This is a genomic window from Erwinia sp. STN24 (assembly GCF_041320675.1).
Classification (GTDB): Bacteria; Pseudomonadota; Gammaproteobacteria; order Enterobacterales; family Enterobacteriaceae; genus Erwinia; species Erwinia aeris.
Genome location: NZ_JBGGPM010000009.1, coordinates 57,672 through 109,256, shown reverse-complemented (window position 1 = coordinate 109,256; position 51,585 = coordinate 57,672). Strand labels below are relative to the sequence as shown.

Sequence of the window (51,585 nt, the reverse complement as noted above, 5' to 3'; positions counted from 1 at the left end):
AATTTGCCTGGCGGCTTTAGCGCGGTGGTCCCACCTGACCCCATGCCGAACTCAGAAGTGAAACGCCGTAGCGCCGATGGTAGTGTGGGGTCTCCCCATGCGAGAGTAGGGAACTGCCAGGCATCAATTAAGAGCAGTAAACGTGAGTAAACCGTTTGCGCTCAGACCTTCCAGTGACGTGGAAAGGGCGAAACACCTGAGATCGGAAGCAACATTCTGAGTTCAGTACAGAATCGGTGGAGCGGTAGTTCAGTTGGTTAGAATACCTGCCTGTCACGCAGGGGGTCGCGGGTTCGAGCCCCGTCCGTTCCGCCACTTTATATAAGGCCCTGAGCTAACGCTCAGGGCTTTTTTTTGCGTATAAGTTTTGGTCAGCCGGCCTGCCTGTGTTCTGCCATTATCCCTTCCTGGACAGGCCAGCCTTCGACTATCTTTTTTCTTTAAAGCGGATGTTGCCTGAGCCATTCGCTGACAAAATCAATAAAAGAGCGAACGCGTGAGTTAGCCGAGCGATCCCCATAGTAAACCGCGTTAAATGGCATATCTACCGGCACAAGCCTGTCGGCCATAACCTCTATCAGCGAACCATCGTTTAAATCTTTATTGATCATAAAGTCCGACAGGCAGGCAATGCCGTTACCGGCCAGGCACAGCTGCCTGAGCGTCTCGCCGCTGTTTGAGGTACTGGCGGGCGTAATGTCATAAAGCTGCCCGTCTGCATTAGCAATGGGCCAACGGTTCAGGCTCAGGGGTTCAACAAAGCCCAGACAGTCGTGCTGTGCCAAATCCTCTACGGTTTGCGGCGTGCCGAACTGTTGCAGCCAGCCAGGGCTGGCGACTATTTTACGTCGACTATTAAACAGCAGGCGCGCGCGAAGGCTGGAATCAGTAAGATTACCGGCACGGATAGCGATATCTACCTTACGTTCAATCAGATTGATAAAGGTTTCGGATGAAACCAGAGAGAGGGTGACTTCAGGAAAGCGCTCCCGAAAAGGTTTAATCATCGGCATTAACAGATGCAGAACCACCGGCGTAGCAGCATCAATACGCAGTGACCCTTTTGGTAGCCTTTTTCGTTCTGCCAGCTCGTTTTCCGCTGCGGACATCTCCTGAAGAATCGCCTGAACGCGCTTGAAGTAGGCTTCGCCTTCCTGGGTTAATTTAATCTGTCGGGTGGTGCGTGTCAGTAGCTCTACCTCGAGCTTGTTTTCCAGCTTTTTTACCGCACGGCTAACGGCAGAATTTGCCATTTTCAGCCGCTCGGCGGCCTTGCTGAAACTGCCGCTTTCCACCACGGCGACAAAAATCGCCAGTTCCTCTGAGTTTGCCTTCATGACTGCTTCCTGAACGTAATGCTTTTTTTGGAGCCTGCAGGCGGTAATTAAAGCATGAGGAAGCAGGGGAAGCCAGACAACGGGTGAGGCTGCCAGGCCTCTGTCAGTGCGTTGACAGCAATAAAGCATCCCCGCGGCGTTGTCTGAAAACGCCCGGTGCTCGTCTGGCCTGTAAACAGTCGGATCTCTGCCCTGTTATGAACGCTATCAGATACATAACCGGAGCCGGTGCGTTAAATCGACTACAGTTACAGGCGGCGGACAACCAAAAGTTTGTATTTGCTTACCTTCAGCTGGCACTTATTAGGCGCCTCCGATTGAAACCCGGCCATAAAGTCCCTATAACTGAATGCAGGATCATTGATCAACACGCAGAGGTCAGACGCTAACGTGCGGAAAAAAACTTATGCCATGAGATATGTAGCAGGGCAGCCAGCGGAACGTATTTTTCCGCCGGGCGCTATGCTGCATATGGGCAAAGCGTTACCGCCCGGTGCGCCGCTGACAGAGCACGCTACGCTACGGGTGCTGGTATGGAACATATTTAAACAGCAGCGCGCCGAATGGCTTTCGGTATTACAAAACTTCGGTAAAGACGCTCAGCTGGTATTGCTACAGGAAGCGCAGACGACCCCAGAGCTGATCCGTTTTGCCACCAGTAACTATCTGGCGGCGGATCAGGTACCGGCATTCGTCCTGCCGCAGCATCCTTCCGGCGTGATGACGCTGGCCGCTGCGCATCCCGTCTACTGTTATCCGCTGCGCGAACGTGAACCGCTGCTGCGGCTGGCTAAATCAGCCCTTGTCACCGCCTATCCGCTACCGGACGGCAAGATGCTGATGGTGGTGAATATCCATGCGGTCAACTTTAGCCTGGGGATCGACGTATACAGCAAGCAGCTTGGCCCTATAGGCGAACAGATTATTCACCATAAAGGGCCGGTGATTATGGCCGGGGATTTTAATGCCTGGAGCCGCCAGCGGATCAATGCGCTTTATACCTTTGCCCATAATATGGGGCTGCACGAGGTCAACTTTACCGACGACCATCGCCGTAAAGCCTTTGGCAGGCCGCTGGACTTCGTTTTCTACCGCGATATGGGCGTAGCGGAGGCCTCCGTGCTGGTGACGCGTGCTTCCGACCATAACCCTTTACTGGTTGAGTTTAAGCCTTAATCCTGTACCAGAGCCACAGCGCGCACGGGCGAGGCGGAGCCGCCTTTGATGCGCAAAGGCAGAGCGATAAAGGTAAAAGCCGTCGGCAGGCTGTAAAGGTTTGCCAGGCTTTCAACGATCAGGCCTCCGGCACTTAGTATCGCCTGATGAGCCGGATAATCTTTGCTGCCTGCATCATCCAGCGACATCGCATCGGTACCGAAAACCGTAACGCCTTTTCCCAACAGGTAATCTGCGCCTCTGGCTGACAGCCCCGGCCAGCCGTTCATAAACGCGGTATGATCGGGACGGCAACGCCACTTTTTATCGTAGCCCGTATGAAACAGGACGATATCCTTTGCCGCTATTTCGCCGTATCTGCCTTCCCAGTCCGCGATCGTCGCACGCGTAATCGCGCTGTTTTGCGGCAAATGGGTCATATCCAGACAGCGACCACGCCCGGTCAGCTGGCGAATATCAACCTTATCAATGCTTTTTCCGCCCGGTATAAAATGTGCCGGCGCGTCTATATGCGTGCCGCAATGATCGCCTAAGCTCAGCTGACAGTTATAGTTACCGTCGCCTGCGGCGAATGTTTCTGCGCTGCTCATGAAAAAGCGCCCGTCACCGGGCCAGACCGGCATGCCTTCTTCATAAACGTGGCTCAGTTCAATCAGGCGATGCTGGTTCAGCAGCGCAACCAGATCATTCGTCATGGCGGCCTCAGGATCGTTGGACAGAGGGGCAGTAAAGCACAGGAGAGGGGAGCGGGAAATGTCGGGCATAAAAAAACCAGTCCGAAGACTGGTTTTTAAACTGAGCTTTAGCTGTCAGGCGTGGCGTTGTTGGTGACAAATAGCGTCAGCCTGTCGCCGGGCTGAATATTCGCCGAACCGCCGCTGTTCCAGCGCAGCAGATCTTTCGTGTTCACGCCGTGACGTTTTGCGATGCTGGCCAGAGAATCACCCTTACGAACCTTATAGGTGATGCTGTTGCCATTATCGGCCAGTCTGGCTGCGCTTTCGCCGCCGCCCAGGCTGAGCGTCTGCCCCGGTTTGATGTTCACGCCGCGCAGGTTATTAGCCTGCTGTAGCGTCTTCACCGACACGTTCAGGCGTTTTGCAATGCCTGACAGGGTATCACCATTACGCACCTTGTAAGAGGTGCTGGTACTGGCCAGCGCCGTTGGCTGCACCGCCGCGATATCGCCTGTTGCCAGGGAGTTGCGCAGCTGCGCCACGTGCGACTTCGGCACCATGATATAGTGCGGGCCGTTAGGCGCCGTCATCCCGCGCTTGTAGCCTGTATTAAAGCTCTTCAGCTTGTTCAGCGACATGCCGGCCATTTCCGCCGCCTGCGTCAGCTCAATCTGCTGACCCACTTCAACACGCGCCAGCGCACGGGTTTCGTTAGGTTCCGGAAGACGGATGCCGTAACGCTTGTTGTTTTTCAACAGCTCGCTTAACGCCAGCATCTTCGGCACATAAACCGTGGTTTCATGCGGAAGCGACAGCGACCAGAAATCCGTTGCCTTACCGCGAGCCTTGTTGCTTTTTATCGCTTTCAGCACGCGGCCTTCGCCGCTGTTGTACGCGGCCACGGTCAGCAGCCAGTCACCGCCGAACATCCCGTTCAGCCGCTGCATCATATCCAGTGCGACTTTGGTAGAGGCGACAATATCGCGACGACCGTCATACCACTGGTTCTGCTTCAGACCATAATTACGCCCCGTCTGCGGCACGATCTGCCAGATGCCTGCGGCATTGGCAGAAGAGGTCGCATGAGGATCAAAAGCGCTCTCCACTATGGGTAATAGTACCAGTTCCATCGGCATCTTACGTTGCTTAATCTGCTCGACAATCCAGTACATATACGGCTCAGCCCGTAACGTTACATCGTGGAGATAGCTCTTGTTTCTTAAATACTTTTGTTTTTGTTCGCGTATCCGGGGGTTTTCCGGAACCTTCATCTTCAGCTCATCGCTAATGAAATTCCACAGATCCTGATCTTTCGTCAGGCTGGTCCCATCGTCCTGCCAGCGTGGCGATAACAACCGATCTGCGTTCTGACTGCTCTGTGCTGAAGACAAACTCTGTGCATGCTGTTCGGGGGCGTCGTGCTTAGGCGCCTGGCACCCCACCAGCAGGACCGAGGCGAGTAGTAATATCGCTTTAGCCTTCATGTGTGTGTCATTGTTCGCTTAAAAGACGAGCAACTATACGTGCTCGGGCTGCTCAACACAACCCGAAAAATCAAAAATGGTCTTTCTTCTCGCGTAGAGTTGCAAAAACTTGCCATTCTTGTTGCGGAGGTGTTTCGAAGCCAATAACTTTCTGTAAATCAGCATCTTGCGTACGCATAAAAACATTTATTTGCCGCTCAAAAGCGAGCGTTACGGGCAAGGAAACCGCGTTTTTTGCACGTAACTCCTTAATTTCGCGATAATAGCCCGCTATTTTCGTATCCTGTGGCAGCAGCGAGCAGGCAAACTTCATATTCGATAACGTATATTCGTGCGCACAGCACACCAGCGTTTCTCCCGGAAGCTGATTAAGCTTTTGAAAAGAATTGAACATCTGTTGAGGGGTACCTTCAAACAGACGTCCACAGCCGCCGGAAAACAGCGTATCACCACAGAAAAGGTAAGGTGCGCTATAGTATGAGATATGTCCTAAAGTATGCCCCGGCGTAGCAATCACACTAAATTCGAGGCCCAAAATAGCGACCTTATCACCCTCAGCGACAAGCCGATTGCTTCCCTTATCTTGTGTCTCTTGCGGGCCGTACACCACCAGATCGGGAAAATGTTGCAGCAGTTCTTTCACGCCGCCAACGTGATCGTGATGATGATGCGTCAGCAGGATCGCCGCTGGCCGCCACTGGTTTTTTTCCATGGCCGTCAGTACCGGTGCCGCTTCGCCCGGATCGACAATCAGGCAGTCGCCCCGATCGTTATTTAATGTCCAGATGTAATTATCCTGAAAAGCCGGAATGCTGGTAAGATTCATTATCGCCTCGTTGACTGGCCGCAATGGAAAGAAGATGGTAAAGCATGAAGCCCGCTAAAACACGCCATATTCGTCACGTGCCGTATTCCTGGGCGGACATCCCCTGGGGAGACTACTATCGTGACGCGCTGACCCGGCATCTGCAACCCTGTCTGGACAGGCTATACGGTTTTCATTTGCTGAAAATCGGCTCGCTGAGCGCGGAAATCGACACGGCAAGCTGCGCCATTTCGCATCAGGTCAACGTTGGCTTACAGGGCGACAATTTGCAGGTTCTGGCCGATGCCGGCAGCCTGCCTTTTGAATCAAAATCGGTTGATGCCTGTTTACTGGCGCACAGCCTGGCCTGGAGCAGCGATCCGCACCGTATTTTGCGCGAGGTAGATCGCGTTTTGATCGATGACGGCTGGATGATTATCAGCGGCTTCAATCTGTTCAGCGTGCTGGGGACGGGCAAACTGGTGCCCGGCCTGCGCCAACGCGTGCCGTGGAACAGTCGGATGTTTACCCAGACCAGGCTGATGGACTGGCTCAGCCTGTTAAACTACGAGGTGGTGCAGCGCTCGCGCTTTCAGGTGCTGCCGTGGAATCGTCAGGGCGGTAAGGTCATCAGCACGCATCTTCCGGCGCTGGGCTGCCTGAGCATTATCGTCGCGCGCAAGCGGACTTTCCCGTTAACGATGAATCCGGCCAAAAAGGCAGCGGCCCAAAGAAGGCTTGCACCCGCCGTTGGCGCAACCAGCCGGATGCGTCGACGCCATCAGGATGCTGACTGATAGCCGATGTCTTCAAAGGATGGATTGCCGGCGGCCGCGCGCGCCAGTTCGTCGCAGCGTTCGTTTTCAGGATGGCCGGCATGGCCTTTTACCCATTCCCAGGTAATTTGATGCTGGCCCAGCGCCGTATCCAGCCGTTTCCAGAGATCGACGTTTTTAACCGGCTTTTTGTCCGCCGTTTTCCAGCCGCGCTTTTTCCAGTTATGGATCCAGCTGGTAATGCCCTGACGCACGTATTGGCTGTCGGTACTCAGCACGACGTCGCAGGGTTTAGTCAGCGCTTCCAGCGCGACGATAGCCGCCATCAGCTCCATTCGATTATTGGTGGTCAGCTGATAGCCGGCGCTGAACGTTTTCTCGTGCTGGCCGTAACGTAAAATTGCGCCGTATCCGCCCGGGCCAGGATTGCCAAGACAAGAACCATCGGTGAAAATTTCTACCTGTTTAGGCATCTCTGGTAGACTCCCTGTGTAAAAACGCCAAGTCTGACATAAAACGGGTCCTATGAGCACAGTAAATACAACGCGTCAGATCGTCCTCGATACTGAAACCACCGGTATGAATATGATCGGGGTGCACTATGAAGGGCACCGCATTATTGAAATCGGCGCCGTTGAGGTGGTAAACCGTCGTCTCACCGGCAACAACTTCCATGTTTATCTCAAGCCCGATCGCCTGGTCGATCCGGAAGCGTTCGGCGTACACGGTATTGCCGACGAATTTCTGGCGGATAAGCCGACCTTCGCCGATATTGCCGACGATTTCCTGGCCTATATAGAAGGTGCCGAGCTGGTGATCCATAACGCCTCGTTTGATATCGGCTTTATGGACTACGAATTCGGCAAGCTTGGCCGCAATATCCCCAAAACCGAAACCTTCTGCCAGATAACCGATAGCCTGGCGATGGCGCGCAGGCTGTTTCCCGGCAAGCGCAACAGCCTGGATGCGCTCTGCTCGCGTTATGAAATAGATAACAGTAAGCGAACGCTGCACGGCGCTCTGCTTGACTCCGAAATTCTGGCCGAGGTCTTCCTGACCATGACCGGTGGGCAGACGTCGCTGAAGTTTTCGATGGAGGGCGACAGGCAGGAGCAGAGCAACGACGAAACCATCTATCGCATCACGCGTCCGGCTTCTGGCCTGTGCGTGATAGCGGCGACGGACGAAGAGATTGCCGAACACGAATCCCGCCTCGATCTGGTGATGAAGAAGGGCGGAAGCTGCCTCTGGCGTGCCTGAAGACGTTGAAATGTCGTAAGAGTCGAAAAAACAGGCAGTCGATCAGCAAGCTTAAGAAAAAGCATTGACGGGATGCAGGCCGCACCGTAATATTCGCCCCGTTCCCGACGGGGAACAAAGCGCGGAGCGGTAGTTCAGTTGGTTAGAATACCTGCCTGTCACGCAGGGGGTCGCGGGTTCGAGCCCCGTCCGTTCCGCCAAGTATCCGGAAAGCCCGATGCAGCAATGCATCGGGCTTTCGTCATTTCGGCATACAGCCCGTGATTTTTATTCCTTTCCGCTTTTCTCTTCCTGAATCAGCCTCGCGGTTCCAAAAGCCTTTATCCACTGCTGTTCAAACTGATTGACCGCGGCGGTAACCGCTGGCGCAGAGAGGATCTGTTCGGCCACATCCAGCGGCAACGTTATTGCTTCGCAGCCAGCCAGCATACACTCCAGCGCCTGGCGAGGCGTTTTGAAGCTGGCCGCCAGCACTTTAGCCCCCGGCGCATGCAGAGCAAGCAGCTGTTGAAGTGCTTCTACTGTCTGAATGCCATTTCCGCCCTGGGCGTCAATACGGTTAACGTAAGGCGCGACATACTCCGCGCCAGCCAGCGCCGAGAACAATCCCTGCGCTGCGCCATAAACGGCGGTGCCCAACGTTGGAATAGCCTCTTTTTTCAGCTGCCTGATTGCCGCCAGGCCTTCTGTCGTAGCCGGAATTTTTACGACCACATCAGGAAGGATCGCGCGCAGCTGTAACGCTTCCTCCACCATCTCTTCCGCCCGGGCGGCAATAACCTGAGCAAAAATTTTGCCCTGGCCGCCCAGCGCCGCCTGCAACTCAGGTAACAGAATGGATAACGGCGTTTTCCCGCCGGCGACAATAGCCGGATTGGTGGTCACGCCCGCCAGCGGCAGTATCCTCGCTAAACGTTTTACCGCCGCTACATCCGCAGTATCAAGATAGAGTTCCATATAGCTCCTTAAGCCTGTTGACGATCGCAATTCCGAAATATTACCCGCTGCGTGAACTTGTTTATTGCCCGGGATCAAAGTTACTTTCATTTGAAAGTACTTAAATCTTCGTACGTAATATGACGGAGGCGGTTCATGATTTTCAATATTCAGCGCTATTCCACACACGACGGGCCTGGTATCCGCACCGTGGTGTTTTTAAAAGGCTGTTCGTTGAAATGTCGCTGGTGCCAGAATCCGGAAAGCCGCTCGCACGAGCGGGAAATCCTGTTTGATAAAAGAGCCTGCCTGTCGGGCTGCGAGTTATGCCAGCTGGCCGTGCCGGACGCCATCGTTCGTCAACAACAACAACTCGTCATTTTCCGGGAGAAGATGCGTCCCAACCATTTCTCCGCGTTGGAAAACTGTTGCCCCACCCAGGCGCTGACGATCTGCGGCGAAGAGAAAAGCGCAGCGGAAATTATGGCCGTAGTCAGGCGGGATAAGCCTTTTTATCAGCGCAGCGCGGGCGGCGTGACGCTTTCCGGCGGCGAGCCTTTTATGACGCCAAACCTCACCGAAACGCTCTTACGGCTCAGCCATCAGGAAGGGATCCATACGGCCGTGGAAACCTGCCTGCATGTGCCGTGGCGTTATATCCAGCCTTCGCTGCCCTGGATCGACCTGTTCCTGGCCGACCTTAAACACACCGACGAAGCGCGTTTTCAGGCATGGACGAACGGTTCGGCGAAGCGGGTGCTGGCTAATTTGTGCAAGCTGGCGGAAACGGGCAAGGAGATCGTCATCCGTGTACCGCTCGTTCCGGGTTTTAATGCCGATCGGCAGTCGATCCGCAGCATAGTGGATTTCACCGCCGATCGATTACGGGCCAAAGAGATCCATTTCCTTCCCTATCACACGCTGGGTAAAGGCAAATATGCCTTGCTTAATCAGCCTTACCTTGCGCCAGCCAGGCCGCTCGATAATCCGGAAATCCTTGCCTTTGCGCAGTCGTACGCGCGGCAAAAAGGCCTGATAACCACGCTAAGAGGATAAAATGATGACCAGACTTAACCTTGATGTTTTAAGCAGCCGTATCAAAACGCATAAAGAAGCCCTGATCGCTATCAGCAAGCCCCCGATTTGTACCGAGCGCGCGCGGCACTATAGCGAAATCTATCAGCAGCATCAGGATAAACCCGTACCGGTTCGCCGCGCGCTGGCGCTGGCACACCATCTGGCGGAACGGACTATCTGGATTAAGCATGATGAGCTGATTGTAGGCAACCAGGCCAGCAAGGTGCGCGCCGCGCCCATTTTCCCGGAATATACCGTGACATGGATCGAAAAAGAGATCGACGATCTGGCGGATCGTCCCGGCGCGGGCTTTTCTGTTTCTGAAGAGGACAAGCGGGTACTGCATGAAATCTGCCCGTGGTGGCGCGGCCAGACGGTGCAGGATCGCTGCTACGGCATGTTTACCGGGGAGCAGAAGGCGCTGCTGGCAACCGGCATCATCAAAGCGGAAGGGAATATGACCTCCGGCGACGCCCATCTGGCCGTCAACTTTCCGCTGCTGCTGGAGAAAGGGCTGGATGGCCTGCGTGAGAAAGTGGCGGAACGCCGCAGCCGCATCGATCTGACGCATCTGAACGATCTGCATGGCGAGCAGTTTTTGAAAGCCATCGATATCGTTCTTCAGGCTGTAACTGAGCATATCAAGCGCTACGCCACTCTGGCCCGCGAAATGGCGCAGGCAGAGAAGAGCGCCGCGCGCCGTGGGGAACTGCTGACCATCGCGGAAAATTGTGACGTGATCGCCCATCGGCCGCCGCAGACCTTCTGGCAGGCGCTCCAGCTTTGCTATTTTATTCAGCTGATCCTGCAAATTGAGTCTAACGGTCATTCGGTCTCTTTTGGCCGCATGGATCAATACCTTTATCCCTGGTATCGCCGCGACGTGGAGCTGGAACAGCATACGGATCGCGAGCAGGCGATCGAGCTGCTGCAAAGCTGCTGGCTGAAGCTGCTGGAGGTCAATAAGATCCGATCCGGCTCGCACTCCAAAGCTTCGGCCGGCAGTCCGCTCTATCAAAACGTCACTATCGGCGGACAGAATCTGCTGGTGGACAAGGCGGTGGATGCCGTCAACCCGCTCTCTTACGCGATTCTGGAATCCTGCGGCCGTTTGCGTTCGACGCAGCCAAACCTGAGCGTGCGCTACCATGCCGGAATGAGCGACGATTTCCTGAATGCCTGCGTGGAGGTTATCCGCTGCGGCTTTGGGATGCCGGCCTTTAACAACGATGAAATCGTCATTCCGCAATTTATCCGGCTGGGCGTCTCAGCGGCCGACGCTTATCAGTATGCGGCTATCGGCTGCATCGAAACGGCCGTGGGCGGCAAGTGGGGCTATCGCTGCACCGGGATGAGCTTTATTAATTTCGCCCGCGTGATGCTGGCGTCGCTGGAAGGCGGACGCGACGCCACCAGCGGCAAAACGTTTCTGCCGCAGGACAAAGCGCTTTCCGCAGGCAATTTCGACAGTTTCGATCGGGTTATGAGCGCCTGGGATGAGCAGATCCGCTATTACACCCGCAAATCGATAGAAATAGAGTACGTGGTGGATACGGTGCTGGAAGAGAACGCGCACGATATTCTCTGTTCGGCGCTGGTGGATGACTGTATTGAGCGGGCAAAAAGCATCAAGCAGGGCGGCGCAAAATATGACTGGGTATCGGGATTGCAGGTGGGCATCGCCAATCTGGGCAACAGCCTGGCGGCGGTGAAAAAACTGGTGTTTGAACAAGGAGTGGTGGCGCAGCAGGCATTAAGCGAAGCGCTGGCCACCGATTTTGACGGTCTGAATGGCGAGCAGCTGCGCCAGCGTCTGGTTAACGGCGCGCCAAAATACGGCAATGATGATGATTATGTCGATGAGCTGCTGACGCGCGCTTATCAAACCTATATTGAGGAGCTGAAAAGCTACGTTAATCCACGCCATGGCCGTGGCCCGATCGGTGGCGGTTACTATGCGGGTACCTCGTCTATCTCTGCCAACGTGCCTTTTGGCGCGCAGACGATGGCAACGCCGGACGGGCGTAAAGCGCGAACGCCGCTGGCGGAAGGGGCCAGCCCGGCGTCAGGCACCGATCGCCTGGGGCCGACGGCGGTGATGGGTTCAGTCAGCAAGCTGCCCACCGGATCGATTCTGGGCGGCGTTTTGCTGAACCAGAAGCTGAATCCCGCCGCGCTGGATAATCCGGGCGACAGGCAAAAGCTGATGCTGCTGCTGCGCACTTTCTTTGAAGCGCATAAAGGCTGGCATATTCAGTACAACATCGTCTCGCGGGAAACGCTGCTGGCCGCAAAGGCGCAGCCCGATAATTATCGCGATCTGGTGGTGCGCGTAGCGGGATATTCCGCCTTCTTTACCGCGCTTTCTCCCGATGCGCAGGACGATATTATTGCCCGCACCGAACATAGCCTTTGACGGGGCATCGCAGAGTACAGGCCAGGCTTGATTGTGAGCCGACCTGTACTCTTTTATCCAATAAAAATGAAAGCTTTTAAATAATTTAAGCTGAAAATATGCGTCGTCTTTTTTATTAAAGAGGTGGAATATTTTTGGTCGTTGAATGAAAATAAAAGCCTGTATTTATATACTGCTATGAGGGCTTTTTTATGTACAGGCTAAACCAAATTATCCGTGAGCTGGAGGGGTGTGAACCCTATAAGCCCTTCAGATTCATTACCCGGCGTGAGCGAATCATAAATATTATCAGCGCCTGGGGGCTTGCCTTTAGTGGTATCTGCTTTCTATTATTGTTAATGCTCGCACTCTGGTGCCAGTATAATACGCCAGGCCTTAAAGTCATCTGGCTGGCGACAGCGCTATATTTACTTTGTACTTTAAGTGCGCTCGTAGCCATGTTTATACCTTCGCTCTACGGATTAATAAAAATATTTGGGTGGAAAAAAGATGCTATAACTGAGCTACTTCTTGAAATCGACCACGATGAAGCTAATGCCAAAAAGCTAAGCTATTATTCAAAGTTAGAATTAGACTATGCCAAACACTGGGTACAGCTGAAAATAAACCGTTTACTCGTCAGAGTCAGCAATGTTTTTGGCGATAAAACAGCTTTAATGGCGCTAATTGGGCTGGCTTATGGCGCCATCAAAGGACTGGGCGGGCCCAACAATTTACTGGCCATGTTTAGTAAAGGATTCTATTCGGTAGAGGGCATTGTTATTCAGGTGTTGGCTTTACTATTAGGGGTTTCTTTAGGGGCTTTGATGCTTAAAAAAATGGCAGGTTACTACGTATACAAGCTTGAATTAATTGAAGCAGCGCTAAAAATTGAAGCTATCAAATCAGAGGAAGGCGCGCAGAGCTGAACGTTTTTTTAAGCGGAAGCCTGCCGGTAGCAGGCTTTCTGCCCTTATCATTTAAGCGCGTCTTTTCTCCACCGCTACGCGGCTCGCGTAACGCGGCACAGCGCTTACGCACTCTTCGCGTGCCATCCAGCGATAGCAGCCTGCCGCCAAAGCAACGCCGATAAACCAGCTGAAGTTAGCCACTTCGTGCAGCGAAGGCGAAAAGCTAATCGCCAGCCCAATCAGTACTGAGGGCAGCAGCGCGGCAATCGCTTTAGGATTGAAGCCGCCGCGATACCAGTATTTTCCCTGCGGCGTAGCATTAAAAAGATCGTCCGTTGAAATCTGTCCGCGTTTGACCAGGTAAAAATCGCACAGCAGGATGCCAAACAGCGGGCCGATAAAGGCGCCCAGCACGTCCAGCGTATAGTGGATAAGCTCGGGCGACTGAAACAGGTTCCACGGCGTCAGCAGCACCGATCCTACGGCAGCAATCATGCCGCCGGTGCGGAAGCTAATCTTCTGCGGCGAGCAGTTAGAAAAATCGAACGCGGGCGAAACGAAGTTAGCGACGATGTTGATGCCGATCGTCGCGGTGATCATCGTCAGCAGGCCAACGGCCACTGCCAAATCGCTGCCCACGCGGCTGACCGTTTCAATGGGGTCGGTAATCATATGGCCGAACAGCGACTGCGTACCGGAAACAATCACCACCGTCACCACGGAAAAAAGCAAAAAGTTAAACGGCAGCCCCCAGCGATTGCCGCGGCGGATCGCCTTCATGCTTTTGCCATAGCGCGCGAAGTCGCCAAAATTAAGCAGCGGCCCGGAGAAATAAGAGACGACCAGCGCCGTCGCGGTCACCATCTGCCAGAGCTGCTGGCTGCCGCTGAGCTGTTTCGTGGAGAGCGTAAAGGAAATACCTTCAAAACCCGTTCTGTATACAATCCAGACCGCCAGCAGCACCATCACCACATAGACCGCCGGGCCGGCCACATCGATAAAACGCTTAATCGCCTTCATGCCGTGCCAGAACACCAGCGCCTGAGCAAGCCACATAAAACCAAAGCAGAGCCAGCCAAGCTGCGACAGGCCCAGCCAGGAAACCTGCGTCATCGGCGCCAGTGAAGGCCAAAACTTCAGCGTTACCAGCATCAGCGCGTTAGCGGCCAGCCAGGTCTGGATACCGTACCAGGCGAACGCGATCAGACCCCGGATCACCGCCGGAATATTGGCGCCGAATACGCCAAAGGCCTGGCGGCAGACGACCGCATAAGGCACGCCGGTCATCTGGCTGGGCTTAGCGATCAGATTAGCGCACAGCTGCACGATGCAAATGCCCGCCAGCAGACAAATCAGCACCTGCCAGCTCGCCAGACCCAGCGTGAAAAAGCTGGCCGCCACCACATAACCGCCCATGCTGTGCACGTCCGACATCCAGAAAGAAAAGATGTTGTACCAGCTCCAGTTCTGCTCGCGCGTCGGGGCCAGATCCTCGTTGCACAGCCGCGGGCTGTAGCTGGCGTGCGCTTCCTCTGCGGACGCCGGAGTAACATGTAGACTCTTTGGCATGAAACCTGCTCCTCAACAATTCAACGAAATAGCAAACGGTTGAGAGAGGTATTGCAGGATCCAGGCCAGAAGTTGAATTCATGTATACAAAATAAGTTAATCGTGTGTACGATTTTAGGCAAGATAAACCTGAGCGGACCAGGAAATGAAAAGTGAAAGCGGCCTGAAAAGGGCTACCGACCTGAATGACAAAGACGAAGCTATCTTTCAGGCGCTGATGAAGGCGATGGTGGAGCGTCAGCTGCCGCCGGGCAGCAAACTGCCGGAAGAAGCGCTTGCCGACGTCTTCGGCGTTAGTCGAACCGGCATCCGTAAAGTGCTGACTCGCCTCGCTGCGGTGCAGATGGTGGTGTTAACGCCCAAGCGTGGTGCACAAGTTGCCACGCCTTCGACAGAAGAAGCGCAGGACATCTTCCGTACGCGTGAACTTATCGAATGCGCCAATCTTCCCACCGTGCTGGCGCACTGTCAGTCTACCCATCTGGTCGCGCTGGAAAACCTAATCCAGCAGGAACAGCAGGCGCATGAGGAGCGTGACGGCCCGGCGGCGATCCGGCTTTCCGCCGCGTTCCATATTCAGCTTCAGGCGATCTCCGGTAACCAGGTGCTGACCGAGATGGTGACCCGACTGACCCAGCGTTCGTCGCTGGTGATTGCGGCCTGGGGCGCGCCGTGGCAGCAGGGCTGCCGCTGTGACGACCACGACAGGCTGATCGGCCTGCTCAGACAAAAAGCGCTGGTGCCGCTTACTGAAGCAATGCGGCAACATTTTGCGCATATAGTAGCGAGCCTGCATTTCGAGCGCGGTGGCGAAACGCTGCCGGATTTCGCCAGCCTGTTCACCGGTTTTGGAGGCGCGAATGACCGTTAAACAGCTTATTCAGGTTATCAATCCCAATACCAGCCTGGCGATGACCGAAACCATTGGCGAAGCGGCGCGCGCCGTAGCATCGCCGACGACGGAAATCCTGGCGGTTTGTCCCTCGGAAGGGGTTCCCTCAATCGAAGGGCATTTTGACGAGGCCGTCGCCGCTATCGGCGTGCTGGAGCAAATAAAAGCCGGACGCGAGCAGGGCGTCTGCGGGCACGTTATCGCCTGCTTTGGCGATCCGGGGCTGCTGGCGGCGCGTGAACTGGCTTCGGGGCCGGTTATCGGCATTGCGGAAGCCGCTATGCATATGGCTACGATGGTTGCCACGCGCTTTTCCATCGTCACCACGCTGCCGCGCACCGTTATTATCGCGCGTCATCTTTTACAACAGTACGGCTTTGAACCGCATTGCGCCGCGCTGCATGCTATCGATCTGCCGGTACTGGCGCTGGAGGATGGCACAGGGCTGGCGCAGGAAAAAGTGCGTGAGCGCTGCATCCGCGCAAAAAAAGAGGACGGCAGCGGCGCCATTGTACTGGGCTGCGGCGGCATGGCCCGGCTGGCGCGGGAACTGACGCAGGAGCTGAATATGCCGGTTATTGACGGCGTGGGCGCGGCGGTAAAAATGGTGGAATCGCTGGTGGCGCTGGGGCTGTCGACCAGTAAGCATGGCGATCTGGACTATCCGCTGCGAAAAAACCTGTCGGGTCAGTTTAAGCGCCTAAACTAAGTTATCTTGCTCTGGAACAGGACTACGATCATGACCGATGCTGATGAAAAGAAAGAGTACAGCTTCAATAAAAACTATCCCCGCGATCTGATCGGCTACGCCGGAAAGCCGCCCCATGCGGCCTGGCCGGACAATGCACGTATCGCCGTGCAGTTTGTTCTGAACTATGAAGAGGGCGCGGAAAACAGCGTGCTGCATGGCGATACCGGCTCCGAGCAGTTTTTATCGGATATTATCGGTGCGGCCAGCTATCCCGAGCGCCATATGTCGATGGAATCGCTGTATGAATACGGCTCGCGCGCCGGTTTCTGGCGCATCCACAACGAGTTCCAGAAGCGCGGCCTGCCGCTAAGCGTTTTTGGCGTGGCGATGGCGCTGGCACGTCATCCGGAAATCGTCGAGGCGATTAAAAACGCCGATTACGACGTGGTCAGCCACGGCTGGCGCTGGATCCACTATCAGGGAATGGATGCAAAAACCGAGCGGCAGCATATGCAGCAGGCGGTGGATACGCTGACCGATCTTTTCGGCAAAGCGCCAACCGGCTGGTATACGGGACGCGACAGCCCGAATACGCGCAGGCTGGTGGTGGAGCAGGGCGGCTTTACCTACGACAGCGACTATTACGGCGACGATCTGCCATTCTGGACAAAGGTGACCTGTCAGGACGGGACGGTCAAGCCGCACCTGATCGTACCTTATACGCTGGAAACCAACGACATGCGTTTCGCCACGCCGCAGGGCTTTAACACGGCGGAGCAGTTTTACACCTATCTGAAAGACAGCTTTGACGTGCTGTATGAAGAGGGTGAAACCGCGCCGAAAATGCTTTCCATCGGCATGCACTGCCGTTTGCTGGGCAGGCCTGGCCGCTTCCGCGCATTGCAGCGCTTTCTGGATCATGTACAGCAGCATGATAAGGTCTGGATCTGCACGCGCCAGCAGATTGCCGACCACTGGATAAAGACGCACCCGGCGCCGGAGGCGTAAGTAAACCTGTCAGGAAGGCATCATGAAGTGCCATCCTGACAGGATCGCCAGCAGAGGCAAAATTGGCTATCGGGTCGACCTTGAGCTGGCAAAGCCACGAATAGCAGCTTCAGCCAGGCTTGCTGCCGTATCAACAATCGGCAGCAACTGCTGAGGATGGCTTTTAAGTAAGGGGCTGATGTCCGTACAGGCAATAAGCAGCGCCTGGGCGCCAGCTTCCTGCGCCAGAGAAATCAGCGCCCGCCACTGCGTTATCACTTCAGGATCGGTAAATCCGTTTTGTTTAATCAGCGCTATCAAACGCGTTGTGCTCGCACGTAATGGCTCAGAAGAGACACAGCGCTTTCCTGTCAGATGCAGACGCTGCTGATAAAAACCCGCATCAAGCGTAGCCTCAGTAGCAATCACGGCGATGTTCTCCGCTGCGGCAAGGCGTTCAAGCGCGCAGTCGGCAATATGCAGGACAGGAATGCCAGCGCTGGCCTCCTGCATTTCAGCAAAGTAGCAATGGGCTACATTGCAGGGCACCACGATCAAATTGACCCCGACTTTTACCAGATCGCTAATGCCATCGCGCAGTGCCGCTGACATTGCGGCATCTTCAACCGCCCGGTCAGGGAAAAAAGGCGTCGGCAAGGAAATAATATGCATTTTGGGATAGTCGATATCGAACCTGGCCCCGTATTGCTTTTGGCACTCATCCACCAACATATCGATAAAAGGCGCGGTGGAGCGCGGCCCCATACCGGCCAGCACCCCTAGACTGTAAGGCATTACGCTCTCTCCCTTTGATAACGGACAAAATTCATCATACATAGCGCCAGCAGTAAAAAAGAAATTATTAACAGCTCAACAGAGATAAGGACGGCGGTAAACCGATAGACACTGGTTGATAATTAAGCGCTTAAATAAACTGATGCGGTCCATTTTTTAATGCGCTATCCGGTTACGGATTAAACGACCTTAAGGCCTGGCTCTCTCCCGCAAACAGGTGACAGAAAAGAGCCTGGCCCTGGTAAAAGCATTTTCAGGCTAAAAAATAGCCGGTCGGGCTTCTGCCGGGTCTGCGGATTCACTCCTGGTGAAACGGCATTATTCGCCGCACGTTATCAGGCTGACCTGCGCGGCGACAATCCGCCAGCCTTGCGGCAGCTTCACCCATGTCTGCTGCTGACGACCAATCTTATCCGTTCCCTCACGGGTAAACTCTGTGCTGCATACCGCGTAATCATCGCCAAACGTGGTGATTACCGTATTACGCAGCTGACGAGCCAGGCCCTGTGCAGGACGCGCGGCGCGGAAAGCGCGGATCGCCTCAATCCCGTATAAATTTTCTCCTGCGCCCAGCCGCACGGTGCGCTCGTCATGCCAGAACAGCTCGTCGAGCACGTCGATATCGTTGCCGGTCAGCGCCTGCTCGTAGCGATAAAAAGCTTCGGTAACCTCTGCCAGCACCGAGGGGCGATTAATTTTATCCGTCATGCTGTCAATCCTCCTGCTACAGGTGCTTTAGCTATGCCCATTTTCTCCAGCGTCCATGCCACGCGCAGGCAGGCTTCTTCTTTAAACGGCGCGGCGATAAGCTGTAGGCCGATCGGCATGCCGCCCGGCGTTTGCAGCGGCACGGTCGTCACGGGCAGCCCCAGAAAGGAGATGGGCTGCGTCAACATGCCCATGCTGGCGCGGATGGGCAAATCGCTGCCGTTGATATGCATCGTTTCCTGTCCAATCAGCGTGGCGCTGGTGGGCGTGGCGGGCGCAATCAGCACGTCAAACTGCCCGAACAGGGGCAGCACCCGCTCACGAAAATAGTGGCGGAAGCGCTGCGCCTGCACGTACCAGGCGGAAGGCGTCATGGCACCGGCCAGCAGGCGCTCGCGCGACAGCGGCTCAAAACGCTCCGGCTGCGTGCGCAACGCGGGCAGCCAGGCGTTGCCGCCTTCGGCAGCGGTCAGGATAAACGCGGCGGTACGGGCCAGCGCGGCCTCCGGCATCAGCACCTCTTCCTGCGCATCAAGCGCTTTTGCGGCCTGCGCGACGGCTGCGCGGGCATCGTCATCACACCAGGTTTGAAAATAGCCGCCCAGCACGGCGCACCGCAGGCCCTGTGCGCCTTGCTCCAACAGGCGATGAACAGGCTGGATCGCTTTTTCCGCCTGAAAGCTATCCTGCGGATCGCGGCCCTGTAACGCATCGTAAACCAACGCAAGATCTTCGGTGCTGCGGGCGAAAGGCCCGATATGATCGAGGCTGGCGACAAAGGGCTGGCTGCCACTGCGCGACAGGCGGCCAAACGTCGGCTTCAGGCCAAAAATGCCGCACAGCGAAGCCGGTACGCGGATCGAGCCGTTGGTATCCGAGCCCAGTGAAAAATGCACCAGGCCAGCGGCGACGGCCGCCGCCGATCCGCCAGAGGATCCCCCGGCGATACGTTGGCTATCGTGAGGGTTACGCGTGGCGCCGTAGTGGCTGTTTTCCGTGGTAAAACCGTAGGCATAGGCGTCCATATTCACCATGCCGGACAGCAGCGCGCCCGCCTCGCTAAGCTTGCTCACTGCCCAGCTGTCTTTTTTGGCCGCCGGGCGATCGCTGAGCAGGCTGGCACCCGCCAGCGTGGTATGGCCTGCAACGTCAAAAAGATTTTTTACCGCGCAGGGAATGGCCGCCAGCGCGGGTAACGGACTATCCTCTTTGCGCTGACGATCGAGGCGATCGGCCTCGCTCAACATGCGATCCCGCGTTACGCTCGTCCAGGCATTGATCGTCGGATCCAGCCGCTCGATCCCGTCCAGCGTTTGCTGCGCGATTTCTCTGGCGCTCAGCTCGCCTTTAAGCAGCGCGCTTTTTAGTTCGGCAATGGAAAGGGAGCTTAGCGTCATGCTTTATATACTCCTGCGATTTCCTGACGTTCATCCAGCGGGAACGCCATCAGCGGCGCGGCCATCTCGGCAATACGTGAAAACTGCACCAGCAGCTCGGCGCGACGACGATCGTCCATCGGTACGCCCAGCACCTGCTCCATGTGGGCCAGATAAGCCGTCCAGTCAATTTCGGTGTTCATAATGTTCTCCTGTTAAAAACCGGCCGCGCTGCCGTTGCTGCGGGGATCGCTGGCGCCTTCCAGCATGCCGTTGGTATGGCGGACAATCGCGCCTGCGTGGCCGACCGCCTCGCTGAAATCCTCCAGCGCTTCGACTTCATGCCCCAGCTCGCGCAGGCGGGTAAAGGTGGCGGCGGAAAAACGGCCCTCCAGCTTCAGCGAATCGGAAGCCTGGCCCCAGGTGCGGCCGAGCAGCCAGCGCGGCGCGCTGACGCACTGCTGTAGCGGCATTCCCTGCACTACGTGACGGGTAAAAATGGCGGCCTGAGTCTGCGGCTGGCCGTCGCCGCCCATCGAGCCGTAGACCATGGTGCGGCCGTCGTTCAGCCGTGCGGCGGCGGGATTAAGCGTATGAAAAGGCTGTTTGCCCGGTGCTAAAGCCAGCAAGTGTTCGGGATCCAGGCTAAACGCCGCGCCGCGATTTTGCCAGGTGATGCCGGTGCCGGGCAGCACCACGCCGCTGCCGAATTCGTGATAGATGCTCTGAATAAAAGAGACGGCAAGGCCGCTGCTGTCCATCACGCCCATCCACACGGTATCGCCCGGCCCTTTGCCGGTTCCCCAGCCGGCCGCGCGGCTGTCGCTGATTTGCCCCGCCAGCGTTTCGAGCTGGTCGGAATCAAGCAGCGCCTGCATCTCTTCGCGCATATGCAGCGGATCGGTGATATAGCGGTCGCGCAGGCCGAAAGCCAGCTTGGTCGCCTCCACGATGCGGTGCACGGTCTGCACCTCGTCTGCTTCCGCCATATTCAGATGATTGGTGATGCCCAAAATCGCCAGCGACACCAGGCCCTGGGTCGGCGGCGTCATATTAAAGACCTCGCCGTACTCGTGGCGGATGCTTAATGGCTTACGGCGCTTCGCCCGATGCTTATTAAGATCTTCCAGCGTAATCGGCATGCCAAGCGCCGACATTTCTGCCGCCAGGCGATTAGCCAGCGAGCCGCGATAAAAGCTGTCCAGCCCCTGTTCCGTCAGGATGCCCAGCGTGTTTGCCAGCGCCGGTTGGGTAAAGCGGCTGCCGGCGCGCGGCACCTCGCCATCCGGCAGGAAAGCGGCCGCGAAGCCCGGCTGCGCCGCCAGCTCGTGATATTTGCCGGCGGTTGCGGTCGACTGCGATTGGGTGACGGGAATGCCGTCCGCCGCATAGCGGATCGCATCGGCCAGCAGGCGTGAAACGGGCATCACGGCACCGCTAAGCTCGTTGGCTATCGTCAGCGCTTCTGACCAGCCGCTGACCGTTCCGGCTACCGTCAGCGCCGATTTTGGCCCGCGATGGGGGATAGCCGCCGCGCCGTCATAAAAAGCGAAATCGGCCAGCGATCCGGCCGCGCCGCTGGCGTCGATGGCGATGGGATCGCCCTGCGGCGGCATAATCAGCCAGAAGCCGTCGCCACCCAGCCCGTTCATATGGGGATAAACCACGGCGATCGTGGCCGCCGCCGCGACCATCGCCTCAATAGCGTTGCCGCCTTCGCGCAGAATGGCCAGCGCGCTTTCACTGGCGAGATGATGAGGCGTTACGGCCATGCCAAGCGGAGCGAGATTACTTTGTATCATCACGTTCTCATTTTCAGGGACGGAGCAGAAAGGGAAGCAAGAGCTGTTCCAGTTTGTTGCAGCCGGAACGGCAGGGCAGTGAAAAAACGCGTCCGGCTTGCAAGATGAAGGTGAACTTTTCCGCCCGGCACGTTATTTGTATACGTTATCTTCTCTGAAACAAAAGTTACAAGGTTCATATCATGAAGCAGCTTGATGAGCGCCTGAGAAATCACTATCCCCAGCTTTCTCCGCAGGAGCAGCGCGCGGCGGATTTCATCTTCGATCATTTTGACGATTTGATTAGCTATAACAGCGCAGAGCTGGCGCGGCTCAGCGGCGTTTCTAAAGCGACCGTCAGCCGCTTATTCAAACGTCTTGGCTATGAGAAATATCGCGATATGCGCGACGAGTTGCGTACGCTGCGCCAAAGCGGCATGCCGCTGACCGACAATCGCGACGCGGTGCAGGGCAACACGCTGCTGGCGCGCCACTACAAGCAGGAAATGGCGAACCTGACGCAGTGGGTAAGCCAGCTGGACGCCGCGCAGTTCGGCGAGGTGGTGCAAAGACTGGCCGCCAGCAGGCGCATCTTTATTGTCGGTATGCGCAACTCCTGGCCGGTGGCGCTGCACCTTCGGCAGCAGCTGTTGCAGGCGCGCGGCGAGGTCTCCGTCGTGCCGCAGCCGGGGCAGACGCTGGCGGAAGAGCTGCCGGATATGACGCCGGACGATGTAGTGGTGGTGATTGCCTTTCGCCGTCGTCCGCGCATCATTAAGCCCCTGCTGCAACAGCTTCAGCAGGCTGGCGTGCCCACGCTGGTGATTTGTGAGCCGCAGGCGCAGGCGATCCTGGCGCTGGCGACATGGCAGCTTTGCGCGCCGTTGGACAGCGTGTCCGCTTTCGACAGCTATGCCTGCGCCAACAGCCTCATCAACCTGCTGACCAATGCGCTGCTGCATGAGCTGTTAAGTAAAGGTCGTCAGCGCATCCATCATATCGCTAATCTGTACGGCCAGCTGGACGAGCTGGAACAACGCTGACAGGGCACCATTTTGGTGCTTTGCTTTATTTCAGGGCAGCGCCGCAGGCATCGGGAAACTGTTTTCTGAGCTTGCTGACATGCTTCTTTTTCTGCCTTATCTTCTGCTTTCTGGCTAGTTTGAAACCGCTTTTTCCTTTCTTTGCGTGCTGTTCCACGGGTGGCGATCCCTTTTTCCGTGGCTGGCACATTAGTTGCAAATGATTATTTCAGGAATCTTTCGTTTCATGTTGGCTTAACCGGGGAAGAGAAAATGAAAAAAACGTTACTGGCGATCGCGGGCGCAGTATTGCTGTTCACCCAGGCCGCACAAGCGGATCAGTTGCAGGATATAGAGAAACGCGGCGTGCTTCGCGTCGCCGTGCCGCAGGACTTTCCGCCGTTTGGCTCGGTCGGCACCGAGCTACAGCCGCAGGGTTACGATATCGATATGGCGCGCTACCTGGCCAGCCAGATGAAACTTAAGTTACAGCTGGTGCCGGTCACCAGCGCCAACCGCGTCCCCTATTTACAGACGGATAAAGTGGATCTGGTGATCTCCAGCCTGGGTAAAAATCCCGAGCGGGAAAAAGTTATCGCCTTCAGCCGCGCCTATGCGCCTTTCTTCCTGGGCGTTTTCGGGCCGAAAGAGGCCGAACTGCAAGCGGCAGCCGGGCTGAGCGGCAAGTCGATTGGCGTAACTCGCGGCGCGGTAGAGGATATGGCATTAAGCGATATTGCGCCCAAAGACGCGCAGCTGAAACGCTATGAGGATAACAACACTACGCTGTCGGCCTACCTGTCGGGCCAGGTACAGTATGTGGCGACCGGCAACCTGGTGGTGGCGGCGATTGCGCGCCAGAACGCAGACAAAGCGCCGGTGGCTAAGTTTATGCTGAAAGATTCGCCCTGTTTTATCGGGATGCGCAAAGGCGAACCGGCGCTGAAGGCGAAGGTGGATAGCCTTATCGAACAGGCGATCAAAGATAAAACGCTGAACGGGCTGTCGCAGCAGTGGCTGAAAGCGCCGTTGCCGGCCGACTTCAGCGCGTAAGGGCCGGCCAATGACGGAGCAACTCGACTTTCCGGCGCTGCTGCCTTACTGGCCGCAGCTGCTGGCCGGACTCTGGATCACTATTCAGCTGACGGTGATGGCGACGGCGGGCGGCGTGGCGCTCGGTATTCTGGGCGCGGCGCTGCGTAGCGGACGGCCTTCGGCGCTCAGCCGCCTGTGGGGCTGCTACGTTGAGCTGATCCGTAACACGCCGTTTGTGGTGCAGCTGTTCTTTATCGTGTTTGGCCTGCCGAACCTGGGGCTGAAGCTGACCGCTGGCGAAGCGGCGCTGCTGGCGATGCTGATCAACCTGGGCGCCTACAGCACGGAAATTATCCGCGCCGGGATCCAGGTCACGCCGAAAGGCCAGTGGGAAGCGGGCCGGGTGCTGGGCCTGACGCGGTCGCAGACTTTCCTGCGCGTGGTTCTGCCACCTTCTTTAAAGCGCATTTATCCGGCGCTGGTCAGCCAGTGCATCATCGTGATGCTGGGATCGTCCGTGGTCTCGCAGGTTTCGTATGAAGAGCTGACCTTTGCCGCCAACCTGATCCAGTCACGCACCTTTTTAAGTTTTGAGGTCTATCTGGTCACCACGCTGATTTATCTGGCGCTGTCGATCGCCATGCGTCAGCTGCTGCTGGCGGCCGGACGTAAATGGCTGGGAGGAACGGCCTGATGACGACATTTACCGACTGGGACATTCTGCGCAATTTACTGCTGGCGGCGCGCTGGACGCTGCTGCTGTCGCTGACCGCGTTCTTTGGCGGCACGCTGGTGGCGATGCCGCTGGTGATGGTGCGCCTGACGCGCCGCCGCTGGCCTAACCGGGTTATCAGCGCCTGTATCGAGCTTTTTCAGGGCACGCCGCTGCTGATGCAACTGTTTCTGGCGTTTTTCGGCGTGGCGCTGTTCGGCATCGACGTCTCGCCGTGGACGGCCGCCTCGCTGGCGCTGACGCTCTATACCAGCGCCTTTCTGATCGATATCTGGGTGGGCAGCATCAACGCGTTGCCGAAAGGGCAGTGGGAGGCGTCGCGCTGCCTGGGGCTTGCCAAAGGCCAGACGCTGTATCGCGTGGTGCTGCCGCAGGCGCTGCGTATCGGCATTGCGCCGACCGTGGGCTTTGCCGTACAGGTGGTCAAAGGCACCGCGCTGGCGTCGATTATCGGCTTTGTCGAGCTGACCAAGGCGGGCACCATCCTGAATAACGTGACCTACCAACCTTTTAAAGTTTTCGGGCTGGTGGCGCTAGGCTACTTCCTGATCTGCTATCCGCTGTCGCGCTACAGCCAGTACCTGGAGAAAAAATTCAATGCCGCTCATCACCATTAATCAGGTACAGAAATATTACGGCGCCAACCACGTGCTGAAAGGCGTGGATCTGGACATTGATATGGGCGAGGTCATCTCGATTATCGGCCGCAGCGGCTCGGGGAAAAGCACGCTGCTGCGCTGCATCAACGGGCTGGAAGGCTATCAGGAAGGCAGCATCAAGCTGGGCGGCATGACCATTACCGATCGCGATTCGCAGGCGCGGGAAATCAGCCGCTCCGTTGGCATGGTGTTTCAGAACTTCAACCTGTTTCCGCATATGACGGCGCTGGAAAACGTCATGCTGGCGCCCAGGCGCGTGCTGAAAAAGAAAGAGGCGGAATGCCGGGCGCTGGCGGCGCAAATGCTGGAGAAGGTCGGCCTCGGCGAGCGCATGGATTACTACCCGTCCAGCCTTTCCGGCGGCCAGCAGCAGCGCGTGGCGATTGCGCGGGCGCTGGCGATGACGCCCAAAGTGTTACTGTGCGATGAAATCACCTCGGCGCTCGATCCGGAGCTGGTGGGTGAAGTGCTGAAGGTGCTTGAGCAGCTGGCCCGCGAAGGCATGACGCTGATTTTAGTCACGCACGAAATGAATTTTGCCCGGGAAGTGGGCGACCGCGTGGTGTTTATGCATCAGGGCCGCGTCTGGGAGCAGGGCGACAGCAAAAGCGTGTTCGCCAGCCCGCAGACGGCGGAGCTGAAACAGTTTATCTCATCGGTGCGCGGCCTGAGCTGAGCACCGGATCTGCAAGAGAAGGAAACGAAATGGATGTAACCCGCTATCCGCAAATTAATCCGCCGCAGCGCCTGTTGATGGGGCCTGGGCCTATTAACGCCGATCCTCGCGTATTGCGCGCCATGTCCAGCCAGCTGCTTGGGCAGTACGATCCGGCCATGACGCACTATATGAACGAGGTGATGGAACTGTATCGCGGCGTGTTTCGCACGCAGAACCGCTGGACGCTGTTGGTTGACGGCACCTCGCGCGCGGGCATCGAGGCTATTCTGCTGTCGGCGATCCGCCCCGGCGATAAGGTGCTGGTGCCCGTTTTTGGCCGCTTTGGCCATCTGCTGTGCGAGATCGCCCGCCGCTGCCGCGCGGAAGTGCACACCATCGAAGTGCCGTGGGGCGAAGTCTTCACGCCGGATCGCATCGAAGACGCGATCAAAACTGTGCGCCCTCGTCTGCTGCTGACCGTGCAGGGCGATACCTCCACCACCATGCTGCAACCGCTGGCCGATCTGGGCGGCATCTGTAAAAAATATGGCGTGCTGTTCTATACCGATGCCACGGCCTCGCTGGCCGGCAACGCGCTGGAAACCGACGCCTGGGGTCTGGACGCGGTCTCCGCCGGAATGCAGAAATGCCTCGGCGGCCCGTCCGGCACCTCGCCGATCACGCTAAGTTCGGAAATGGAAGCCGCGATCCGCAAACGCAAATGCGTAGAGGAAGGGATCCGCACGGCGGCGCATCAGGATGGCGACGACGAGATGATCTACTCCAACTATTTCGATCTGGGGATGATCATGGATTACTGGGGGCCGGAGCGGCTGAACCACCACACCGAAGCGACGTCGGCGCTGTTCGGCGCGCGTGAATGCGCGCGGCTGATTATGCAGGAGGGCCTGGATAACGGCATCGCCCGCCACGAGCTGCACGGCGACGCGCTGCTGCAAGGCATTCAGGGCATGGGGCTGGAAACCTTCGGCGACCTGCAACACAAGATGAACAACGTGCTGGGCGTGGTCATCCCGCAGGGCATTAACGGTGACCAGGTGCGCAAGCTGATGCTTGAGGACTTCGGCATTGAAATCGGCACCTCGTTCGGCCCGCTGCACGGCAAGGTCTGGCGCATCGGCACCATGGGCTATAACGCCCGTAAAGACTGCGTGATGCAGACGCTGAGCGCGCTGGAATCGGTGCTGACCTGGCTGGGTTATAAAACGCCTCAGGGCGCGGCGATGCAGGCGGCCTGGGATCGTTACGCCGTCGGGAGCCGCTGATGGAGCCACTCAATCTTGCAGAGGCGCAGCAGGCAGCGGCCAGGGTGATGGCGCGCTGCGATCGCCTGGCGGAAATCAGCGAAACGGCGGACGCGCTCACCCGCGTCTATCTGTCGCCTGAACACCTCCAGGCCAACCGGCTGGTAGGGGAATGGATGGCGGCGGCGGGAATGCGCATCTGGCAGGACAGCGTCGGCAATATCTGCGGACGCTATGAAGGGCAGCAGCCCGATGCCCCCGCTCTGCTGCTGGGATCGCATCTGGATACCGTGCGCAACGCGGGCCGCTACGACGGGATGCTCGGCGTGCTGACCGCGATTGAAGCCGTGCAGGCGCTGCACCGGCAAAATCTGCGGCTGCCGCTGGCGGTGGAAATCGTCGGCTTCGGCGACGAAGAGGGAACGCGCTTCGGCATCACGCTGCTGGGCAGTCGCGGCCTGACCGGAAGCTGGCCGGAAAGCTGGGTCAGCCATCCCGACGGCAACAGCATCACCGTGGCGCAGGCGATGGCCGACGTCGGGCTGGATGCGCAGGCGATTGGCGAGGCGGCGCGTGAGGTAAAAGATATCGTCGCCTATCTGGAGCTGCACATAGAGCAGGGGCCGTGCCTGGAGCAGGAAGACCTGGCGCTGGGCGTGGTCACGGCGATCAACGGCGCACGCCGCCTGAACTGCCGGTTTGTCGGTGAGGCGGGCCATGCGGGCACGGTGCCGATGACGCATCGTAAAGACGCGCTGGCGGCGGCAGCGGAATGGATGGTGTTTATCGAACAGGCTGCGGCAAAGCACGGCCCGCAGCTGGTGGCAACGGTCGGCACGCTCCAGTGCCTGCCGGGCGCGGTCAACGTGATCCCCGGCGAGGTGGCGCTGAGCCTGGACGTGCGGGGGCCGGAAGATCGGGCGCTGGCGGAACTGCTGTCGGCGCTGCTGACCCAGGCGGAAGCGATAGCGCTGCGGCGCGGCTTAAGCTTCAGCGCCGAAGAGTATTACCAGATCCCGGCGACGCGCTGTGACGAAAAGCTTCAGGCGGCGCTGAGCCAGGCGGTAACGGCGGTGCAGGGCCGCTCGCTTTCGCTGCCCAGCGGCGCGGGTCACGACGCCATTGCCATGGCGGAGCGCTGGCCGGTCGGCATGTTGTTTGTCCGCTGCGATCGCGGCATCAGCCACCATCCGGCGGAATCGGTCAGGGTGGAAGACGTGGCGCTGGCGGTTCGCGCCTGGACGAAAGCGGTGAGCGAGATAGCGCTGTCAGCAGACAGCACAGGAGGTCAGCGTGTCGCCTGAACAGTTTAATCAGGCCCCGGTCGCCGAGGCCAGAAAGCACATCGCCCACTGCGTCGCGCTGGCAAGCTGGGTGGAAGAAGTGGTGTCCGCACGCCCTTTCGCGTCGTTGGACGAGCTGCTGCAAACCGGCGAGCAGCTGGCGAGCGGCTGGGACGGTCAGGCGCTGGACAAGGCGCTTTCCGCGCATCCACGCATCGGTGAAAAGGCGCAGGGCAGCGACAAAGAGGCCGCGCTTTCCAGCGGCGAGCAGGGCAGCGTTAAGGAGGCGGATGCCGCGCTGAAAGAGGCGCTACGGGCAGGAAACGCCGCTTACGAACAGCGTTTTGGCCGGGTGTTTTTAATCCGCGCTAAAGGGCGAAGCGCCGGAGAGATGCTGGCCGAACTGCATCGACGCCTCGACAACGACCCGCAACAGGAGCAGCAGGAAGCGCTGGATCAGCTACGGGAAATCACTCTGCTGCGTTTAAAAGAGACGTTTCGCTAACCCAGCTACATTTGCACAGGAGAGTTCAATGAGCACCATCACCACGCATATTTTGGATACCGCACTGGGCAAACCGGCGATTGGCGTCGCCGTTTCGCTGGAGCAGAACAGCAGTCAGGGCTGGCTGCCGGTGGCGCAGGGCGATACCGATGCGGATGGCCGCATCACAGACTTAACGCCCGAGCCGCTGGCACCGGGCCATTACCGCTTAATTGCTGATATCGGCGACTATTTTGCCGCCGATGGCCGCGACGCGCTCTACGTCAGCGCCCAAATCGATTTCGTGTTGCCGGAAGCGGGCAGCCACTATCACCTGCCTTTCCTGATTTCGCCGTGGTCGTGGTCTACCTATCGCGGCAGCTGATCCTTTTATCCTTCGGGCCGCAGCCTGAATGATGTTGGGGAGAGATTAATAACCAGCACCGCCTTTGCGGCGAGTGCAGCAGTGAGGGGTAAACATGAGCGCCAGGCCAGAAGATACGCGTTACCCGGCAGGCAAATCTTTTGCCTGGGGATTGCAGCATGTATTGACGATGTACGGCGGCATTATCGCGCCGCCGTTGATTATCGGCTCGGCCGCCGGGCTGCACGCCGCCGAACTCGGGATGCTGGTGACGGCGGCGCTGTTTGTCAGCGGCTGCGCCACGCTGCTCCAGGCGCTGGGCGTGCCCGGTTTCGGCTCGCGTCTGCCGCTGGTGCAGGGCGTCTCTTTCGCGGGCGTGGCGACCATGGTGACGTTAGTGACCAGCGGCGGCGGCTTGCCGGTGGTGTTCGGCGCGGTGATCGCCTCTTCGCTGATTGGTCTGCTTATTGCTCCTTTGTTTGCCCATATCATCCGCTTTTTTCCTCCGGTGGTGACCGGCACCGTGATTACGGTGATCGGCCTGTCGCTGATGCCGGTCGCCGCGCGCTGGGCGATGGGCGGTAATCCACACGCGCCGGAATGGGGCTCGCCGGGCAATATCGGGCTGGCCGCGCTGACGCTGGGGATGGTGCTGCTGTTTCATCGCGTAGGCAACGCCGCGATAAAAAGGCTGGCCGTGCTGGCGGCTATGGTGTTGGGCACGCTGTTTGCTGTGGCAGGCGGTAAAACGCAGTTTTCGGGCGTGCTGCATGGCGACGTGGTGGCGCTGCCCGGCATCCTCAGCTTTGGGCTGCCGGTTTTCGACGTGGCGGCCATCCTGTCGATGACGCTGATCGTGCTGGTGCTGCTTACCGAAACCACTGCCGGGCTGATCGCTATCGGCGACATTGTCGGTACGGAGGTTGACGGTAAACGCATCGCCAGCGGGCTGCGGGCCGATATGCTGACCAGCGCGCTCGCGCCGCTGTTTAACTCCTTTCCGCAGAGCGCCTTCGCCCAGAACATTGGTCTGGTCGCTATTACCGGCATCAAAAGCCGCTATGTAGTGGCGGCGGGCGGCGCGATCCTGGTGCTGCTTGGCTGTCTGCCCGTGCTGGGCCGGATAGTCGCGGCTGTTCCCGCTCCGGTGCTGGGCGGCGCGGGCGTGGTATTGTTCGGCACCGTCGCGGCATCCGGTATCCGCACGCTGGCAAAGGTCGATTACAAAGAGAATATGAACCTGGTGGTGGTGGCGACGGCCATTGCGTTTGGCATGATCCCCATCGTGATGCCGACCTTTTACGACCGCTTCCCTGACTGGGTCAGAACGATTTTCCATTCCGGCATCAGCGCCGCCTGTGTCGTAGCCGTGCTGCTGAATATTGTGTTTAACAGCGTTAAAGGAACGGTAAGCGTGCAGGAAAGCCGATCGGGCTGAAGCATTCAGCCAGCAGGCTATGCGATGCCGGGCAGCAACGGCTTATAAACTAAACTCATCCGCATCGCGCCAGGCCGGAAAACGCTCCCGATATTCGCGCAGCTTGTCCAGCGATAGCTCGGCGCTCAGTACCGCTGGCTGATGCGGTTCGCCAGCCGCCAGGATTTCGCCCTGCGGGCTGATAATCCGGCTGTCACCGCTGTAGCTATGGCCGTTGGCATCGTGGCCGGTGCGATTGCAACCGGCTACGTAAGCCTGATTTTCAATGGCCCGCGCCAGCAGCAGCGCCTGCCAGTGCGTCGCGCGCGCTGCCGGCCAGTTGGCGACATACAGCGCCAGATCGTAATCGTTGCGGTTGCGGGAAAACACCGGAAAGCGCAGGTCATAGCAAATCTGCGGCAGAATGCGCCAGCCGCGAAACGCTATGATTTCTCGCCTTTCGCCCGCCAGGTAATGCTGGTGCTCGCCTGCCATGCGGAACAGATGGCGCTTGTCATAGCGATGTACCGTGCCGTCCGGCTCCGCCAGCAGGAAGCGATTGACCGCGCCCGCGGGCGTCTGAACGGCGACGCTGCCGCCGATCATGGCATCAGCCGCGCGGGCTTTCTCCTGTAGCCAGCCCACCACGCGCGCTTCCGGCAGCGAGCTTTTCGCCGCCTCCATCGCAAAGCCGGTGGTAAACATTTCCGGCAGTACAATCAGGTCGCGGCCCGTTAATCCGGCTAACAGCTCGTCAAAAAAACGCAGATTGGCTTCGCCGTCCATCCAGACCAGCGGCTGCTGTAGCACGCTCAGGTTTAAAGCTGACATAGCCGCTCCGCTGCCGCATCCAGCGTGGCTTCCTGTTTGGCAAAGCACAGACGGATGAGTTTATGAGGGAAAGGCCCGGCGCAGAAAACCGACAGCGGGATCGCCGCCACGCCCGCTTCTTTGGTCAACCACTGGCAAAAGGCGACGTCATCCAAATCGGAAACGGCGCTGTAGTCGGCCAGCAGAAAGTAGGTGCCTTCACACGGCAGGATTTCCAGGCGACTTTTCGCCAGCGCCTGTACAAAACGGTCACGGCGGGCACGATAAAACGCCGGCAGCTCGCGGTAGTGCTCTGGTTCGGCGTTCAGCATATCGGCCAATGCCAGCTGCGCGGGCGTGTTGACGGCAAAGGTCAGATACTGATGCACCTTGCGCACTTCCGCCGTTAACGCTGGCGGCGCCACGCAGTAACCGACCTTCCAGCCGGTCATATGAAAGGTTTTGCCAAACGAGGAAACGGCGATCGCGCGCTCACGCAGCTGCGGATGGGCGAGCACGCTGGCGTGGCCCTCTTTGGCAAAGCAGATATGCTCATAAACCTCGTCGCTCAGCACATAGATTTCCTGTGCTTTCACCGCTTGCCACAGCGAGGCAAAATCGCTTTTTTGCCAGACGGTAGCGGAAGGATTGTGCGGTGTATTGAGGACAACCAGACGGGTACGAGGCGACAGCAGCGCGGTAAATTCCTGCCAGTCGACGCGAAAAGCCGGCGGCTGCAAAGCGATGCGCTTCATCACGCCGCCAGCCAGCATCACCGCTGGCGCATAGCTGTCGTAGCTGGGATCGAAACAGATCACCTCATCGCCCGGCCGCACCAGCGCGGTAATGGCGGCATACAGCGCTTCGGTCGCGCCTGCCGTCACCGTGATTTCGCTGTCGACGTCGGGTTTATGCCCGTAAAGCTCCGCCGTTTTAGCCGCAATCGCCTGCCGCAGCGGCTGCACGCCGGTCATCGGCGCATACTGGTTGGCGCCAGCGCTGACGTGATGCGCCAGGCGCGCTTTCAGATAGTCCGGGCCGTCGAAATCCGGGAAGCCCTGAGAAAGATTAATGGCGTTATGCTGCTGCGCCAGCGCGCTCATTTGCGAAAAAATAGTGGTGCCCAGAGCGGGGAGTTTGCTCTCAGGCTTAATCGGCGTCTGGCTCATGATTAGTCACCCTTGCGGAACGCTATGGATATGTTTTAGCCCGTTGCTGCCACTATAACGTCAGTGCTAATATTTGGCAATCAAGACGCTTAGACGTCTAAACGATAAGAATATGCCGTGCTTAGCGGTTGAAAAGGAAGGTTATGACAACATCGCAATTAGATCGGCTGGTGGCGGCCTGCCACTGGATCGGTGCCAAAGGCTGGGCGCCCGCCACCGGCGGCAATATGTCGGTGCGGCAGGACAGCGAGTTTTGCCTGCTGAGCGAATCCGGCAAAGACAAAGGTTCGCTAACCCGCGAGGACTTTATTCAGGTCGCCATCGCCACTAACCATGCGCCTTCCGGCCGCAGGCCTTCCGCAGAAACGGGCCTGCATACGCTAATCTATCGTCTGTTTCCCGAAGCGGGTGCCGTACTGCACGTTCATACGGTGAACGCGACCGTACTCTCAAGAGTTGAGAAACGCGCCGCATTAGTATTGCAAGGCTATGAAATGCAGAAAACGCTGGCCGGACAAAGCTCGCATCTGGAAGAGGTGGCTATTGCGCTGTTCGATAACGATCAGGATATTGAGGCGCTGGCGAAACGTATTGAGCAGTACGCGGAAGGCCATCCGCTGCGCTACGGTTTCCTGCTGCGCGGCCACGGCCTGACCTGCTGGGGAAGAGACGTGAACGAAGCGCGTCGCCATCTTGAAGGGCTGGAGTTCCTTTTCCAGTGTGAATTACAACGTCGGCTTCTGGAGGCCCAATGATCCGCGCTATTGTCACCGATATTGAAGGCACCACCAGCGATATTCGCTTCGTACACAACGTGCTTTTCCCGTATGCGCGCGAAAATCTGGCGGCCTTTATTGCCGCTTTTCAGCACCGGGAAGAGGTGGCGCAGGCGCTGAGCGATCTGCGTGATGAAATCGCGCAGCCGCAGGCCACGGTAGAGGATTTAATCACCGTGCTGTTCGGTTTTATGGATGAAGACCGCAAATCCACCGCGCTGAAAGCGTTACAGGGCATGATCTGGCGCGATGGCTATTTTAACGGCAGCTTTACCGGCCATCTCTATCCGGACGTGCTGCCCGCGCTGAAAGCCTGGCACCAGGCTGGCATTGGGCTGTATGTTTATTCATCCGGCTCGGTAGCTGCGCAGAAATTGTTATTTGGCTACAGCGACGAGGGTGATATTACCTCGTTGTTCAGCGGCTATTTCGATACGCACGTCGGGGCCAAGCGCGAAACGGACTCTTACCGCAATATTGCCGCAGATATCGGGCTGGCACCGGGCGAGCTGCTGTTTTTATCCGATATTCGTCAGGAGCTGGACGCCGCTCGGGAAGCGGGCTGGCATACCGTGCAGCTAATTCGCGATGAAGCGGATGACGTCAGCCGTCATCCTCAGGTCAACCGGTTCGATCACCTTACTCTGGAGTCGTTTGTATGAGCGCACTGACCATTTTTACCGACAGCGAAGCGAAAACGCAGATCTGGCAAAGTACCGATGAAGAAGCGATCCGTCAGAAACTGAGTGGCAAAAACGTGCGTTTTGAGCGCTGGCAGGCGGATCGTGATTTAGGCGTGGATCCGCAGCCGGAAACGGTTATTAACGCTTATCAGCACGCTATCGATCGGCTGGTGGCGGAAAAAGGCTACCAGAGCTGGGACGTAATCAGTATGCGCGCGGACAATCCGCAGAAAGAGACGCTGCGGGAAAAGTTTCTTTCCGAACATACGCATGGCGAAGACGAAGTGCGGTTCTTCGTGGAGGGGGCGGGGCTGTTCTGCCTGCATCTGGACGGGCATATTTACCAAATTCTGTGTGAAAAGAACGATCTGATCTCCGTGCCTGCGGGGACGCCGCACTGGTTTGATATGGGATCGTCACCGCACTTTACCGCTATTCGCATTTTCGACAATCAGGAAGGCTGGATTGCGAATTTTACCGGCGACAGGATTGCCGATGCCTATCCGCGATTGCCGTAAGCGAATCTCTGAGCCGTGATGAAAATGGCCGTTTTACAAAACGGGCGGACAGACTGGCCGCCCGGGTTTATCTCAATCAGGTAACCGGAGCGCCAATAGAATAAGACAGTTACTCATTAGCAACTGAACCATCTGTTTTCAATGATGCTTTAAAAATAGTTCTTTTTGTTTCTTATGTGCTTCTGCTGGGGATAATTAATGAAGTGGTTTTGGAAGGTATTGTAAAATATTTATATATATAACTGAAATATTATTCTGCTAATTAACGACCGGGAAGGGCTGGTAGATAAAGCGATAATGAAGATTTTTTGTTTTCATCTCAAGATGTTGATTTTTAATATTTAAAATTTAATGCTTAATGTTAGGGTTTGCAGTCAGGGTTTGCTGAAGGTTGTATCCGTTCTGGTGGGCGCGTTTTAAATACTTCCTTTCTCGATTTTTCATGTAGTGGCGTGAAATTACCATGTTTAAGCCTCTTTTGATTGGTTATTTTCTTATTGTTAATGAATCTTGCCTTTTTTCTATTTTTTTTACTGCAGGGTGCATATTTATTTTGACGGGAATGTTTTATCAGACGTAGTATGATTTTGCTCTGTCAGAAGGGGATATACTATTTTCAGGTGATAAGTCGTGCCTCACGCTGCTATTTCTGTGTGGCACCGTTCAATTTTAAAAGGAAATTAAAATGAGAGAAATAACCCGAACAGAAGCCACCCGCGTCAGCGGCGGAAGCTTTTTATGCGATCTCAGTCAGGCCAACCTGGCGTTAACCGCCAACCTGTTCAAAGTTGGTTTCTTTTTGCTGGGCGGGCTGGTATTGATGAACTGTCTGTGTTCAGGGGCACAAACACCAACACCAACACCACCAACACCAGCACCAACAACACCAGCACCAACAACAGCACCAGAACCCCCCCTGTAGTCACGATCTTTCATGTCCCATAAAATGATGCCGTCATTTTAACCTGCGGGCGCTGCTATAACGCGGCGTCCGGGCCAGTTTACCTTCCGTCAGTTTGTTACACGGCACTTCCTGTTCTCCGTCCGCCTGAAAGCTTTGCCAGGCGCGCGCTGTCCTGTGTTTTTTAGTGGCGCGGCGCTTAAGGTGTCGTTAACCTGTCTTCGTTTTGTATGCACAGACTTAAGGGAAACATTATGAATGAGGCACAGGTCCGTCTGGCTATTGTTGGCGCAGCGGGACGCATGGGGCGTCAGTTAATTCAGGCCGCTCACGAAGCGGAAGGCGTTTGCGTGGGGGCCGCGCTGGTGCGTAACGGCTCTTCTTTGGTCGGCATTGACGCGGGCGAGCTGGCCGGAACCGGTACGCTGGGCGTGAAGGTCAGCGATCGGCTGGTTGCCGATGAGTTTGATGTCCTGATCGACTTTACCCGTCCCGAAGGCACGCTGGAATATCTGGCGTTTTGTCGTCAGCACAAAAAAGCGATGGTCATCGGCACCACCGGCTTTGACGAGGCCGGTAAGGCGGCGATCGGCGCGGCTGCGCAAGAGATAGCCATCGTTTTTGCCGCCAACTTCAGCGTGGGCGTCAATCTGGTGCTGAAGCTGCTGGAGCAGGCCGCGCAGGTGATGGGCGATTATGCGGACATCGAAATTATCGAAGCGCACCATCGCCATAAGGTTGATGCGCCTTCCGGCACCGCGCTGGCGATGGGCGAAGCGATAGCGGACGCCATGGACTGGGATCTTAAAGAGCATGCGGTCTATAGTCGGGAAGGGCACACCGGCGAACGTAAGCCACAAACCATTGGTTTTGCTACCGTGCGGGCAGGCGATATCGTCGGCGAGCATACCGCGATGTTTGCGGATATTGGCGAGCGTATAGAGATAACGCACAAGGCTTCAAGCCGTATGACCTTTGCAAAAGGCGCTGTTCGTGCTGCATCCTGGGTTTTTGCGAGTAAAGAAGGTCTTTTTGATATGAGAAATGTGCTTAATATTGATAAGAATTGATAAGTACGAATCTGGATATTTTTTTAAGTTGCTGTTTTGAATGGGTAGTTTTGCTGCCCTTTTTTTATTTCTGCATATAAATAATATTTAGATGGTATTTTTAACAAAAAGTTGTTTTTAGGTGTTTTTCTGCATCTTTACAGGGTTGATTTGTTAATTTTGACCATTTGGTCCACTATTTTTCGGGCTATCTGGATTTTTCCCATTCATTTCGTCAGGCAACCGTTTTTATCACCACGATAGTTGCTGTTTTTGGTGGCTATCATCATCTTTTTACGCCAGTGGCACAAAAAACAATGAAAAACTCCGCTTCAGGGTAGACATCAGCTGGGGCGATCATTAGAATGCGCGCAATTTGCCAAAAATCGAGCAGACAGGCAGGTTTTGCATTGATTTAAAGGTGTATCCTGAATTAATATGCAAATAATGTGACTGTTTATTCTCTGGAGGATGTTTTGATTAAGTCAGCGCTATTGGTTCTGGAAGACGGAACCCAATTCCACGGTCGGGCCATCGGGGCAACAGGAACGGCAGTGGGTGAAGTTGTTTTCAACACTTCAATGACCGGTTATCAAGAAATCCTCACTGATCCTTCCTATTCCCGCCAGATTGTTACTCTCACTTATCCTCATATCGGCAATGTCGGCACCAATATCGCCGATGAAGAATCCGCCCAGGTTCATGCTGAAGGCCTGGTTATCCGCGACCTGCCGTTGATCGCCAGCAACTTCCGTAATGAAGAGGGGCTTTCCGCTTACCTGAAGCGTCTGAATATTGTCGCCATTGCCGATATCGACACGCGTAAGCTGACCCGTCTGCTGCGTGAAAAAGGCGCGCAGAACGGATGCATTATCGCGGGCGACGCGCCGGATGCCGAGCTGGCGCTGCAAAAAGCAAAAGCTTTTCCAGGCCTGAAGGGCATGGATCTGGCGAAGGAAGTCACTACGCAAGAAACCTACAAGTGGCTACAGGGCAGCTGGACGCTGGATGGCCTGCCTGCACCGAAGAAAGAAGAGGAGCTGCCTTTCCACGTGGTGGCCTACGATTACGGCGTGAAGCGAAATATCCTGCGGATGCTGGTGGATCGCGGCTGTCGCCTGACGGTTGTCCCGGCGCAAACGCCTGCGGAAGAGGTAATGAAGATGAACCCGGACGGGATCTTCCTCTCTAACGGCCCTGGCGATCCGGAACCCTGCGACTACGCTATCGCCGCGATTAAGACTTTCCTGGAAACGGAGATCCCGGTATTCGGCATCTGCCTGGGCCATCAGCTGCTGGCGCTGGCCAGCGATGTGAAAACGGTGAAGATGAAGCTGGGCCACCACGGCGGCAACCATCCGGTGAAAGATCACGACAACAATACCGTGATGATCACCGCGCAAAACCACGGTTTTGCCGTAGACAACAACAACCTGCCAGCGAACCTGCGTATTACCCATACCTCGCTGTTTGACCACACGGTGCAGGGCATTCACCGCACGGATAAGCCGGCGTTCAGTTTCCAGGGCCATCCCGAAGCCAGCCCTGGCCCACACGACGCCGCACCGCTGTTCGATCACTTTATCGAACTGATCGAAGCCTACCGTTCAAATAAATAATCAGGAGCGAAAGAATGCCAAAACGTACCGACATAAAAAGTATCCTGATCCTGGGCGCGGGTCCGATCGTTATCGGCCAGGCCTGTGAATTTGACTACTCTGGCGCGCAGGCCTGTAAAGCGCTGCGCGAAGAGGGCTATCGCGTTATCCTGGTGAACTCCAACCCGGCGACCATCATGACCGACCCGGAAATGGCCGATGCCACCTACATCGAACCGATTCACTGGGAAGTGGTGCGCAAAATTATTGAGAAAGAGCGTCCGGATGCCGTGCTGCCGACCATGGGCGGCCAGACCGCGCTGAACTGCGCGCTGGAGCTGGAGCGTCAGGGCGTGCTGGAAGAGTTCAACGTCACCATGATTGGCGCGACGGCGGATGCAATTGATAAAGCGGAAGACCGCCAGCGTTTCGATAAGGCGATGAAGAAAATCGGCCTTGAAACCGCACGTTCCGGTATCGCCCATAATATGGAAGAAGCGCTGAAAGTTGCTGAAGACGTTGGCTTCCCGTGCATTATCCGTCCCTCCTTTACCATGGGCGGCAGCGGCGGCGGTATCGCTTACAACCGCGAAGAATTTGAAGAGATTTGCGAGCGCGGCCTGGATCTGTCGCCAACCAACGAGCTGCTGATTGATGAATCGCTGATCGGCTGGAAAGAGTATGAAATGGAAGTGGTGCGTGACAAAAACGACAACTGCATCATTGTCTGCTCCATTGAAAACTTTGACGCGATGGGCATCCATACCGGTGACTCCATCACCGTAGCGCCTGCGCAGACGCTGACCGACAAAGAGTACCAGATCATGCGTAACGCCTCGATGGCGGTACTGCGTGAAATCGGCGTGGAAACCGGCGGCTCCAACGTGCAGTTCTCGGTGAACCCGGAAAACGGTCGTCTGATCATTATCGAAATGAACCCGCGCGTTTCCCGCTCTTCGGCGCTGGCTTCCAAAGCGACCGGCTTCCCGATTGCGAAAATCGCCGCCAAGCTGGCCGTCGGCTATACGCTGGACGAGCTGATGAACGATATCACCGGCGGCCGCACGCCGGCCTCGTTTGAGCCTTCCATCGACTATGTCGTCACCAAAATCCCTCGCTTCAACTTTGAAAAGTTTGCGGGCACCAACGATCGTCTGACCACGCAGATGAAGTCCGTGGGCGAAGTGATGGCGATTGGCCGCACCTTGCAGGAATCAATGCAGAAAGCGCTGCGCGGCCTGGAAGTAGGCGCGCACGGTTTCGACCCGAAAGTTGACCTGAACGATGCGGAAGCGCTGACCACCATTCGCCGCGAGCTGAAAGATGCCGGCTGCGACCGTATCTGGTATGTGGCCGATGCGTTCCGCGCGGGCATGTCCGTGGACGGCGTCTTCAATCTGACCAATATTGACCGCTGGTTCCTGGTGCAGATCGAAGAGCTGGTGCGGCTGGAAGAGCAGGTTGCCCGCGAAGGCATCAACGGCCTGACCGCCGATTTCCTGCGTGCCCTGAAGCGTAAAGGCTTTGCCGACGCGCGCCTGGCCGTGCTGGCTGGCGTGGCGGAATCAGAAGTGCGCAAGCTGCGTCAGCAGTACAACCTGCACCCGGTTTACAAGCGCGTGGATACCTGTGCGGCGGAGTTCTCTACCGATACCGCCTATATGTACTCCACCTATGAAGAAGAGTGCGAAGCCAATCCCAACCAGGATCGCGACAAGATCATGGTGCTGGGCGGCGGGCCAAACCGTATCGGTCAGGGCATTGAGTTTGACTACTGCTGCGTGCACGCCGCGCTGGCGCTGCGTGAAGACGGCTATGAAACCATTATGGTTAACTGCAACCCGGAAACCGTCTCTACCGATTACGATACCTCTGACCGCCTCTACTTTGAGCCGGTCACGCTGGAAGACGTGCTGGAAATTGTGCGCATCGAGAAGCCAAAAGGCGTGATCGTGCAGTACGGCGGCCAGACGCCGCTGAAGCTGGCGCGCGCGCTGGAAGCCGCAGGCGTGCCGGTTATCGGCACCAGCCCGGATGCGATTGACCGTGCCGAAGACCGCGAGCGTTTTCAACAGGCGGTGGACCGCCTGGGCCTGAAGCAGCCGGCCAACGCAACGGTCACGGCGCTGGAGCAGGCGGTGGAAAAAGCGGTGGCTATCGGCTATCCGCTGGTGGTGCGTCCTTCTTACGTGCTGGGCGGCCGGGCAATGGAAATCGTCTATGACGAAATTGACCTGAAGCGCTATTTCCAGACGGCGGTTTCCGTTTCCAACGATGCACCGGTGCTGCTGGATCGCTTCCTGGACGACGCGGTTGAAGTGGACGTTGACGCCATCTGCGACGGCGAGCGCGTGCTGATAGGCGGCATCATGGAACATATCGAGCAGGCTGGCGTGCACTCCGGCGACTCGGCCTGTTCACTGCCGGCCTATACGCTGAGCAAAGAGATCCAGAACGTAATGCGTCAGCAGGTCGAAAAACTGGCCTTTGAGCTTTGCGTGCGCGGGCTGATGAACGTGCAGTTCGCGGTAAAAGATAACGAAGTCTATCTGATTGAGGTTAACCCTCGCGCCGCGCGTACCGTGCCGTTTGTCTCTAAAGCGACCGGCGTGCCGCTGGCGAAAGTCGCCGCGCGCGTGATGGCGGGCAAAACGCTGGCAGAGCAGGGCGTAACGGAAGAGGTGATCCCGCCTTATTATTCGGTGAAGGAAGTGGTACTGCCGTTTAATAAATTCCAGGGTGTCGATCCTATCCTTGGCCCGGAAATGCGCTCCACCGGCGAAGTCATGGGCGTTGGCCGCACCTTTGCCGAAGCTTTCTCTAAAGCGATGCTGGGCGCGCAAAGCAATATGAAGAAAAGCGGCCGCGCGCTGCTCTCCGTTCGCGAAGGCGACAAAAAGCGTATTGTGGATCTGGCCGCTAAGCTGCAAAAGCTGGGCTTTGAGCTGGACGCCACCCACGGCACGGCGGTAGTGCTGGGCGAAGCGGGCATCAATCCGCGTCTGGTTAACAAGGTGCACGAAGGCCGCCCGCATATTCAGGATCGCCTGAAGAACGGGGAATATGCCTACATTGTTAACACCACGGCCGGACGCCAGGCGATTGAGGATTCCAAACTGATCCGCCGCAGCGCGTTGCAGTATAAGGTGCACTATGACACCACGCTGAACGGCGGTTTCGCGACGGCTATGTCGCTGAATGCCGATCCGACTGAGCAGGTGATCTCCGTGCAGGAAATGCACGCGCAGATCAAACAGGCTTAAAGCGTTTTCTCTGCCCATCCCCGCTACGGCGGGGATTTTTTTATCTCCGCCGCGTTCCCGCCCCAATAACCCGTTTTGTGACGCCTTTAAAATTGATGCGCCAAAAAATGCTATAGGCTTGTCCCGTTGCCGAACCGTCGGCGCTTTTACTCAACATCAGGGATGAAACAATGAAAAAACGCTTAATAGCTCTGGCCTGCATGGCCTTTTTTTCGCAGGCCTTTGCGGCGAAAGACGTTACCACGCAACCTGACTTTTATTTCCTGCAGGAGGCGCAATCCCCCGACAGCCTGACGCTGTTGCCGCCGCCGCCCGCGACGGACAGCATCGAATTTCTTAACGACAAAGCGCAGTACGAGCTGGGCAAAAGCCTGCGCGATACGCCCCGGGGCAAGCAGGCGTGGCAAGATGCGCATGTCGCAGGCGATGGCGTGGCCGCGGCTTTTTCCGGCGCGTTTGGACGAGAAATCAGCAAGAGTAAAACGCCGGAGCTTTATCGGCTGGTGATGAAAATGCGTGAGGATGCCGGCGATTTGGCCACCCGCAGCGCCAAAATTCGCTATATGCGCATTCGTCCTTTTGCTTTTTATCAGGAACCGACCTGCCGCACCGATCAGCAGCAGGAGCTGTCTACCAACGGCGCTTATCCTTCCGGGCATACAACAATTGGCTGGGCTACGGCGCTGGTGCTGACCGAAATAAACCCCGCCAGACAGAATGAAATCCTCAAGCGCGGCTATGAAATGGGCCAGAGCCGGGTGATTTGCGGCTATCACTGGCAGAGCGATGTTAACGCCGCCCGCATCGTCGGCGGGGCTGTCGTGGCTCGTCTGCATGCCGATGAAAGCTTTATGCGACAGTTACAAAAAGCGAAGGACGAGTTTAAACGTCAGACGACGCTGGCCGGAAACCTCGACAGATAACCCACCGCAGAATAACCCTGTGGTTTTACCCCGTCCGCGCGTGGGAAGTAGGTATTGCTGCTGCCGTATAGTCGCTAAAGCCGCAAAGTAAAAAGGCCCGGTTGCCAACAATGCCAACCGGGCCTTCGCTTATCCCCCGCTAATCAGGAGAGCGCGACTTTGATACCGAAAGCGATCAGCACGGTGCCCAGCAGCCTGTCGATCAGCTTCTGCGCGCGGGCCAGGCCACGGCGTACGGGCGGGCTTTGGATCAGCACCACCAGCGTCGGCCACCAGATGGAAGAGAGCGTGATAATAATGCCTGCATACCAAATCTTCTCGCCCAGGCTGGAATGCACGTTCAGCACCTGCGTAAACATCGACAGGAAAAACAGCGTGGCCTTAGGATTCAGCAGATTGCAAAGGTAGCCCTGCATAAAGGCTTTCTTTAACGAGGTGCTTTCCGCCGCGACGTTGCTGAGGTCCATCTTGCTGCCGCCGCGTGAAAGCAGCGCCTGGATGCCGACGTAGATCAGATAAGCCGCCCCGGCATACTTCAGCAGCATAAACAGCCACGGCGTGGTGGTGATCACCACCGCCAGCCCGGCGACGCAATAGGTCATATGCGTTGCCACGGCGCAGTTAACGCCAAGCGCCGTCATCAGCGCGGCGCGGCGTGGATAGCGCGCGGCATTTTTGATAATCAGAAAAAAATCGGGGCCGGGCGAAAGCATGCCCAGCGTCGCAATAGTGAGGATAAGTAAACTGGTTTCTAACATGGTGTTCTCAGAATTCAGCAGAAGAGAGAAACCCCAAAGGGTTTGCCGTGGCTATTTTAGCCTGAAGTGCTAATAAATAACACGGCGCCGCTAAACCTTTACTTAATTCGCCAGGTTTTGCTATCGACGAAACTTTCGCCTTTCCGTATGATGGCGCCAATTTTACACCTTGTGAGTATTCTCAGATGATAAGCCTGATTGCAGCCATGGCGACCGACCGCGTTATCGGGATGGAAAATGCCATGCCGTGGCATCTGCCAGCCGATTTGGCCTGGTTTAAAAAGCACACCCTGAACAAACCGGTCATTATGGGACGCCGCACCTTTGAGTCGATCGGCCGTCCGCTGCCGGACAGGCTGAATATTGTGATCAGCAGCCAGCAGGGCGATGCGGAAGGCGTGCGCTGGGTCACTTCCATTGAGGAAGCGCTGAAAGCGGCGGGCGACGTGGCAGAGATCATGGTGATTGGCGGCGGGCGCGTCTATGAACAGCTGCTGCCGCGCGCGGATCGCCTGTATCTGACGCATATTGATGCGGAAGTCGAAGGCGACACGATTTTCCCGGACTACGAGCCGGATGAGTGGCAGTCGACCTTTAGCGAATTTCACGACGCTGACGAGAAAAACACGCACAGCTACTGCTTTGAAATTCTGGACCGTCGACAGTAAGTAACTTTACATTCCTTTCGAACATTTTGTAACCTAAGTGTAACAAAATATCTCTAGCATTGCTTCATTTTACAAACCGTAAAGGAAGCAATGCGCTATGAATAATCAATCGCCGTTACCGAACGAAGCCGTCACGCCCAATCCTGGCCGTCGTAAATTCCTTGCAGGAACCGGGGCATTGAGTCTGGCAGGCTTTATTGGCGGCGGTCTCTCTGTTCCCTCTCTGGCGCTGGCGAAGCCCGTGTCGGGCGGCAGTCAATTGCTGGGCTTTGACGGTATTCCGGCTTCCACAGCGGATGAAATTGCCATTGCCGACGGCTATCAGGCTGATGTGCTGATTTCATGGGGCGATCCGCTGGTCGATGGCGCCCCGGCGTTTGACGCGGAAGGAAAAAACAGCGCAGCCGATCAGGAAAAACAGTTTGGCGATAACAATGATGGCATGAGCTTTTTTGCCATGGAGGGAAGCCGGGATCGCGGCTTAATTGCGGTTAACAATGAATATGTTAATGAGCAATATCTCTATGCTCACGGCGACAGCAAGGCGCACGATGCTGAAGATGTAAAAAAATCGCAGGCGGGCCACGGCGTATCGGTGATGGAAGTCCGTCGTGGCCAGGGAAACCGCTGGGAAGTTGTCCGTCCTTCACGCTATAACCGCCGCATCACTGCCAATACGCCAATGCGTTTTTCCGGCCCTGCCGCTGGCGATGCGGCGCTGCATACCGCAGCCGATCCGCAAGGAATGAACGTGCTCGGCACCTTTGGCAACTGCGCTAACGGCAAAACGCCCTGGGGTACTTATCTCACCTGTGAAGAAAATTTCGATACCTATTTCGGCACTAAAAAAGCGGATTTCAGCCTGACGGCGGCGCAAAAGCGCTACATGCTGAGCCCCGCCGATCCCGAGCGCAACTGGTCCGATTTCGATCCGCGTTTTGATGTGGCGAAAAACCCTAACGAATTTAATCGCCACGGCTGGATTGTCGAGATCGATCCCTTCGCCCCCGATTCCGTGCCGGTCAAGCGCACCGCGCTGGGCCGCTTTAAGCATGAAAACGCGGCCGTTACGGTAGCGAAAAGCGGCGAGCTGGTGGTGTATATGGGGGACGATGAACGCGGCGAGTATATCTACAAATATGTTTCCAAAGGCAAGGTCGATCGCGCTAATCCGGCGGCAAATAGCAGGCTGTTGGATGAGGGAACGCTCTATGTTGCCATCTTTGACGGCGACAGAAACGGTACGCCGCTGAAGGGAACCGGGCACTGGGTGGCGCTGGTTCAGGGGCAGCACGGCCTGACCGCCGACAACGGTTTCCGCACCCAGGCAGATATTTTGATTAACACGCGCGGCGCGGCGGATGTGGTGAAAGCCACACGTATGGATCGCCCTGAGTGGATTGCCGTTAATCCTCATGATGGCCGCGCCTACTGCACCCTGACCAATAACAGCAAGCGAGGCGATGAGGGAATGCCGATCAACGCGGCTAATCCTCGGCCGGATAACATTTATGGGCAGATTATTCGCTGGGATGAGAAAGGGGACGCTACGGCCCAGGCGTTTGACTGGGATATTTTTGTGCTGTGCGGTAATCCAATTGCGCATCCGCAGGGCATATATCGCGGTACGCCGAACATCACCGAGCAGAACACCTTTAACAGCCCTGATGGTCTGGGCTTTGATGAAGCCGGACGCCTGTGGATCCTGACGGATGGTAAATACAGTAATAAAGGCGACTATGAAGGGCAGGGGAACAATCAGATGCTGGTGGGCGATCCGCAGAGCGGAGAAATTCGTCGCTTTATGGTGGGGCCCAAATCCTGTGAGCTGACCGGGATCACTTTTACACCGGACTACAAAACGATGTTTGTGAATGTGCAACATCCGGGAGAAGAGAAAGACTCGCACTTTCCTGACAATAGCCCGCGTCCCCGCTCTTCCGTGATAATGATTACGCGCAAGGATGGCGGCGTATTGGGTGCCTGAAAGCGGACGGATACGTTTATCGGCTGAGTAAAGCCACGCCTTTAAGGGCGTGGCGCTCACTCTTTATCGGATAGCAAAAAGCCTGTCGCGAAAGCAATTGACGCTTATGAGTCAGCAGACGGCGCCGCTATAGCGTTCTCATGTTCGTTTGACAACCGTTTTGACGGCTGAGTAAACCAGGTTTTATCTTCCCAGCGCAGCATCGTCAGCGTGCCGCCCCAGCAGCAGCCGGTATCCAGCGCCAGGATATTTTCCGGCGTGCCTTTTCCTTCCAGCGAAGCCCAGTGACCAAACGCAATGGTGTAGTCGCGCGACACCGGCCCCGGAATAGCAAACCACGGCTTTAACGGCGCGGGCGCCGAATCAGGCGTATCTTTGCAGATCATATCCAGCTGGCCGTTAGGAAAGCAGAAGCGCATCCGGGTTAGCGCATTGGTGCTGAAGCGCAGACGAGCCAGCCCGGTCAGCTCCGGCGTCCAGTTGTTGGGCATATCGCCATACATCGCATCCAGAAACAGCGGATAGGTATCGCTGGAGAGCACCGCCTCGACCTCGCGGGCGCAGCTTTGTGCCGTAGCCAAATCCCACTGCGGCGTGATGCCCGCGTGCGCCATCACCAGCTTCTTCTCTTCATCGACCTGGATCAGCGGCTGGCGGCGCAGCCAGTTAATCAGATCGTCGGCGTCTTCCGCTTCCAGCAGCGGCGTCAGCCTGTCCTTTGGCTTGTTGCGGCTGATACCTGCAAACACGGCCAGTAAATGCAGATCGTGATTGCCCAGCACCACTTTTACCGCATCGCCCAATGAACGAACGTAGCGCAGGACTTCCAGCGAAGCGGGGCCGCGCGCGACCAGATCGCCCGTCAGCCACAGGCTGTCCCGGGCAGGATCGAAAGCCACCTGGTCCAGCAGTGACCGAAGCTCATCGTAGCAGCCGTGAATATCGCCAATCAGGTAAGTGCTCATCAACAATCCGAACCTCAGCGCCGGACCAGCGCCCGGATCGCAATCAGAATTAGTGTATGTGGCTGGGGATGGCCAGCCGGAACACCGGGATCGCCACGCGGAAAGCTTCGCCTTCGCTGTCGATCATTTCATAGTGTCCCTGCATGGTGCCCATAGGGGTTTCCAGTACCGCGCCGCTGGTGTACTGGAATTCGCCAGCGGGTGCGATGTGCGGCTGTTCGCCGATAACGCCTTCGCCCTGAACTTCCGTTTCGCGGCCGTTGCCGTTGGTAATCAGCCAGTAGCGGCCCAGCAGTTGAACGGCGTGACGCCCCAAATTACGAATGGTAATGGTGTAGGCAAAAACGTAGCGGTTCTCTTCCGGCGCGGACTGCGACGCAATATAAGCGCTTTGTACATGCACACAAACTCGGGGCGTATCCATGTTTAACTCTCCTGCGGCGTCTGTTGAGGATGCGCAGACAGCCAGTTCGCCAGCTGGCAGTACTGGGCTACGGAGATGTTTTCCGCGCGCAGCGTCGGATCGATATTCATCTCCTGCAGCGCTTCCAGCGTAAACAGATGGCCAAGGCTGTTGCGCAACGTTTTACGGCGTTTGCCGAACGCTTCGGTGGTGATCCTGCTGAGGACTTTAAGATCCTGCACCGGATTCATAATCGTGGCGTGTGGAACCAGACGAACCACGGCGGAATCCACTTTCGGCGCAGGCGTAAAGGATTCCGGCGGCACTTCCAGCACCGGGATCACCTGGCAGTAATATTGCGCCATTACCGTCAGACGACCATAGGCTTTGCTGCCCGGCCCGGCAACCAGTCGGTTGACCACCTCTTTCTGCAACATAAAGTGCATGTCGCGGATCGCATCAGTATAGCTGAAAAGGTGGAACATCAACGGGGTAGAGATGTTATAGGGCAGGTTGCCGAAGACGCGCAGAGACTGGCCTTTTTCACGGGCGTAGGCCGCGAAATCAAAGGTCATGGCATCCTGCTGGAAAATCGTCAGCTTTGGCCCTAAAAACGGATGGGTCTGCAAACGAGCCGCCAGATCGCGGTCGAGTTCGATCACCGTCATCGCTTCCAGCCTGTCGCCAACCGGTTCGGTTAACGCGCCCAGACCGGGGCCGATTTCGACTACCGCCTCGCCGGGCTGAGGGTGGATGGCGGAAACGATGCTGTCAATAATATACTGATCGTTAAGGAAGTTCTGGCCAAAACGTTTGCGGGCGAAGTGGCCCTGATGGACGCGATTATTCATTACTGCTCTTAATCATGGTAATGGCGAGGTTAAGCGCCGTAATAAAGCTGCCCGCATCCGCGTTGCCCTGGCCGGCCAGCTCTAAAGCGGTGCCGTGGTCAACGGAGGTGCGGATAAAGGGCAGGCCGAGCGTGATATTCACCGCTCGCCCGAAGCCCTGGTATTTCAGTACCGGCAGGCCCTGGTCATGATACATCGCCAGAACCGCGTCGGCATGTTGAAGATATTTAGGCTGAAACAGCGTGTCCGCCGGCAGCGGGCCGGTCAGCTGGATGCCGCTGCGCCGCAGCTCGTCAAGCGCCGGAATGATAACGTCAATTTCTTCACGTCCCATATGGCCGCCTTCGCCCGCGTGCGGATTCAGGCCGCAGACAAAAATATGCGGCTGCGCCAGACCGAACTTGCTTTGCAGATCGGCATGCAGGATGTTGATCACTTCATGCAGGCTGTCGCGGGTAATGGCGGCGGAGACGTCTTTTAACGGCAGATGCGTGGTCGCCAGCGCGACCCGCAGCGCTTCCGTCGCCAGCATCATCACCACGCGGGCACAGCCTGCGCGCTCGGCGAAAAACTCGGTATGGCCGCTGAACGGGATACCGGCGTCGTTGATCACGCCCTTGTGTACCGGCCCGGTAACCAGCGCCGCAAATTCGCCGTTAAGGCAGCCGTCGCAGGCGCGAGCCAGCGTATCCAGCACGTAGTGGCCGTTGGCGACGCAAAGCTCGCCAGCTTTTACCGGCTGCGGCGCGCTAACGGGCAGCACGGTCAGGGTGCCGGCAGCCTGCGGCCGGGCAGCAACGCCCGGCTGATAGTCACGCAGCGTCAGAGGGAGGCCCAGCTTTGCCGCGCGCTCGCGCAGCAAAGCTGGATCGGCGACGACGACCAGTTCAACTGGCCAGTCGCGCTGGGCCAGTTGTAGTGTGACATCGGGACCAATCCCGGCGGGTTCGCCGGGAGTGATCGCCACGCGCATATTACTGAGCATTGGCATCCAGAATTTTCACATAGGCAGAGGCGCGCTGCTCCTGCATCCAGGTTTGCGCTTCTTCCGCAAATTTACGGTTAAACAGCAGGCGGTAAGCACGCTCTTTCTGCGCCGCGTCGGTTTTATCAACCTGGCGCGTATCCATCAGCTGGATCAGGTGCCAGCCGAAAGAGGAGTGCACCGGCGCGCTCATCTGGCCTTTTTTCAGTTTCAGCAGCGCGTCGCGGAAGGCGGGATCGTACACCTCTGGCGAGCTCCAGCCAAGATCGCCGCCCTGGTTGGCGGAGCCGGGATCCTGAGAAAGCTGTTTAGCGGCCTGCGCGAAGGTGGTTTTGCCGCTGTTGATTTCAGCCGCAACCTGCGTCAGCTTCTGGCGCGCCTGATCGTCCGTCATCACCGGCGACGGCTTGAGCAGAATATGACGAGCGTGCACTTCCGTCACGGAGATGCTCTGTTTGTCGCCGCGAACGTCGTTCACTTTCAGGATATGGAAGCCTACGCCGGAACGGATTGGGCCGATGATATCGCCTTTCTTCGCCGTAACCAGCGACTGCGCGAACAGCGAAGGCAGTTCCTGGATGCGGCCCCAGCCCATATTGCCGCCTTTCAGCGCCTGCGGATCGGCGGAGTAGGTGATCGCCAGCTTGCCGAAGTCCGCGCCGCCTTTAGCCTGGCTGACCAGCTGTTTCGCCAGATCTTCCTGCTCGTCCACCTGCTGCTGCGTCGGGTTTTCCGGCAGCGGCAGCAGAATGTGGCTGAGGTTCAGCTCGGTAGACGCGTTGTTCTGCGAGGAAACCTGCGTCGCCAGCGAATCCACTTCCTGCGGCAGAATAGTCACGCGACGACGTACTTCGTTGTTGCGGACTTCGGCAATGGTCATCTCTTTACGGATCTGCTCGCGATAGGTGGCGTAGTTCATACCGTCATAGGCCAGACGGCTACGCAGCTGATCCACGCTCATCTTGTTCTGAGCGGCGATATTGGCAATCGCCTGATCGAGCTGATCGTCCTGGATCTGGATCCCCGCCTGTTTCGCCATTTGCAGCAGAATATTGTCCATCACCAGGCGTTCGACAATCTGGTGACGCAGCGTTTTATCATCCGGCAGCTGCTGACCAGCCTGCTGCGCCTGACTTTTCACCGACCGCATCATGCCGTCGACATCGCTTTCTAACACAACGCCGTTATTGACCACGGCGGCTACTTTATCAACAACTTGCGGTGCTGCAAACGCGGTGCTGGCAGTGAGCGCAGCCCCCAGGATCAGCATTCTCCAGTTCTTCATACTTTTTCCATTTTTCTATCCGCACTGCGGGTTGGCATACTAATTATCACAACATCAGAAAGAGCGCTGATAAGGCAGGATGCCCTGTCGCAGCATTTGCCCGGTGCCCAGACCATAGGATGAGCTCAGGCCGCGCAGCTCAATGTTGAACGAGATTTTGTTGTCGTACGTGCTGCTGTCGTTTTCCCAATTGGTGATTTTACGTTCATAACCCAGACGAATAGCGTAGCAGCAAGAGCTGTACTGGACGCCCAGCAGCTGATCGGCAGGCTGTTTGGCCTTGGTATCGTAATACCAGGCACCGACCACCGACCAGGCATCGGCGATTGGCCAGCTGGCCGTGGCGCCTACCTGCGAAATCCCCTGCTGGTAGCCAGGGTTCTTAATCTGGCTCAGCGTCTGCTGAATATATTCGGGGCTGGTGTAGCGGTAGTTCAGCTGCACCAGACGATCGGCATCCCGACGATATTCCAGAACGGCGTTGCCCTGGGAAACGTTATCGATGCGGGTGTCGTACTGCACACCGCCGCGCGCGCCCCAGCGATCGCTAATCTTCCAGTAGGTGTCGCCAGCCCAGACCAGGCTGCCGCGATCGTCGCTGTCTGCGTTCTCCAGTCCGGTACGGGCTGGGGTAAACGAGTAGATTTGACCAATGGAAGCGTTAAAACGTTCAACCAAATCGTTATCAAATATTCGCGTAGTCACGCCGCTGGTCAGCTGATTAGCGGAAGCGATGCGATCCAGGCCGCTATAGGTGCGGTCACGGAACAGGCCGGTATAGTCGCTTTGCAGCAGCGTTGAGTCGTAAGCGCGCACCGTGCTCTGATCGCGATAGGGAAGATAAAGGTACTGCATACGCGGTTCCAGCGTCTGCGTGTAGCCTTCCGACCAGTCCATATCGCGGTCAAATACCATCTTGCCGTCGACCTTAAACTGCGGCATAACGCGGTTTACGCTGCTTTTCAGCTGGTTGACTTTGCTGGTATCAACGTTGTTGTTGTAATACTCGACGTCATCCTGCTGATAGTGCGTCGCCAGCAGTTTCGCTTCGGTATTAAGGCTGCCCCAGCCGTTGGAAAGCGGCAGGTTGATAGTCGGTTCCAGGTGCAAACGCGTTGCATCCGGGTAATTATCGTTAACGTTGGTAAACTTCACCGCCTGCGCATAGAGATGCGTATCGAACGGGCCGACGTTGTTCTGATAGTAGTTATAATCGAACTGCGGCTCGGCGCGGTAAACGTCGTTATTGGTCTGGGTGGAGAAGATCTGGAACTGCTTGGTCGACAGCGTCGCATCCCAGTTTTTCTCTGCGTAGCCTACGCTGAATTTCTGCGTAACGTAGCCGTCGGTCGAGTCGCCGTAGGTGGAATCCAGATCGGTAAAGTAGTAAAGATCGCTGACCTTGGTGTAATCAACGTTAAAGCGCCAGTTCTGATCGTA

50 protein-coding genes, 2 tRNA genes and 1 rRNA gene (1 of these 53 cut by a window edge) are annotated in these 51,585 nt (G+C 56.9%); 32 read left to right on the top strand and 21 right to left on the bottom strand.

All coding sequences use genetic code 11. The features are described 5' to 3' along the window. Window positions 1–6 precede the first annotated feature (6 nt). Together rrf and ACA373_RS20920 are read left to right on the top strand one after the other, a co-directional pair. A 5S ribosomal RNA gene (gene rrf / locus ACA373_RS20925) occupies window positions 7–122 on the top strand. A 116-nt stretch (window positions 123–238) separates the two neighbouring features. After that, window positions 239–315 (top strand) — tRNA-Asp (locus tag ACA373_RS20920). Window positions 316–440: 125 nt separating this feature from the next. Here ACA373_RS20920 and yafC read toward each other — a convergent pair. Then, window positions 441–1,337, bottom strand: coding sequence for a DNA-binding transcriptional regulator YafC (gene yafC / locus ACA373_RS20915; protein ID WP_301253372.1), 897 nt, complete (start codon window positions 1,335–1,337; stop codon window positions 441–443). A gap of 390 nt (window positions 1,338–1,727) precedes the next feature. Between yafC and ACA373_RS20910 the strand changes: the two genes are divergently transcribed. Further along, window positions 1,728–2,513 carry an endonuclease/exonuclease/phosphatase family protein gene (locus ACA373_RS20910; RefSeq protein WP_253455358.1) on the top strand — a complete coding sequence of 262 codons (786 nt, stop codon included), beginning with the start codon at window positions 1,728–1,730 and terminating at the stop codon, window positions 2,511–2,513. Here the strand turns inward: ACA373_RS20910 and ACA373_RS20905 are convergent. The 3 genes from ACA373_RS20905 to gloB all read right to left on the bottom strand — a co-directional run bounded on the left by ACA373_RS20905 (window position 2,510) and on the right by gloB (window position 5,500). After that, the gene (locus ACA373_RS20905) at window positions 2,510–3,208 is read right to left on the bottom strand and encodes a cyclase family protein (protein ID WP_370735036.1); all 699 of its coding nucleotides are present in this window, start codon (window positions 3,206–3,208) and stop codon (window positions 2,510–2,512) included. The two genes, ACA373_RS20910 and ACA373_RS20905, sit on opposite strands and share 4 nt — an antisense overlap. Window positions 3,209–3,315: 107 nt before the next feature. Beyond that, a complete protein-coding gene (gene mltD / locus ACA373_RS20900; protein ID WP_125288908.1) occupies window positions 3,316–4,674 on the bottom strand; it encodes a murein transglycosylase D in 1,359 nt (452 codons plus the stop codon). Between the two features lie 70 nt (window positions 4,675–4,744). After that, window positions 4,745–5,500, bottom strand: a complete 756-nt coding sequence (gene gloB, locus ACA373_RS20895) for a hydroxyacylglutathione hydrolase (protein ID WP_370735035.1) — start codon at window positions 5,498–5,500, stop codon at window positions 4,745–4,747. A 44-nt stretch (window positions 5,501–5,544) separates the two neighbouring features. On the opposite strand from gloB, the gene ACA373_RS20890 reads away from it, so the two are divergent. Next, window positions 5,545–6,276, top strand: a complete 732-nt coding sequence (locus ACA373_RS20890) for a class I SAM-dependent methyltransferase (protein WP_253455355.1) — start codon at window positions 5,545–5,547, stop codon at window positions 6,274–6,276. On the opposite strand, the gene rnhA is transcribed toward ACA373_RS20890, so the two are convergent. Next, the gene (gene rnhA, locus ACA373_RS20885) at window positions 6,261–6,728 is read right to left on the bottom strand and encodes a ribonuclease HI (protein ID WP_253455354.1); all 468 of its coding nucleotides are present in this window, start codon (window positions 6,726–6,728) and stop codon (window positions 6,261–6,263) included. The genes ACA373_RS20890 and rnhA overlap by 16 nt on opposite strands. A 52-nt stretch (window positions 6,729–6,780) precedes the next feature. On the opposite strand from rnhA, the gene dnaQ reads away from it, so the two are divergent. Together dnaQ and ACA373_RS20875 are read left to right on the top strand one after the other, a co-directional pair. Beyond that, entirely contained in the window at window positions 6,781–7,515 is a 735-nt protein-coding gene (gene dnaQ, locus ACA373_RS20880) for a DNA polymerase III subunit epsilon (RefSeq protein WP_125288912.1), read from the top strand. Between the two features lie 123 nt (window positions 7,516–7,638). Next, a tRNA-Asp gene (locus ACA373_RS20875) sits at window positions 7,639–7,715 on the top strand. Between the two features lie 67 nt (window positions 7,716–7,782). On the opposite strand, the gene fsa is transcribed toward ACA373_RS20875, so the two are convergent. After that, complete coding sequence (gene fsa / locus ACA373_RS20870; protein ID WP_253455353.1) at window positions 7,783–8,472, bottom strand: fructose-6-phosphate aldolase; 690 nt, start codon at window positions 8,470–8,472, stop codon at window positions 7,783–7,785. A gap of 135 nt (window positions 8,473–8,607) precedes the next feature. Between fsa and ACA373_RS20865 the strand changes: the two genes are divergently transcribed. The 3 genes from ACA373_RS20865 to ACA373_RS20855 all read left to right on the top strand — a co-directional run bounded on the left by ACA373_RS20865 (window position 8,608) and on the right by ACA373_RS20855 (window position 12,852). Beyond that, complete coding sequence (locus ACA373_RS20865; RefSeq protein WP_370735034.1) at window positions 8,608–9,507, top strand: glycyl-radical enzyme activating protein; 900 nt, start codon at window positions 8,608–8,610, stop codon at window positions 9,505–9,507. Between the two features lie 4 nt (window positions 9,508–9,511). Next, window positions 9,512–11,944, top strand: a complete 2,433-nt coding sequence (locus tag ACA373_RS20860; RefSeq protein WP_370735037.1) for a formate C-acetyltransferase/glycerol dehydratase family glycyl radical enzyme — start codon at window positions 9,512–9,514, stop codon at window positions 11,942–11,944. Window positions 11,945–12,135: 191 nt separating this feature from the next. After that, entirely contained in the window at window positions 12,136–12,852 is a 717-nt protein-coding gene (locus ACA373_RS20855) for a hypothetical protein (protein ID WP_370735033.1), read from the top strand. Window positions 12,853–12,903: 51 nt separating this feature from the next. On the opposite strand, the gene ACA373_RS20850 is transcribed toward ACA373_RS20855, so the two are convergent. Continuing rightward, window positions 12,904–14,403 (bottom strand): NCS1 family nucleobase:cation symporter-1, encoded by a 1,500-nt coding sequence (locus ACA373_RS20850; protein WP_253455350.1) that lies wholly within the window; start codon window positions 14,401–14,403, stop codon window positions 12,904–12,906. 145 nt (window positions 14,404–14,548) lie between these two features. Between ACA373_RS20850 and ACA373_RS20845 the strand changes: the two genes are divergently transcribed. From ACA373_RS20845 to puuE, 3 genes are read left to right on the top strand one after another with little or no spacing between them, the layout of a single operon-like run. After that, on the top strand, window positions 14,549–15,274 hold the full coding sequence (locus ACA373_RS20845; protein WP_370735032.1) for a GntR family transcriptional regulator: 726 nt from the start codon (window positions 14,549–14,551) through the stop codon (window positions 15,272–15,274). Next, on the top strand, window positions 15,264–16,004 hold the full coding sequence (gene hpxA, locus ACA373_RS20840) for an allantoin racemase (RefSeq protein WP_253455348.1): 741 nt from the start codon (window positions 15,264–15,266) through the stop codon (window positions 16,002–16,004). The genes ACA373_RS20845 and hpxA overlap by 11 nt, the downstream gene beginning before the upstream one ends. Before the next feature lie 30 nt (window positions 16,005–16,034). Next, window positions 16,035–16,994 carry an allantoinase PuuE gene (gene puuE / locus ACA373_RS20835; RefSeq protein WP_253455347.1) on the top strand — a complete coding sequence of 320 codons (960 nt, stop codon included), beginning with the start codon at window positions 16,035–16,037 and terminating at the stop codon, window positions 16,992–16,994. A gap of 66 nt (window positions 16,995–17,060) precedes the next feature. Here the strand turns inward: puuE and ACA373_RS20830 are convergent, their stop codons facing one another. From ACA373_RS20830 to ACA373_RS20810, 5 genes are all read right to left on the bottom strand, one after another. After that, complete coding sequence (locus tag ACA373_RS20830; protein ID WP_370735031.1) at window positions 17,061–17,768, bottom strand: aspartate/glutamate racemase family protein; 708 nt, start codon at window positions 17,766–17,768, stop codon at window positions 17,061–17,063. A gap of 318 nt (window positions 17,769–18,086) precedes the next feature. Then, window positions 18,087–18,476: an oxalurate catabolism protein HpxZ gene (hpxZ, locus tag ACA373_RS20825; protein WP_301253361.1), complete on the bottom strand. Its 390-nt coding sequence runs from the start codon at window positions 18,474–18,476 to the stop codon at window positions 18,087–18,089. After that, window positions 18,473–19,873 (bottom strand): AtzE family amidohydrolase, encoded by a 1,401-nt coding sequence (locus ACA373_RS20820; protein ID WP_370735029.1) that lies wholly within the window; start codon window positions 19,871–19,873, stop codon window positions 18,473–18,475. Before ACA373_RS20820 ends, hpxZ begins: the two co-directional genes overlap by 4 nt. Next, window positions 19,870–20,055, bottom strand: a complete 186-nt coding sequence (hpxX, locus tag ACA373_RS20815) for an oxalurate catabolism protein HpxX (protein ID WP_253455343.1) — start codon at window positions 20,053–20,055, stop codon at window positions 19,870–19,872. The genes ACA373_RS20820 and hpxX overlap by 4 nt, the downstream gene beginning before the upstream one ends. Before the next feature lie 12 nt (window positions 20,056–20,067). Next, on the bottom strand, window positions 20,068–21,654 hold the full coding sequence (locus ACA373_RS20810) for a gamma-glutamyltransferase family protein (protein ID WP_301253359.1): 1,587 nt from the start codon (window positions 21,652–21,654) through the stop codon (window positions 20,068–20,070). Window positions 21,655–21,836: 182 nt separating this feature from the next. On the opposite strand from ACA373_RS20810, the gene hpxU reads away from it, so the two are divergent. The 10 genes from hpxU to ACA373_RS20760 all read left to right on the top strand — a co-directional run bounded on the left by hpxU (window position 21,837) and on the right by ACA373_RS20760 (window position 30,574). Next, window positions 21,837–22,676: a MurR/RpiR family transcriptional regulator HpxU gene (hpxU, locus tag ACA373_RS20805; protein WP_253455341.1), complete on the top strand. Its 840-nt coding sequence runs from the start codon at window positions 21,837–21,839 to the stop codon at window positions 22,674–22,676. A gap of 252 nt (window positions 22,677–22,928) precedes the next feature. Next, window positions 22,929–23,708 carry a transporter substrate-binding domain-containing protein gene (locus tag ACA373_RS20800; protein WP_370735028.1) on the top strand — a complete coding sequence of 260 codons (780 nt, stop codon included), beginning with the start codon at window positions 22,929–22,931 and terminating at the stop codon, window positions 23,706–23,708. A 10-nt stretch (window positions 23,709–23,718) separates the two neighbouring features. Beyond that, window positions 23,719–24,384, top strand: a complete 666-nt coding sequence (locus ACA373_RS20795) for an amino acid ABC transporter permease (RefSeq protein ID WP_253455339.1) — start codon at window positions 23,719–23,721, stop codon at window positions 24,382–24,384. Beyond that, a complete protein-coding gene (locus ACA373_RS20790; RefSeq protein ID WP_253455338.1) occupies window positions 24,384–25,040 on the top strand; it encodes an amino acid ABC transporter permease in 657 nt (218 codons plus the stop codon). The genes ACA373_RS20795 and ACA373_RS20790 overlap by 1 nt, the downstream gene beginning before the upstream one ends. Further along, window positions 25,021–25,758, top strand: a complete 738-nt coding sequence (locus ACA373_RS20785; protein WP_125288932.1) for an amino acid ABC transporter ATP-binding protein — start codon at window positions 25,021–25,023, stop codon at window positions 25,756–25,758. The genes ACA373_RS20790 and ACA373_RS20785 overlap by 20 nt, the downstream gene beginning before the upstream one ends. 29 nt (window positions 25,759–25,787) lie before the next feature. Then, a complete protein-coding gene (locus ACA373_RS20780) occupies window positions 25,788–27,026 on the top strand; it encodes an alanine--glyoxylate aminotransferase family protein (RefSeq protein WP_370735027.1) in 1,239 nt (412 codons plus the stop codon). After that, window positions 27,026–28,309: an allantoate amidohydrolase gene (hpxK, locus tag ACA373_RS20775; protein ID WP_370735026.1), complete on the top strand. Its 1,284-nt coding sequence runs from the start codon at window positions 27,026–27,028 to the stop codon at window positions 28,307–28,309. Before ACA373_RS20780 ends, hpxK begins: the two co-directional genes overlap by 1 nt. After that, window positions 28,299–28,793 (top strand): 2-oxo-4-hydroxy-4-carboxy-5-ureidoimidazoline decarboxylase, encoded by a 495-nt coding sequence (gene uraD, locus ACA373_RS20770; protein ID WP_370735025.1) that lies wholly within the window; start codon window positions 28,299–28,301, stop codon window positions 28,791–28,793. The genes hpxK and uraD overlap by 11 nt, the downstream gene beginning before the upstream one ends. Before the next feature lie 28 nt (window positions 28,794–28,821). Continuing rightward, entirely contained in the window at window positions 28,822–29,157 is a 336-nt protein-coding gene (gene uraH / locus ACA373_RS20765) for a hydroxyisourate hydrolase (RefSeq protein WP_370735024.1), read from the top strand. A gap of 94 nt (window positions 29,158–29,251) precedes the next feature. Then, on the top strand, window positions 29,252–30,574 hold the full coding sequence (locus ACA373_RS20760) for a nucleobase:cation symporter-2 family protein (RefSeq protein ID WP_370735023.1): 1,323 nt from the start codon (window positions 29,252–29,254) through the stop codon (window positions 30,572–30,574). A 42-nt stretch (window positions 30,575–30,616) separates the two neighbouring features. Here the strand turns inward: ACA373_RS20760 and ACA373_RS20755 are convergent, their stop codons facing one another. Further along, window positions 30,617–31,384 carry an amidohydrolase gene (locus tag ACA373_RS20755; RefSeq protein WP_370735022.1) on the bottom strand — a complete coding sequence of 256 codons (768 nt, stop codon included), beginning with the start codon at window positions 31,382–31,384 and terminating at the stop codon, window positions 30,617–30,619. Then, window positions 31,372–32,532, bottom strand: coding sequence for a pyridoxal phosphate-dependent aminotransferase (locus tag ACA373_RS20750; RefSeq protein ID WP_370735021.1), 1,161 nt, complete (start codon window positions 32,530–32,532; stop codon window positions 31,372–31,374). The genes ACA373_RS20755 and ACA373_RS20750 overlap by 13 nt, the downstream gene beginning before the upstream one ends. Before the next feature lie 143 nt (window positions 32,533–32,675). Here ACA373_RS20750 and ACA373_RS20745 point away from each other — a divergent pair, with 143 nt between their 5' ends. From ACA373_RS20745 to ACA373_RS20710, 8 genes are all read left to right on the top strand, one after another. Beyond that, entirely contained in the window at window positions 32,676–33,287 is a 612-nt protein-coding gene (locus ACA373_RS20745; RefSeq protein ID WP_301730733.1) for a methylthioribulose 1-phosphate dehydratase, read from the top strand. After that, window positions 33,284–33,970 carry an acireductone synthase gene (mtnC, locus tag ACA373_RS20740; RefSeq protein WP_370735020.1) on the top strand — a complete coding sequence of 229 codons (687 nt, stop codon included), beginning with the start codon at window positions 33,284–33,286 and terminating at the stop codon, window positions 33,968–33,970. Before ACA373_RS20745 ends, mtnC begins: the two co-directional genes overlap by 4 nt. Continuing rightward, window positions 33,967–34,509: an acireductone dioxygenase gene (locus ACA373_RS20735; protein ID WP_370735019.1), complete on the top strand. Its 543-nt coding sequence runs from the start codon at window positions 33,967–33,969 to the stop codon at window positions 34,507–34,509. The genes mtnC and ACA373_RS20735 overlap by 4 nt, the downstream gene beginning before the upstream one ends. Window positions 34,510–35,194: 685 nt before the next feature. Beyond that, window positions 35,195–35,431 (top strand): hypothetical protein, encoded by a 237-nt coding sequence (locus ACA373_RS20730; protein ID WP_370735018.1) that lies wholly within the window; start codon window positions 35,195–35,197, stop codon window positions 35,429–35,431. A gap of 233 nt (window positions 35,432–35,664) precedes the next feature. After that, a complete protein-coding gene (dapB, locus tag ACA373_RS20725) occupies window positions 35,665–36,480 on the top strand; it encodes a 4-hydroxy-tetrahydrodipicolinate reductase (protein WP_370735017.1) in 816 nt (271 codons plus the stop codon). 455 nt (window positions 36,481–36,935) lie between these two features. Continuing rightward, window positions 36,936–38,078 (top strand): glutamine-hydrolyzing carbamoyl-phosphate synthase small subunit, encoded by a 1,143-nt coding sequence (gene carA, locus ACA373_RS20720; protein WP_301251485.1) that lies wholly within the window; start codon window positions 36,936–36,938, stop codon window positions 38,076–38,078. A gap of 14 nt (window positions 38,079–38,092) precedes the next feature. Further along, a complete protein-coding gene (carB, locus tag ACA373_RS20715) occupies window positions 38,093–41,320 on the top strand; it encodes a carbamoyl-phosphate synthase large subunit (RefSeq protein ID WP_370735016.1) in 3,228 nt (1,075 codons plus the stop codon). Window positions 41,321–41,490: 170 nt separating this feature from the next. After that, the gene (locus ACA373_RS20710) at window positions 41,491–42,243 is read left to right on the top strand and encodes a phosphatase PAP2 family protein (RefSeq protein ID WP_369895561.1); all 753 of its coding nucleotides are present in this window, start codon (window positions 41,491–41,493) and stop codon (window positions 42,241–42,243) included. Between the two features lie 143 nt (window positions 42,244–42,386). On the opposite strand, the gene ACA373_RS20705 is transcribed toward ACA373_RS20710, so the two are convergent. After that, the gene (locus tag ACA373_RS20705; protein WP_370735015.1) at window positions 42,387–43,001 is read right to left on the bottom strand and encodes a LysE family transporter; all 615 of its coding nucleotides are present in this window, start codon (window positions 42,999–43,001) and stop codon (window positions 42,387–42,389) included. 185 nt (window positions 43,002–43,186) lie between these two features. Here ACA373_RS20705 and folA point away from each other — a divergent pair, with 185 nt between their 5' ends. Together folA and ACA373_RS20695 are read left to right on the top strand one after the other, a co-directional pair. Further along, window positions 43,187–43,669, top strand: a complete 483-nt coding sequence (folA, locus tag ACA373_RS20700) for a type 3 dihydrofolate reductase (RefSeq protein WP_253455320.1) — start codon at window positions 43,187–43,189, stop codon at window positions 43,667–43,669. A 97-nt stretch (window positions 43,670–43,766) separates the two neighbouring features. Beyond that, entirely contained in the window at window positions 43,767–45,656 is a 1,890-nt protein-coding gene (locus ACA373_RS20695; protein ID WP_370735014.1) for a PhoX family phosphatase, read from the top strand. A 104-nt stretch (window positions 45,657–45,760) separates the two neighbouring features. On the opposite strand, the gene apaH is transcribed toward ACA373_RS20695, so the two are convergent. The 6 genes in view from apaH to lptD are tightly spaced (at most 54 nt apart) and all read right to left on the bottom strand, a layout consistent with a single transcriptional unit that may run on beyond the window. Further along, window positions 45,761–46,621 (bottom strand): bis(5'-nucleosyl)-tetraphosphatase (symmetrical) ApaH, encoded by an 861-nt coding sequence (gene apaH, locus ACA373_RS20690; protein WP_253455318.1) that lies wholly within the window; start codon window positions 46,619–46,621, stop codon window positions 45,761–45,763. Between the two features lie 49 nt (window positions 46,622–46,670). After that, a complete protein-coding gene (gene apaG / locus ACA373_RS20685) occupies window positions 46,671–47,045 on the bottom strand; it encodes a Co2+/Mg2+ efflux protein ApaG (RefSeq protein WP_125288956.1) in 375 nt (124 codons plus the stop codon). Window positions 47,046–47,047: 2 nt separating this feature from the next. Continuing rightward, a complete protein-coding gene (rsmA, locus tag ACA373_RS20680) occupies window positions 47,048–47,875 on the bottom strand; it encodes a 16S rRNA (adenine(1518)-N(6)/adenine(1519)-N(6))-dimethyltransferase RsmA (protein ID WP_253455317.1) in 828 nt (275 codons plus the stop codon). Continuing rightward, a complete protein-coding gene (gene pdxA, locus ACA373_RS20675; protein WP_253455316.1) occupies window positions 47,868–48,860 on the bottom strand; it encodes a 4-hydroxythreonine-4-phosphate dehydrogenase PdxA in 993 nt (330 codons plus the stop codon). The genes rsmA and pdxA overlap by 8 nt, the downstream gene beginning before the upstream one ends. Continuing rightward, entirely contained in the window at window positions 48,850–50,145 is a 1,296-nt protein-coding gene (gene surA, locus ACA373_RS20670; protein ID WP_253455315.1) for a peptidylprolyl isomerase SurA, read from the bottom strand. Before surA ends, pdxA begins: the two co-directional genes overlap by 11 nt. Window positions 50,146–50,199: 54 nt before the next feature. Further along, a protein-coding gene (gene lptD / locus ACA373_RS20665; protein ID WP_370735013.1) for an LPS assembly protein LptD crosses the window boundary here: on the bottom strand, window positions 50,200–51,585 show its 3' portion. It continues 1,011 nt past the right edge of the window; the window shows 1,386 of its 2,397 coding nt (coding positions 1,012–2,397); its start codon lies off the right edge, out of view; the stop codon is at window positions 50,200–50,202.

Excerpts from the sequence above, each read along its gene's own strand:
- yafC (WP_301253372.1), bottom strand. The coding sequence starts at position 1,337 with ATGAAGGCAAACTCAGAGGAACTGGCGATTTTTGTCGCCGTGGTGGAA.
- ACA373_RS20905 (WP_370735036.1), bottom strand. The coding sequence starts at position 3,208 with ATGACGAATGATCTGGTTGCGCTGCTGAACCAGCATCGCCTGATTGAA.
- mltD (WP_125288908.1), bottom strand. The coding sequence starts at position 4,674 with ATGAAGGCTAAAGCGATATTACTACTCGCCTCGGTCCTGCTGGTGGGG.
- gloB (WP_370735035.1), bottom strand. The coding sequence starts at position 5,500 with ATGAATCTTACCAGCATTCCGGCTTTTCAGGATAATTACATCTGGACA.
- ACA373_RS20890 (WP_253455355.1), top strand. The coding sequence starts at position 5,545 with ATGAAGCCCGCTAAAACACGCCATATTCGTCACGTGCCGTATTCCTGG.
- rnhA (WP_253455354.1), bottom strand. The coding sequence starts at position 6,728 with ATGCCTAAACAGGTAGAAATTTTCACCGATGGTTCTTGTCTTGGCAAT.
- dnaQ (WP_125288912.1), top strand. The coding sequence starts at position 6,781 with ATGAGCACAGTAAATACAACGCGTCAGATCGTCCTCGATACTGAAACC.
- fsa (WP_253455353.1), bottom strand. The coding sequence starts at position 8,472 with ATGGAACTCTATCTTGATACTGCGGATGTAGCGGCGGTAAAACGTTTA.
- ACA373_RS20865 (WP_370735034.1), top strand. The coding sequence starts at position 8,608 with ATGATTTTCAATATTCAGCGCTATTCCACACACGACGGGCCTGGTATC.
- ACA373_RS20860 (WP_370735037.1), top strand. The coding sequence starts at position 9,512 with ATGACCAGACTTAACCTTGATGTTTTAAGCAGCCGTATCAAAACGCAT.
- ACA373_RS20855 (WP_370735033.1), top strand. The coding sequence starts at position 12,136 with ATGTACAGGCTAAACCAAATTATCCGTGAGCTGGAGGGGTGTGAACCC.
- ACA373_RS20850 (WP_253455350.1), bottom strand. The coding sequence starts at position 14,403 with ATGCCAAAGAGTCTACATGTTACTCCGGCGTCCGCAGAGGAAGCGCAC.
- ACA373_RS20845 (WP_370735032.1), top strand. The coding sequence starts at position 14,549 with ATGAAAAGTGAAAGCGGCCTGAAAAGGGCTACCGACCTGAATGACAAA.
- hpxA (WP_253455348.1), top strand. The coding sequence starts at position 15,264 with ATGACCGTTAAACAGCTTATTCAGGTTATCAATCCCAATACCAGCCTG.
- puuE (WP_253455347.1), top strand. The coding sequence starts at position 16,035 with ATGACCGATGCTGATGAAAAGAAAGAGTACAGCTTCAATAAAAACTAT.
- ACA373_RS20830 (WP_370735031.1), bottom strand. The coding sequence starts at position 17,768 with ATGCCTTACAGTCTAGGGGTGCTGGCCGGTATGGGGCCGCGCTCCACC.
- hpxZ (WP_301253361.1), bottom strand. The coding sequence starts at position 18,476 with ATGACGGATAAAATTAATCGCCCCTCGGTGCTGGCAGAGGTTACCGAA.
- ACA373_RS20820 (WP_370735029.1), bottom strand. The coding sequence starts at position 19,873 with ATGACGCTAAGCTCCCTTTCCATTGCCGAACTAAAAAGCGCGCTGCTT.
- hpxX (WP_253455343.1), bottom strand. The coding sequence starts at position 20,055 with ATGAACACCGAAATTGACTGGACGGCTTATCTGGCCCACATGGAGCAG.
- ACA373_RS20810 (WP_301253359.1), bottom strand. The coding sequence starts at position 21,654 with ATGATACAAAGTAATCTCGCTCCGCTTGGCATGGCCGTAACGCCTCAT.
- hpxU (WP_253455341.1), top strand. The coding sequence starts at position 21,837 with ATGAAGCAGCTTGATGAGCGCCTGAGAAATCACTATCCCCAGCTTTCT.
- ACA373_RS20800 (WP_370735028.1), top strand. The coding sequence starts at position 22,929 with ATGAAAAAAACGTTACTGGCGATCGCGGGCGCAGTATTGCTGTTCACC.
- ACA373_RS20795 (WP_253455339.1), top strand. The coding sequence starts at position 23,719 with ATGACGGAGCAACTCGACTTTCCGGCGCTGCTGCCTTACTGGCCGCAG.
- ACA373_RS20790 (WP_253455338.1), top strand. The coding sequence starts at position 24,384 with ATGACGACATTTACCGACTGGGACATTCTGCGCAATTTACTGCTGGCG.
- ACA373_RS20785 (WP_125288932.1), top strand. The coding sequence starts at position 25,021 with ATGCCGCTCATCACCATTAATCAGGTACAGAAATATTACGGCGCCAAC.
- ACA373_RS20780 (WP_370735027.1), top strand. The coding sequence starts at position 25,788 with ATGGATGTAACCCGCTATCCGCAAATTAATCCGCCGCAGCGCCTGTTG.
- hpxK (WP_370735026.1), top strand. The coding sequence starts at position 27,026 with ATGGAGCCACTCAATCTTGCAGAGGCGCAGCAGGCAGCGGCCAGGGTG.
- uraH (WP_370735024.1), top strand. The coding sequence starts at position 28,822 with ATGAGCACCATCACCACGCATATTTTGGATACCGCACTGGGCAAACCG.
- ACA373_RS20760 (WP_370735023.1), top strand. The coding sequence starts at position 29,252 with ATGAGCGCCAGGCCAGAAGATACGCGTTACCCGGCAGGCAAATCTTTT.
- ACA373_RS20755 (WP_370735022.1), bottom strand. The coding sequence starts at position 31,384 with ATGTCAGCTTTAAACCTGAGCGTGCTACAGCAGCCGCTGGTCTGGATG.
- ACA373_RS20750 (WP_370735021.1), bottom strand. The coding sequence starts at position 32,532 with ATGAGCCAGACGCCGATTAAGCCTGAGAGCAAACTCCCCGCTCTGGGC.
- ACA373_RS20745 (WP_301730733.1), top strand. The coding sequence starts at position 32,676 with ATGACAACATCGCAATTAGATCGGCTGGTGGCGGCCTGCCACTGGATC.
- mtnC (WP_370735020.1), top strand. The coding sequence starts at position 33,284 with ATGATCCGCGCTATTGTCACCGATATTGAAGGCACCACCAGCGATATT.
- ACA373_RS20735 (WP_370735019.1), top strand. The coding sequence starts at position 33,967 with ATGAGCGCACTGACCATTTTTACCGACAGCGAAGCGAAAACGCAGATC.
- ACA373_RS20730 (WP_370735018.1), top strand. The coding sequence starts at position 35,195 with ATGAGAGAAATAACCCGAACAGAAGCCACCCGCGTCAGCGGCGGAAGC.
- dapB (WP_370735017.1), top strand. The coding sequence starts at position 35,665 with ATGAATGAGGCACAGGTCCGTCTGGCTATTGTTGGCGCAGCGGGACGC.
- carB (WP_370735016.1), top strand. The coding sequence starts at position 38,093 with ATGCCAAAACGTACCGACATAAAAAGTATCCTGATCCTGGGCGCGGGT.
- ACA373_RS20710 (WP_369895561.1), top strand. The coding sequence starts at position 41,491 with ATGAAAAAACGCTTAATAGCTCTGGCCTGCATGGCCTTTTTTTCGCAG.
- ACA373_RS20705 (WP_370735015.1), bottom strand. The coding sequence starts at position 43,001 with ATGTTAGAAACCAGTTTACTTATCCTCACTATTGCGACGCTGGGCATG.
- folA (WP_253455320.1), top strand. The coding sequence starts at position 43,187 with ATGATAAGCCTGATTGCAGCCATGGCGACCGACCGCGTTATCGGGATG.
- ACA373_RS20695 (WP_370735014.1), top strand. The coding sequence starts at position 43,767 with ATGAATAATCAATCGCCGTTACCGAACGAAGCCGTCACGCCCAATCCT.
- apaH (WP_253455318.1), bottom strand. The coding sequence starts at position 46,621 with ATGAGCACTTACCTGATTGGCGATATTCACGGCTGCTACGATGAGCTT.
- apaG (WP_125288956.1), bottom strand. The coding sequence starts at position 47,045 with ATGGATACGCCCCGAGTTTGTGTGCATGTACAAAGCGCTTATATTGCG.
- rsmA (WP_253455317.1), bottom strand. The coding sequence starts at position 47,875 with ATGAATAATCGCGTCCATCAGGGCCACTTCGCCCGCAAACGTTTTGGC.
- pdxA (WP_253455316.1), bottom strand. The coding sequence starts at position 48,860 with ATGCTCAGTAATATGCGCGTGGCGATCACTCCCGGCGAACCCGCCGGG.
- surA (WP_253455315.1), bottom strand. The coding sequence starts at position 50,145 with ATGAAGAACTGGAGAATGCTGATCCTGGGGGCTGCGCTCACTGCCAGC.